A 56366-nucleotide genomic window follows, 5' to 3' on the forward strand; every position below is an offset into this window, starting at 1 on the left:
GGACACAAGACGTCGCGATGCCTCCCTCAACCCGAGCGAAACCATGCCTGACCAGCAGGAATCAAGGGATCACGTTCGGTTGAGATACGGCTTCTTACCGTCCTCGACCTGATCGGCTCCGCCGAGGCGCCCGCCGCACACCTCGTTGTCGAAGACCTTCACCGCAGGACAAGGAACGCCGAGGACGGCTACGCGGCCCGCGAGAACCTGGCGCACCCCCTGTTCACCGCGATCGCCACAGACCGGCAGTCAGAGGACTGCCGCGCGCTGGTTCGTGCCTGCTACCTCAAGGCCAGAACTATCCCGGACGAGTTGCAAGGAGAGCTGACGGGGGCTCTGCGCGCCAGCGACAGCGTGATCAGGGAGAGCCTTGCTAGCTCCTCAGATCCCAGACGTGCGAACCCTGCAAGATAGCTCCTGGCATCTCCCGTCTCTGCATGCCCACGTGCAGGACGCCCTCCTAATCTTCTGATCCCCTAAGTGTGTTGGCGGGAACTGAGGGGAACCACGGCGTAACTTCCAGAGGATGGAGAACACTTGGGCAGTACGGGACCTGCCCGTGCTCGAAGCAATCGTTGAGTTCTTGGAAGAGAAGATCGGATTCGAGATGCCTGAGCTGTCAGACATCTCCGATCGGACCGGCATTGAGGTTGAGGACGTCGGGAGAGCGGCGCAAGCGCTCAAACAGTGACGGTCTCATCGACCTTCAATTCGTCGGGGGCCGAAACGTCGGTGGTTGGTTCGTCAAGGGGGTATCCGGCGAAGCCCGTCGGCTAGTCGGCCAATGGCCAACAGCGGAACAGTTCGTCGATGCGGTAGCTCAGCGTCTCCAGTCGGCCGCCGACGAAGAGACCGACCCTGAGCGCCAGTCCGGGCTTCGGGAGCTTGCCAGCTCTGCACGGGGAGCGGCGCGCGGTGTCTTCGTCGACGTCGCGGCGGCGGTGATCTCCAGGCAACTAGGTGCCTGACCTTGAGTGATGGGCCGGACTGTTCCCGCTCTGGCGTATGTGTTCCCTGGGTCCTTCCGAACACAGGTGGTGTGCGGCTACCGGACACTGCCCTTGTCGAGGGTGGAGTGTCTGCGTGCGCGCTACGGCCGTCGCTGGGCAGGGTGTTCGAGTAGACCGACTGCCTGGGCGTGTGCCCACGCCAAGGTGTCGGCCTGCTGCCATGGCATCTGGCCGGTGTTGAGGCCGCACGTGCACGTGGCAGTGCCTATGGGGCCGTAGTTGGGGCGATTGAATTGCACCTTGTGCGTATTCATGCTTTGAGTGTGCACCACGATTCTTCTTGATCGTTCCGGAGCGTAGACAGGACCAACAGCCGCCCCTGCCGTGCCCAGAGGCAGGGACGATGGCGCCGTACCGGGGGCGCGAACGGTCGAAGATGTCGGCGGGGTCGGTCAGAGGCCCGGCATAAGGGCATCATCCGTGCCGCCGTGCGTGTGGCGGTTGCGAGTCCGGGACGGCGGCGACCGAGGGCACCGGAGCCTTGGAGTGCGGTGCTGCGCGTGCTCGTGCGCTTGGTGCCGGCCTTGCTCTGAGGCGCTCAATGCGCCAGGTCAGGACCCGCGCTGGGTGGCGAGCGTCGTCCAGCGCTCGCTGGTCGGCAGCCTGGCGGAGGACCTGATCCAGGTTGTGGCCTGTGGCCTCGGCTTCTGCAAGGGCAGTGGTGAGGGCGCCGAAGGCCGGGTCGTCGATGACCTGCTCCGCATGCTCGGGTACGACCTGGCGTAGCTGCCGGATGTGCCGATCCACAATCTGCCGAGGCGGCCGACGGCTGGCGAGGGAGGCCAGGGGCTCGACCGAGGCTTGGTCGTAGGCGGCCTGGAGGTGGACCAGGGTCTGGTGGGATGCGGCGACCTGCTGGTCATGGTGGCGGACATGGTGCCAGAGGGCGGCGGCGATGACGACGAGGATTGCGGCGTCGAGGAACATCGCTAGGGCGGCGCCATCCTTGGGAGCGGGCTCGCGAAGCATCGCGCGTACGGCGCCGCGCAGGGCGCGGGTGTGGCGGTGTTCGGCCTGAATGCAGGAGCGAGTGGCACGTTCGAACGTCGAGGCTGCTTCTCGAAGTTGAGACCGAAACGATGGGGGCGTGAGAAGGGGGAGGGCGTCGAGGGCTTCGCCGAAAGCAGCGAGATGGGCTTGGGAGGCTTGGTCGTCGGGTTGGTCGAGGTGGTGGGGGATGCGTTCGGTGGCGGCGGTGGCCTGGTGCCAGGGGTCGGGTCTGCGCGAGCCTGGCTGTCCACCAGGTGGGTCGATGTTCTCCAGGCGTTCGCGGATCTTGGGGAAGGAGAGGTCCAAGGCGAGTTCGGAGCCGGAGAACCAGACGGGCTCCTTGCTGGCGGTGGTGGTGTCTTCCGCCGCGACCTTGTAGCCGCGCACGTCGCCGGAGGGGAAGTACACGACCTCGGCGAGCACGCCGTCGGTGTGGCTGAGGAGGTGGATGAACTCCTCCATGCTGGCGGCAGCGGCCACGGCGGTGCGCACGGTGGCGCGCAGACGTTCGCGTGCGGGCTTCTCCTGACCGTTGCGGCGAGCCTTCTCCTGCTCGGCGCGGGCGGGCCGCTTGGCGGCGGTACGGTCCCCGCGGACCACCTGGTGGAGGCCGTATTCCTTCTCGATGGCGGCGAGTTCGCGGTCGGCGGTGAGGTAGTCGTTCCAGTGGCGTGCGGTGCGCAGGTCCGCCCGGACCTTGGTGGCGGCGATGTGGATGTGGTCGGGTGCGTGGCGTACAGCGACCCAGCGGCAGCCGTCCGGGTCGCCGTCGGGTGCAATGCCGGTGGCGGCCACGACGCGGCGGGCGACGTCGGCCCATTCCTCGTCGCTGAGGTGGCGGTCGCTCTCGGCGGCCCGGATCGAGCAGTGCCACGTGTGTTTCTCGGGTGCGCGGCCGAGCCGCCGGGCCTGCTTGACGTGCAGGTCGAGGTCGGCCACCAGGAGCCTCCTGGTGGTGTCGAAGTCCTCGGCGCGGCCGGGGTCGGGGGCGAAGCCGTCCCAGGAGGCCACCAGGTGCGGGTCGGTGTGGTCCTTGGCCTTCTTGGTGTCGAACAGGTAGCGGATCAGGCCGCCGGTGTCCTTGCCGCCGCTGATCTTCGCGATCATCGGGCTGCCTTCTTGGCGACGGCCTGGTTCGCGGCTGCCGCCACGTCGCGGACGGTGGCGGCGACGGCGGTCAGGGTGCGTTCGGCCTGGGTCAGGACGGCGGTGTCCCCAGGGTGTGGATGGCCGCCGGAGTTGAGCTTCTTGGCGATCTGGTTGATGTTGTGACCGATGGCGGCGACCTGCTTGCGCAGGGCGGTCAGCTCGTCGATGTAGTCGTCGAGTGCGGTGCGCTGGCCAGGCAGGGCGAGGTCGCCCTGGACGTGGGCCATGACGACGGCGCCGACGTAGTGCGCGCCGGCGATGTTCAGCGACCGGGCCATGGCGAGGATCTCGGACTTCTCGGCGATGCTGTAGCGGGCGTCGACACGCTCCTTGCGCTGGCCGTTCGGGTCGGGCTTACGGCGTCGGGCGACACGGTGCAGCGCGGCGGCTTCGGCGGCGCGCGGCAGCGGCGGGTCGGCGGCGAGGGCGCCGTGCTGCGCCGGCTCGGGCACCCCCTGGTGCCCGAGTGCCTCCGCCACCCCCGGGGCGGAGGCATCCCCGTCGGGGCCGTCCTTGGACGGTCCAGCGGCATACCTTGCTGCGCTTTCTGGGGCTGAGGCCGTGTGCGTCCGCTGCTGAGCTGTGGGGAGTTCGTGGTGCTGTTCGTGCATCGGAGGGCTCCGGTGGTGAGGGGGCGGGAGGTGTGTCACGTGCGTCGCATCCGTCCCATGCCTGGTCAGGACAGGTACGGACACTCGGGCAGGTACGGAGAAGTCCGTCCCGGTGAGGACATCCGTCCCCGCGCTGACCTGCGCGGGGACGGATGCGACGCAGTGATACGGACCGGGGGGAGGCGGTCAGCGGGCGCGTTGGGGGCCGGCGGGACCGCCGGGCGGGCCGATGGGCAGCTGGCCCGCCAGGGCGGCGGGCGGCTTGCCCTGAGCCGGCGGGTGCGCGGGCGGGGCATCGTGCGCGGGCGTCGTCTCGGTGAGGTCGGGGCAGTGCCGGGCCCAGCTGTCCAGGAACCGGTTACGGGCGTACCCCTTGGCCTGCCTGCCCTTGTCGAAGCGGTAGTTGGCTGGGCTGATGCCGAAGTCCCTCAGCATGTTGCCCAGGTGGTGGGCGTTGAGTCCCTTGGTGCCGTGTTCCGCCCAGGGGGCGTCGGGGTCCTGGAGCAGGGTGGTGACCAGATCCAGGGAGGACAGGGCCTCGGGGTTGCCGTGTGCCTGGAAGATGCGGTGGATGTCGCGCAGCAGCCGTGTCTTCAGGTTGGTCTGCTCGTCCTGGACGGCCTCGTAGCGGGTCATCGCCACGCAGGCTGCACGGGCACGGGCGGGCCAGTGGCCGCCGGCCAGGTCGGCGATGATGACCAGCGGTTCCCAGGTGTCCGCCGCCCGGCCCTCGACCGGCATGGTCGGCGCCATGCGGCCGGCTGTGCCGCGCAGCGGTCCCAGCCAGGCGGCCAGCTTGTCCCGCAGCGTGTTCAGTTCCGGTGTGGCGTAGCGCGAGCGGAACGGGGTCACCTTCTCGTCCGGCTTGCGCTTTTGCATGCGGAGCACGACCGCCCGGTCCGTGATCGTGTCGGGCAGGTCGCCGATCGAGGCCAGCGCGGCCATGGCGAAGGTCGGATACGGGGTCGGCTTGTGCTCCGGACCGGAGATGCGCCAGGCGGGCCGGTTGCGCTGGTGTCCGGCGTTCAGCAGGCCGCGCAGTTCCTCGTTCTCGCCCGCCTTGCTGAAGATGGTGTCCGCCTCGTCCACCAGGATCGTGCGCGGGTTCTTGTCGATGACGCGGAAGAGCACCGCCGTGGACATGTTCACCGTCATGATCGGCTGGTGCACGGTCTCGTGGAGCACGTCCAGCACCCGGGACTTGCCGCAGCCCTTCGTCGGGCCGACGACCGCCAGACGCGGCGCGTGCTGCAGAACGCTCTGGATGTGCGTGGCCGCCACCCACAGGGTGACCGCGGTCAGCGCCTCGTCACTGGGCAGCACGACGTACTTGCCGATTGCCGCCCGCAACTCATCCAGCAGTACGGCACCCTCACCGGAACCCTGTTCCGAGGGGGCTGCCGGTCCCCGAGGAGGTCGAGGACCGGCCTCCTGATCCGGTCCCCGTGCGTCGACGGGGACGGTCCCCTCCTGCTGGGCGGTTCCCGCCACGGGTGTGTCGGTCCCCAGCGACCGGCGGGGACCGTGCTCACGGTCCCCATGACGGTCCCCTGGTGCAACGGCAGCCTCTTGGGGACCGGTCCCCGAATTTCCGCCGCTGGCCTGCGGGTTTGCATCGGATGTCGATTCGGGGACCGGGACGTGTGGGGACCGAGCAGCGGGCACATCGCGGGGACGGTCCCCAACAACGGCATCGGCAGACGGCTGGGGACGGTCCCCGTGTGCTTCCGCTTCCGCCGGATGTTCGACGGTCCCCGACGCGGGGGACTGTGTGTCCTGCTGATCCTGGCGGCGCCAGGGGATGCCCTCGCCGGGGACCGCGGGAGTGGGCCAGCCGGTGGGGGAGGTGTTCGTGGTGCTGGGGGACGTAGAGTCCTCCATAGGCGTTCCTCTCCGGTGAGAGGCAGGACGGGCAAGGTTCCGCCCCTCACCAGCTCGTTCGTTCAGGGATGGGCGATCAGTTGGGAATTCTTCGGCCCTCGGCGTTGGCGCGCCGGGGGCCGCTTCGTTGTCCGCGTCAGATGCGAGGTCAGGCCGTGAGGTCGTACGACGTCTGGGCATCCAGCCACGTGTCCACCTCCCGCCAGCGGTAGCGCAGGTGACGGCCGACCTTGTGGACGCTGGGGCCGGTGCCCCGGTACTTCCACTGGTAGAGCGTCTTCACCGGCACCCCGAGATAGGCGGCGACCTCCGCAGGGGTGGCAAGCGGGCCACGCTGGACAGCCGCAGCAGTGGCAGGGGCGTTGGTGCTACGGGGAGGGGTCTTCGGCACAGGGCTCCTTTTCGGTCTTGAACAATGGGCTGGACAACACAGCCACACCACCCGGAGAAAAGTCCAGAGTTGGTTCTGAAACTCCTCACTACTTCTTTCGGCGTGGCCGGGGAGAGGGAAACAGTAAGGGTGGATCCCCGGTTGCCGAAATCGCTCCCGCCGGGCCCGAAATCTTCTTGCGGCGAAGCAACCCGTCGAGGTGCCGGAATCCGGTACCTCCGCAGCTCAGAGGTGACACCTGGCGGTCAGGGACGACGTGACTGACCCACCGGGCATCATGGCTGATGTGTGCTCAAATCGCCCATCTTGAAAACGGCGAGGGAAGGTAACATGACACCTCGGCCGAAACGCCTCGCGATGTACCGGAATTCGACGAGACGAACGCCACTTCGCCCCCGAACGACTATTGGAGAGTTTAAGAGCTAACTCTTGCCATGACGCCCGGATGCAAGTTACAGCTATCTGTCATGCCCAACCGACCTGTCGAAATAGGCCCCGCCGGCCTCCACACCGCGCGCGCCATCGAGCACCTACGCCTCGTGCGCGGCCTGACCCAGCACCAGCTCGCCGCCCGCTGCACCGCACTGGGCCGTCCGATGGCCAACACCGCCCTCAGCCGCACCGAACGCGCCCGCCGCCGCTGCGACATCGACGACCTCGTCGCCCTCGCCACCGCGCTCGGCGTTTCTTCCACGACCCTGCTCCTGCCGCTCCCGTCGGTGTCCGGTGATGACTGGAGGGGGTGCTAGTTGGCGCGGGTCTGGATTGAGGACCGCATAGGGCACGCGGCGTATGTACGGGCCGTGGCGGACGCCAAGCGGGCGGTGCGTACGCCACCGGGGCGCTACCGCGTGCGCTGGTACGACCCCGACGGCAAGCCGAAGATGAAGACCTTCGCCCGCAAGGTCGACGCCGAGGCGGAGCGGACAAGGATGGAGTCGCGTCTCAACGACGGCTCCTATCGTGATCCCGCAGCCGCGCGGGTGAAGTTCGCAGAGGTGGCGGAGTCCTGGCTGGCGGCGCAGCTCCACCTCAAGCGCTCAACCCGGGCTCGCTACCGCGGTGTTCTCGACGTCCACGTGATTCCCAAGTGGGGTACCACCCCGCTGGACCGCATCCACTTCGAGGACATCGCCGAGTGGCTCGCGGATCTGCTGTCCGGCGAGGCGACCGGCGGCAGGAAGCTCAGCCCTCGCTCGGTCCGCAAGGCGTACGTCGTCCTCAGCCGCGTTCTCGGCTACGCGGTCCAGGCTCGTCGTCTGGTGGTCAACCAGGCTGTCGGCGTGCCCCTGCCGAAGGCGATGCCGGCCGACCACGTGTACCTCGACGACATGCAGGTCGACGCGCTGGCTAACGCGTCAGGCGCCTACCGGGTGTTCATCCTGCTGCTGGCCTACACCGGACTGCGCTGGGGTGAGGCGTCCGCGCTGAAGGTAGGGCGCGTCGACCTTGATGCCTGCCGGGCGCACATCGTCGAGGCGTACGCCGAGGACAACGGCAAGCTCTACCTCGACACCCCCAAGAACCACGAGCGCCGATCGGTACCGATCCCGCGGTTCCTGGCAGAGGAGTTGAAGCCCCACGTCCGGGGGCGGGGAGACGAGCAGTTGCTCTTCACGGCCCCGCAGGGCGGACCGCTGCGGGCTCGCAACTTCCGTCAGCGGTTCTTCGCGCCGGCGGTTGTGAAGGCCGGACTGGGACACCTCAAAGTCACCCCGCACAAGCTGAGGCACACGGCAGCCTCGCTCGCCATCGCCAGCGGCGCGGACGTCAACGTCGTACAGACGATGCTGGGCCACAAGTCCGCGACGCTGACACTGGACACGTACGGGCACCTCTTCCCCGACCGCCTGGACGAGGTCTCGAAGAAGATGCACAAGCGCCGCTCCAAGCAACTGGCCAAGGCGAAGGCCAAGCTGGAGAAGGCGGAGAAGAAGGCCCGCAAGGCTGCCGAGGCCGTGGCCGTCTTGGAGGATCCCGCGGCGTGATGTGTGCCTTATCCGTGCTGTCTATGACAGCAGGGGTCGCTTCGGCGGCGCGGCGGAACGCCCCTTGCTGTCGGGCTGCTAGGGCAGGTCGCGGCGGACCAACGCCTGGGCGAACGGTTCTCCGGTGGCCCGGGCGTAGGCCATCCGCTCGCGCACCTCGCTGAGGGTGCGTGGGCGGTAGCCGGGGCCGCCGCAGCAGCTCTTGTGGAAGCGCACACCGGCGTGCAGCAGCACGGAGAGGGTGCGCCAGGCGGCGGTGTCCCGCCTCTTGGGTGCCGCGAAGGCGGAGCCGACGTGGATCAGTGGTTCGGCGCAGCGTGGACAGACCCGGTCGTGGTCGTGGTACCCGGGGTAGGGCTGCTTGTACGAGGCCCGGCAGGGCAGGCAAACGTACGAGGTCTTTCCATGGGCCATGCGGGAAGGGTAGAGCCACCACAGGGTCGGGCTCGACAGATTTCCGGCATGCTGCGCAGGCCCTTCGGTAAAGGTGGGGCGGCGACGGCCGACCGTACTTGCTTCTACTCGCCTCTTCGGAGTGCTGCGTCGACGGCGTCAGCAGCATCCCTCGCGGCCAGCTCGCTGATTTCTCTGGGGACTTCGCGGTCGTCGTACACGAAGAGTCTTGCGTCGACGACGTGGGTCTTCGGTTGCCAGCCGAGACGACGGCCCGCCTCGCGTGCAGCACGACGGACGTCGTTCAGTTCGCCCATCTCCTCAAGATCGCCGCTGCTCAGGATCAGCTGCCCGTGGTAGCCCCGGTAGCGAGGCTTCAGTGAAGCCCGCATCAGGCTCTCCAAGCGGTCGACCGGCTTGTCGTGCCGGCGCCGGGCCAGCTCGTCCTTCGCGGGCATCTCGCACAGCTCCCCACCTCTGCCCGCAGCCGCATGTGTGCCATATGTGTGCTGCGAGTACGAAGGCCCTCCCGTCCGACGGACGGAAGGGCCTCTGACCAGGTGTTTCTCTGTGCCCCCGGCAGGATTCGAACCTGCGACACCCGCTTTAGGAGAGCGGTGCTCTATCCCCTGAGCTACGAAGGCGATGCGTGAGCGCCCGCCAAGGCGCTCGATCCACAGGGTACCGGATCAGGGGTTGGGCGGGTGTGGGTGCTGTGGGTTGGTGGTAGGGCGCAATGGTGGTGGGGCCCGGCAGCGGGGTGGTTCTGTCGTAGAGGGCGGGGCGCGGCTGATGGGGTCGTGAGCGTCGACAGGGGATTCGGGCGGGTCCCCAAGTCCACCCGTAGCCGGTCAGCGTGGTCGCGCCGCGGCTGTCGTGGCCTGCGATCGGCGGAGGGGCCGTTAATCGGCGAAGGGGCCGCCCCCGCCGAATGCGAGGCGGGCGAAGTTGTGTCCGATGCGGCGGTGTCCCTCGGGGGTGGGGTGGATCTCGTCGGGGTGGGGGGCTTCGGCGTAGTCCTTCTCGCCGTAGAGGTCGCGGCCGTCGAGGTAGTGGAGGTTCGGGTCGTCGGCCGTCCGCTGTTCGACGGTGCGGGCGAGTTCCTCGCGGATGATGGTGAGGGTCAGGCGTCCGGCGGCGCGTTCGGCGGGGTCGCCGGTGGCCTTGAAGCGCAGGGTTTGGCCGTCGAAGTCGGGTGCGAGGGGGCCGGGGGTGTCCTCCTGGACCGGGCACAGGATGGGGGACACGACCAGCAGCGGCGTGGTCGGATGGCCCTCGCGGATGGTGTCGAGGAAGCCGTGGACGGCCGGGGTGAAGGCCCGCAGGCGCATGACGTCGGCGTTGACGACGTTGATGCCGATCTTGAGGCTGATCAGGTCGGCGGGGGTGTCCCGTATCGCGCGGGCGGTGAAGGGGTCGAGCAGCGCGCTGCCGCTGAATCCCAGGTTGACCAGTTCCACGCAGCCCTGGGCTGCGGCCAGGGCGGGCCAGATGGCGGTGGGGTGGGTGGCGTTCGAGCCGTGGCTGATGGAGCTGCCGTGGTGCAGCCACACCCTGCGGCCTTGGGGTGATGCCGGTTCGACGGGAGCGTTGGTGCGCAGGGCGATCAGTTCGGTGATCTCCGTGTGCGGGAGCCAGATCTCCACGCTCTTGTCGTGCGCGGGCAGGTCGGTGAAGCGGGCGGTGCCGGCGGGGCCTTCGTGCAGTTCGGCGGACTGGGTGACCATGTCTGTGACCGTGCGGACGTTGCCGCCGGGCACTGTGGTCTGGGCGGTGAGACGACCGTCGACCAGGAGGTCGTACACGCCGTCCGCGGGGGCCGGGAAACCTCGGTAGACCCGCTTGGTGGGCAGCGTGTCGAGTTCGATGGTGGTGGCTCGGGTGCGGAAGGCCAAGCGCACGCCGGACGGCTGGGACTCGGCTACGGCCAGTTGGTCGTCGGGGATCTGACGGCGTGCCCGAGCGGGCAGTCGGTGCGGCAGCAGGCCGTGCGCGGTCGGTTCCAGGTCGAGGTGACCGCGCAGGAGGTCCTCGGTGACGGGGGTGGTGATCCAGTGGTGCTCAGTGCTGCTCATTGCTTGGTGCCCCAGCCTCGTGATCAGGGTTCCGAACCCGAACCGCATGCGTCTGGTCCGGCGGAGACGGGTAGTAGCCCGCCACGGCTGCCCGCCTACCACTCCGTGGACAGCGTGGGCAGCCCTGCTCGAACCATAGCCTTCGTATCGTTAGGCGATACTCAATGGTGGACTACCTAATAGGTTTAGGCAAATGGCGAACGGGCGAACGCGACTCAGTGCGGCGGCAGGAGACGTGGCAGGGGTCATCCAGGACGCAGGCGGGGAAGAGGAGTTGACCTCAAGTTTGGTTGAGTTCTTATGGTCCTCGCATGACTACGCATCGTGCACATCCGCTCAAGATCGGCATCCTCATCGGCAGTGTTCGAGCCGGGCGGTTCGCCGACAAGGTTGCCGACTGGTTCGTCGCCGAGGCCGGTGGGCGTCAGGACATGGAGATCCACCTGATCGATCTGGCCGAGCCCGCCCTCGTCGACGAACTGAGGCTGAGCTTCGAGCAGTCCGACGACCGGCCCGGCGACGTCCCCAGGCTTGCTCGGCGTATCGAGGAACTGGACGGGTTCGTCATCGTCACGCCCGAGTACAACCACGGGTACCCGGCGTCCCTGAAGCTGGCCATCGACTACGTGTACAGCGGGTGGCGGGCCAAGCCGGTCGGGTTCGTCTCGTACGGGGGGATGGCCGGCGGTCAGCGGGCCGTGGAGCAACTGCGGCAGGTCTTCGCCGAGTTGCATGCCGTGACCCTCCGGGACACCGTCAGCTTCCCCATGGCCTGGGAGAGGTTCGACGAGCGGGGGCGGCCGTTGGACGCGGACGGGGCGGGCAAGGCGGCGGCGGTGCTGCTGGAACAGCTCGCCTGGTGGGGGCTCACCCTGCGGGAGGGGCGGGCGGCTCGCCCCTACGTGGGGTGAGCCCGAACCGTCCCCTCAGTGCGAGGCCACGCGCAGGAACCGTTCCCTCACTGCGAGGCCACCCGCAGGAACCGTCCCGCCACCGCCAGCTCCGCTTCGATCCGCGCCGCCGTCGCTCTCAGCTCGGGAAGGATGTCCTGGACGCATTCCTCCGGTGTGCGGCGGGCGGCGTGCAGGGCCACGTTGGCGGCGGCGACCACGGTGCCCGTGCGGTCGTGGACCGGTACCGCGATCGAGCGCAGGCCCTCCTCCCACTCCTCGTCGAGGAGGGCGTAACCCCGTCGGCGGGCCTCCTCCAGCATCCCGGAAGCCGCCGTTGCGCGCTCCGCCAGCAGCACCTGGCCCAGTGACGTCGCAGGCGCCGGCAGCCGCGTACCGACCGTGATGTCCACGCTCATCACACGCTGCGCCGCTGACCGGGCCGTGTACTGGATCTCCTCGCCCGTCGGGGACAGCACAGCCAGCGACGTGGACTCGTGGAGGCGCGCGGCCAGGTCCGCCAGGTGAGGGCCCGCGATGCGGGGGAGGGAGGTGCGGGAGAGGGGTGGGAAGCCGAGGGACAGGACACGGGGGGTGAGGGCGAACGTGCGGTGCGGGCCCGCGGACACCAGGCCCAGGTGTTCGTACGTGATCAGCGCCCGGCGTGCGGTCGCCCGCGCAAGGCCGGTCGCCTTCGCCACCTCCGTCAGGGTCAGCGCCGGACTGTCTTCACCGAACGCCGTCAGTACGGTCAGCCCCCGGGCCAGCGACTCGATGAACTCCCGGCCCAGCTCCTGCTTCGACGCCCGGAGGAGCTGGGCCGAGACAGAAGCGGAAGCCGGAGAGAAAGACGCCGTCGCAACCCCCCGCAGCGCCCCCTCCATCGTCGCCACCGCCGTCCGCAGGCGGGGAAGAAGCGTGTCGTGCAGGTCGGTCGCGGAGTGCCGGCTCGTGTGGCTCACCACGCTCGCCACGCAGGCGATCCGGCCCGTACCGGGATCCCGAACCGGTACCGAGACCGCGACCAGTCCCGGTTCGATCAACTGGTCGTCCAGCGCCCAGCCGTCCTGCCGGGCACGGGCGGCACGGCGTTCGAAGTCGTCGTCCGGCGAGGTGTGCGTGCGCGGCGGTACGGCGGGGAAGCCCCGGTCCTCCGGGTCCGCCGCCCGGCGTGTCCGCCACGCCTGCCACTCCCGTGCCGTCCACTGAGACGCGAACAGCGGGCCGGGGGCGGTGCGTTCGGCCGGGAGCAGGTCGCCGATGCGGAAGCTCAGGGACATGGCGCGGCGGCGGGTGGCCTGGTGGATGAAGCGGATGCCGTCGCGGTCGGCGACCGCCAGTGACACCGACTCGTCCAGTTCGTCGGCGAGCGCGTCCGCGTGGGGGTTCAGGAGGGCGGGCAGGCGCAGGGCGGCCAGGTAGGCGTTCCCCAGTTCCATGAGGCGCGGGGCGAGGGCCACGTCCCGGCCGTCGAGACGGACGTACTCCATGCGTGCCAGGGTGGAGGTGATCCGGTCCACCGTGGAGCGGGCCAGACCGGTGGCGCGTTCGAGGCCGCTCAGGCTCAAGGTCCCCCCGGCGTCGGTGAGGTGCCGCAGCAGGCCGATGCCCCGGATGAGCGGCGTGACCGCCTCGACCGGTTCCGGGGTGCCGTCCGATGCGTCCGAGGACGTCTCGACGGGCGCCCCCGCGACCGCCTCGGTGGGCGTCTCGACGGGAGGCTCGGCAGGTGTCTCGGCGGGCATCGGTTCTCCGGTACGGCGGTCGCGGGTACGGCGGTCGCGGCAGGCCTACCGTAATGCGGAGACCCGCGTGCACGGTGGCGGTCACCCGCGGCCGGTCACGCTCACCGCCGCGTCACCAACAGCCGGTAGTTCCCGGACAGGTCCGCCCCCGCCACCGAGATGCGGATGCCTCGCCTCGGGTCCCGGAACTCCTCGCCGGGGGCGAACGGCGCGTCGGAGAGTTCGGAGTGGACGTTCGGGCTGCGGGTGCAGCCGCCGCTGCCACGGCGGGAGTCGTACACGGTGACGGGGCCCTGGCCGGTGTCCACGTCGGCGTCCACCCGGTAGATCAGTACGCCGGGTCGGCACACGGTCTCGTCGTTGCCCTCGCGGGTGCGTAGTTCGACGGCGTACCCGGTGCTGTCGCCGAGCGGCAGGAAGAGCAGCTTCGCGCCGCCGGTTCGGGCCAGCGGGGTCAGGATGTGCTCCGTCGTACCCGGTGTCGTCACGCAGCTCATCTGGGCGGCGTCCAGCCAGCCGAGCTTCCACTTGTGCCAGGCCAGCAGGTCGTTGTTGGCCCCCCAGTCCTCGCTCATGATGTCCCAGTGGCCGACGGCGCCCCCGCCGTCCTGGGTGTACAGGTCGGGCAGGCCGAAGACATGGCCGTTCTCGTGCGGGAGGACGCGGTAGCCGGTCCTGCCGTAGGAGCCGGAGCCGTCGTCCTGGCGGGAGTAGACGAAGGACGCGTTCGCCACCCGGACGCCGTCGGCGACGGGGGCCTCCGTGTTGCCGGCGAAGGTCACCGACAGGACCGTGTCCAGCGCGGAGGGCCCGGCGTTGGGCGTCACCAGCACGTTCAGGAAGTCGTACGACCTAAAGTCCACCTGCGGATCGGCCGCGGCCACGACGTCCTGGACCAGCTGCCGGTAGCCGGAGTCGAAGGGCGTGCCGCGCTCTATGCCGTACGAGCGGAACGACTTCGGCATGCGCAGCCAGTCGGGGATCGGCGTCTCGGGGCGGTAGTCGAGACGGCCGTAGGAGCTGGTGCGGAACCACTCCTGGGTCATCGGGAAGAACTCCCGGAACCGGCTCTGCGCGCTGCCCGTGCCGGGCGCGTCGGAGAAGTCGACCATCAGGGTGAGGGCGTGGACGGTGCCGAGGGAGCGGGAGTAGCCGCGTGAGGTCGGTACGCCCTCCGACATCTGGACCGTCCGGCGGCCGCCGATCATGCAGGGGCCCTGGGTGCCCGAGCGGGCGAGGGGGATCGGGCCCGACCCGGCCGCCGGCTGGCCCGGAGGGAGGCGTCCGGTGCCGGCGGAGGTGCTGACCGCGAGGGTCAACACCGTCAGGGAGGCCAGGGCGGCCAGGCGGCGCGGGTGTATGCGACGCCGGAGCGGCCGCGGAGACGTGCCTGTCCCTCCCCGGCGCCTCCCCGGCTGCGGCTGCATTCTTGGCCCTCTCGGTCCGGCAGCCGCCAACCGAAGGCTGCGCCCTTCCGATCACCCTGTGTCGAGGGGGTCACGGGCGCGCGCTGGATGAGACCGAACGTGGGTTTCTCGGGAGTTTCTCGGGAGGGACCAGCCGGTCCGGGGGCTGGGTTCACGGCTCCACGACTGGCCCCGGGAGACTGCCGACATGATGTGTGACTCAGGTCACAGGAAATCGCTGTCGAGCGGGAAATAACCGGGGACCGCTTCCCCGTTTAGCCATGTGTCCGAGCGAAACGGGGAGTCGATCCCCGGATGTTCACTCGTTCGTCACATTCATTACCTAATGTCACCCGTACAACCTCAGGAGTGCACCGTGCAGACCGCGACCCCCGTGCAGCACAAGGCGACCCGGCCGCGCGCCGACGCCCTGCGCAACAGGGAGCGGATCGTCAGCGCCGCCCGGGAGATGTTCACCGAGTTCGGCCCCGACGTGCCGCTCGATGAAATCGCCCGCCGGGCCGGCGTCGGCAACGCCACGGTGTACCGGAACTTCCCGGACCGTGACGCCCTCGTCCGCGAGGTCGTCTGCTCGGTCATGGACCGCACCTCGGAAGCGGCCGAGCAGGCGCTCGCGGAGCACGGCGACGCCTTCGGGGCGCTGGAGCGTTTCGTGCACGTCTCCGCCGACGAGCGGATCAGCGCGCTGTGCCCGATGGTCACCAGCACGTTCGACCAGAACCATCCCGACCTGGAGTCGGCGCGCGAGCGGCTCGAGCAGATCGTCGACTCGCTCATGGACCGCGCCAAGGCGGCCGGTCAGATGCGCCTCGACGTGGGTGTCGGCGACCTGATGGTCGCCGTGTCCCAGCTCTCCCGGCCCCCGGCCGGGACCGAGTGTGTCAGCGCCGACCGCTTCGTACACCGTCATCTGCAGCTGTTCCTGGACGGGCTGCGGGCTCCGGCCCGCTCCGTCCTGCCGGGTGCGGCCGTGACCATGGAGGACCTCCGCCAAGCCTGACCGATGAGTTCAGACCTCAGAGCCGGTCATTGAAGACCGGCAGTCACACCTACTGATACCGGCAGTCGCACCTACCAACTTGGGCTGTCGAACCTACTGATTCCGGCAGTCGTCACCGACGAGCCGACCCGTACGACACTTTTTCCGTCCCGAAGTCCCGAAGTCCCGAAGTGGGTACCCCCATGTCTGAAACAGCCGTAAAGGCTCCCGGCGTCCCTGATGCCAACCGCTGGAAAGCGCTGACGTTCATCGCGCTCGCCCAGCTGATGGTCGTCCTCGACGCGACCATCGTGAACATCGCCCTGCCGTCCGCTCAGCAGGACCTGGGCATATCCGACGGCAACCGGCAGTGGGTCATCACGGCCTACGCCCTCGCCTTCGGCGGTCTGCTGCTCTTCGGCGGCCGCATCGCCGACCTGTGGGGCCGCAAGCGCACCTTCGTCGCCGGTCTGATCGGTTTCGCCGGCGCCTCCGCGCTCGGCGGCGCGGCCACCAACGAGGCGATGATGCTCGGCGCCCGCGCGCTGCAGGGCGCGTTCGGCGCGCTGCTCGCGCCCGCCGCGCTCTCCCTGCTCGCCGTGATGTTCACGGAGCCCAAGGAGCGCGCCAAGGCGTTCGGCATCTACGGTGCGATCGCCGGTGGCGGCGGCGCCGTGGGCTTCATCCTCGGCGGCGTGCTCACCGAGTACCTCGACTGGCGCTGGACGTTCTTCGTCAACATCCCGTTCGCGATCATCGCGGCCGCGGGCGCGTACTTCGTCATCCGTGAGCCGGCCGGCGGCCGCAACCGCTCGCCGCTGGACATCCCCGGCGTCATCCTCTCCGTCCTCGGTCTGGTCACGCTGGTCTACGCCTTCACCCGCGCCGAGTCCGAGGGCTGGGGCGACTCCGTGACGGTCGGCCTCTTCGTCGCCTCGGCGGTGCTGCTCGCCGCGTTCGTCATCACCGAGTCCAAGGTCAAGGCCCCGCTGCTGCCGCTGCGCGTCATCACCGAGCGCAACCGCGGAGGCGTCTACCTCTCCCTCGGCCTCGCGATCATCGCGATGTTCGGCCTGTTCCTGTTCCTGACCTACTACCTGCAGATCGTGAAGGGCTACTCGCCGGTCAAGACCGGCTTCGCCTTCCTGCCGATGATCGGCGGCATGATGGTGGGCTCCACGCAGATCGGCACCCGCCTGATGACCCGGGTCGCCCCGCGTCTGCTGATGGCTCCGGGCTTCCTGGTCGCCGGTCTCGGCATGCTGATCCTGACCCGGCTGGAGATCGGTTCCTCCTACGCCAGCACGATCCTGCCGGCGATGGTGCTGCTCGGCCTCGGCATGGGTACGGCGTTCATGCCCGCCATGTCCCTGGCCACCCTCGGTGTCGAGCCGCGTGACTCGGGTGTCGCCTCCGCGATGGTCAACACCTCGCAGCAGGTGGGCGGCGCGATCGGTACGGCCCTGCTGAACACGATCGCCGCCTCGGCGACGACCTCGTACATCAAGGACCACATCACCGGCGCCGGTTCCAAGGCGCAAGCGCAGCTGGTCCAGCTGGAGGGACAGGTGCACGGCTACACCAACGCGATCTGGTTTGCCGTGGGCATCCTGGTCCTTGCCGCCGCGATCGCCGCGACCCTCATCAACACCGGCCGCCCGGACACCACCTCGGTGACCGGCTCCGGCGAGGGGGCCGAGGACGAGCTGCCGGTGCCGGTGGTCGCGCACTGACGGCGCCCGTCACCTCGTACCCCTTCGGGCCACCGGTACGTACGGGGAAGGGGACGCCCCGTACGTACGCCCCACAGGACCTGCCCTGGTCGCGCTCAGCGCAGCCAGGGCAGGTCCGCACCCGCTTCGTTCGGCTGGAGTCCCTCGGCGATGATCTCCATGATCTCGCCGAGGGACTTCTGCTGTTCCGGGGTGAGCCGGTCGAACACCGCGTTCCGTACGACCGTCACATGGCCCGGCGCGGCCTCGCTCAGCATCTGTCGGCCCTGGTCGGTGAGGACCGCGAACTGGCCCCGCTTGTCGTCGGGGCAGTCCTCGCGGCGCACCCAGCCGTTCTTCTCCAGACGGGCGACGGCGTGCGAGAGGCGGGAGCGGGTGATCTTCGCGTCCATGGCCAGCTCGGTCATCCGCAGCCGCCGCTGCGGGGCCTCGGCGAGCTTGACGAGGAGGCCGTAGTAGACGTGCGGCATGCCGGCGTCCCGTTGGAGCTGGCGGTCCATGTGATCTTCGAGAAGGGTGGTGGCGTGCATATAGGCACGCCAGACGCGCTGCTCCTCGTCGGTGAGCCAGCGGGGCTCCTCAGCGCGCGCGGAAGTCGATGCCGTGTTCATGTACTCCACTCTACGAGAACGCTCCTTGAATGTTAAACAAGTGAGGCGTACACTTACTGTTGTTCGTAGCTTGAGACTTCAAGCGTCTGTTCTTCCGGAGGGAGCCGCAGCCATGTCCGCCGCCATCGAGGAGCGCACTCCCGCCGTCCCGGGACAGCGCATGCCGGCCCTCTACCTCAGCCATGGCGCCCCGCCGCTCGCGGACGACCCGATCTGGCCCGGCGAACTCGCCGCCTGGTCGGCCGGCCTGCCCCGCCCCAAGGCGATCCTCATGGTCTCCGCCCACTGGGAAGAGGCCCCCCTCGCCCTCGGCGCCGTCCAGCCGGTCCCCCTGGTCTACGACTTCTGGGGTTTCCCCGAGCACTACTACCAGGTGACCTACGACGCCCCCGGCGCCCCCGAACTCGCCGAGTCCGTACGCAAGTTGCTGCGGGCGCCCGGCATACCGGTGCAGGACATCCCGGACCGCGGCCTCGACCACGGCGCGTACGTCCCGCTGGTCGAGATGTTCCCCGAGGCCGACATCCCGGTCCTGCAGATCTCCATGCCGACCCTCGACCCGGTGAAGCTCATGGAGATCGGCCGCAAGCTCGCGCCGCTGCGCGAGGAGGGCGTGCTGATCGTCGGCTCCGGCTTCTTCACCCACAACCTGGCCGCGCTGCGACACACGGGCCCGGGAGTGCCGACCTGGTCCTCGGAGTTCGACGACTGGGGCCGCCGCGCCCTGGAGTCCCGCGACTGGGACGCCCTGCTGGACTTCCTCCACAAGGCCCCGGCCGGCCGCTACGCCCATCCGCGCACCGAGCACTTCGCGCCCCTGTTCGTGACCATGGGCGCGGCCGACGTCGTCGGCGAGCTCGACGCGCAGAAGTCCGTGATCGACGGCTTCTGGATGGGCATGGCCAAGCGGTCGGTGCAGTTCGGCTGACCCGCGCGGCGGGGCCGCAACTGCCGGTGGAGTCACGGCTCTTCCTGGGACTACAACTCCTTCTCGTACCAGGCCACGTCCCAGTAGCGGCCGAACTTGCGGCCGACCTCGCGGTACGTGCCCAGGTACTGGAAGCCGAAGCGCTCGTGCAGGCGCGCCGACGCCTCGTTGGGCTGGGTGATGCCCGCGTACGCGCGGTGGACGTCCTCGTCGGCCAGCGCCTCGAAGAGGGCCTGGTAGAGCAGCGTGCCGACGCCGCGCCCGCGCGCGTGCGGAGCGAGGTAGACGGTGGTCTCCACCGAGGTCGCGTACGCGGGCTTGGGGCGCAACGCGCTGGATGTGGCGTAGCCAAGAATCTCCTGTGAGGTTCCTGGGGAACTCGCCGCTGTGGCAACCATCAACCGGTGCGGGCCGTCTTCAGGGTGGGAGAGCAGCCAGGGGCGGCGCTCCTCCGGAGTGAAGACCGCGGTGTCGAATGTGATGGGGGTCTCACGTACATAGTGGTTGTAGAGGTCGGTGAGAGCTTCGAGGTCGCTCTCGACTCCCGGTCTGACCTGCACCTCTGTACGTTCCGTCAGCATCGCATCCCCTCCTGTGGCCGGGCAGGATACTGCATGATCAGAAAAATAGACGGGTGGGTTGGGAATTCTGTCCGGATTCCAGTCGTTGTTTCCAACGGAAGCAGGGCACCCGAGGAGAGTGCCCAGCGCCCAAGGCCCACCCGCTGACTCACATCGCAAGGGAGCACGCATGGCAACCCGTGCCGTCGCCCGTCGTCAGTCCGCCACCGGCCGGACCGACACGGCAAGCAGTGTTCGCGTCCGTGGCGGCGAGATCGCCGACCGCGACCTGGTCGGCATGTACCTCGACGAGATCGCGCGCACCCCGCTGCTCGACGCCGCCAAGGAGGTCGAGCTGTCTCAGATAATCGAGGCGGGTGTGTTCGCGCGACAGGTCCTCGACGGATACGAGGACGCCAAGGCGGATGCCTCCCGTGAGGAGCTCCAGGCCCTGGTCGACGAGAGTGAGCGTGCCAAGGACGTCTTCATCCGCTCCAACCTCCGTCTGGTTGTCGCGGTGGCCCGCCGCTATCCCCGCAGTGGGCTGCCTCTCCTCGACCTGATCCAGGAGGGCAACGCCGGCCTGGTGCGCGCGGTCGAGAAGTTCGACTACCGCAAGGGCTTCAAGTTCTCGACGTACGCGACCTGGTGGATCCGTCAGGCGATCACCCGCTCGATAGCGGACCAGTCGCGCACCATCCGGCTGCCCGTCCACCTGGTCGAGGAGCTGGGCCGGATCAGGCGCGTGCAGCGGGAGTTCAACCGGGAGCACGGCCGCGACCCGGAGCCCGCGGAGATCGCCGCCGAGCTCGGCTCGAACCCGGAGCGCGTCGTGGACGTCCTGGACTGGGCCCGCGACCCGGTCTCCCTGAACATGTCGGTGGACGACGACGGCGACACCCAGTTCGGCGACCTCCTGGAGGACACGTCGGCGGTCTCCCCGGAGCAGTCCGTGCTGACCCTGCTGCGCAGCGAGGAGCTCGACGACCTCATCGGACGCCTCGACCAGCGCACGGCCTCCATCATCAAGATGCGGTACGGCATCGTGGACGGCCGGGAACGCACGCTGACCGAGGTCGGAAAGGAGCACGGGCTGACCCGCGAGCGGATCCGCCAGATCGAGAAGCACGCCCTGCTGGAGCTGAAGAAGCTGGCACGGAGCACGGGCTTCGACGCTGCGGCGTGATGTGACGTCGACCCGGGCGCCTCGGGGATGCGGCGCCCGCGACGCCCTCCGCGATGCGCGCCCGTGACCCGGCGCGCGCCGGGTGGCGAAAGACAGCGCAAACATGGCGTGTTACGCGGCTTCAACCCGCTGGACCCCGGGAAAAAGACTTCAGGGTCCAGGAGTTCGAACCCCGGACCGCCTACCGAACCTCAGAGCCAAGTCCCGTCGCACTCCCCCCCCAGCGCCGGGACCATCCCCGAGCCGGGCTTCGGCGCCCTCCCCCCGGGCGCCGGGGTCCGGCTCTCTTCGTGCCGGTCCGCCCCGTCCGTGCCGGGCCGGCGGGACACCCCGAACCTGAACCCCGGGGTGGCCCGCCGGACGGCCGATTCTGTCACATGGGCGTAGCGGCTCCAGAACTCTGTGTGTTCCTGCCATTACGGGGCTTCCCCTCACCCAACTCCCGGCTCGGTCCTACCCGTACCCCCGGCCCGCACCAGACGCCCACCCAACTCACCTACGCACCGCACCAGTTCCTCCGGCTCCTGCACGGTGAAGTCGAAGCCGAGCATCGCCAACCGCACCGCCAGCCACTCCACCGGTTCCCTCGCGGACGCACGCAGCCGGCACCGCTTAGGGTCGATCACCTCCGGGACGGCCCCGAGCCATCCCGGCAGCCGGGCCGCGACCGCCTCGGCCGGCGCGTCGAACGTCACCGTGAAGGCGTACATCTCCTGGCGCTGGTACACCGACTGCCGGAGGTACTCCGCCGCGCTGCCCGTCGGCAGCTCCCGCGGGGTGAATCGCGCGCCGGTGGCGAAGGGGGAGCTCACCCGGTCGACGCGGAACGTACGCCAGTCGTCGCGTTCGAGGTCGTAGGCGACGAGGTACCAACGGCGCCCGGTGGAGACCAGCCGGTACGGCTCCACCACGCGCCGCGAGTCGGCGCCGTCCCGCGCGCGGTAGGCGAACCGCAGCCGTTCCCGCCCGGCCACCGTGGAGGCCATCACGGTCAGCGTCTCGGGTGCGATGCTCGCGCCGTCCCCGCTGGTGAGCGGAGTCGTCGCGGCCTGGAGCGTGGCGACCCGGTGCCGCAGCCGGGACGGCAACACCTGTTCCAGCTTGGCCAGCGCCCGCACGGACGCCTCGTCCACGCCCTCCAGCGCGTGCCCGGCACCGGCCCGCAGTCCGACCGCGATCGCCACCGCCTCCTCGTCGTCGAGCACGAGAGGCGGCATCGCCGTGCCCGCGACGAGCCGGTAGCCGCCGTCTGCGCCCTTGGTCGCCTGCACGGGATACCCGAGCTCACGCAGCCGGTCGATGTCCCGCCGGACCGTACGCCGGGACACCCCGAGGCGCTCGGAGAGCTCGCCGCCGGGCCATTCCCGGGGCGTCTGGAGGAGGGAGAGGAGTTGCAGGAGCCGAGCCGGAGTGTCCGTCGTCATGAATCCGAGGATGCCGCAGAAGTAGGACACGATCTGACCTAATGCGGCCTTAGCTTGTACGACATGACCTCCACCGAGCCCACTCCCAGGGCGGCGGGCGACCGGCGTCGCTGGTTCGCCCTCGCCATCGTGATGACCGCGGCCTTCATGGACCTCGTCGATGTCACCATCGTCAACATCGCCATCCCGTCGATCAAGCAGGACGCCGGCGCCTCCTTCAGCCAGATCCAGTGGATAACCGCCGGATACGCGCTGGCCTTCGCCGCCGGTCTGATCACCGGTGGGCGGCTCGGCGACATCCACGGGCGCAAGCGGCTGTTCCTGATCGGCATCGGCGGCTTCACCCTCGCCTCCGCGCTGTGCGGCTTCGCCGCCAACCCGGAGATGCTGGTCGCCTCCCGCATCCTGCAGGGCGGCATGGCGGCGCTGATGGTGCCGCAGGTCCTGTCGATCGTGCACGCGACCTTCCCGGCGCACGAGCGGGGCAAGGTCTTCGGGCTCTTCGGCGCGATCGTCGGCCTGGGCGCGGTCTCCGGCCCGTTGCTGGGCGCGTTGCTCACCGAGTGGAACCTCTTCGGGCTCGAATGGCGGCCCATCTTCCTCATCAACCTGCCGGTCGGCGTCGCGGGCCTGATCCTCGGCAGCCGCTTCATCACCGAGTCCAAGGCTCCGAAGGCGCTGAAGCTGGACCTGGTGGGCGTCGCGCTGGTGACGCTGGGTCTGCTGATGCTGATCTACCCGCTCACCCGTGGCGAGGAGCTGGGCTGGCCGCTGTGGGGACACCTGTCGATGGGCGGCTCGCTCGTGGTGTTCGGCGCGCTGGTGGCGTACGAGCGGCGCAAGACGGCACGGGACGGTTCCCCGCTGATCGAGCTGTCCCTGTTCCGCGTCAAGAGCTTCGCCGCCGGCATCGCCGTGCAGACCGTCTTCGGCGTCGGCCTCGGCATCTTCTTCCTGGTGTGGACCATGTACATGCAGACGGGGCTCGGCTGGACCCCGCTGCGGGCCGGTCTGACCGGCGTCCCGTTCTCGATCGCCGTGTCGACGGCGGCCGGTCTGTCCGTGCAGCAACTCGTCCCGCGCTTCGGCCGCAAGGTGCTCCAGACGGGCGCGCTGGTGATGGGGCTGGGCGTACTCCTCTACATCTGGGAGTCCGAACGGTACGGCCTCGGCATCGCGTCCTGGCAGATGGCGTTGCCGCTGATCGTGATGGGTGCGGGCATGGGCCTGATCGTCGCCCCGCTGACGGACGCGGTGCTCTCGGAGGTGCCGCGCGAGCACGCCGGATCGGCCTCGGGCCTCATCAACACCGTGCAGCAGATGGGCAACGCGCTGGGGCTCGGCCTGGTCTCCGTGGTCTTCTTCGGAGTGATCGGCGACGATCTGGGGCGGACCCAGGTGGGCCCGGCCTTCGTGGAGGGCTTCCAGAACGCGTTGTGGTGGGTGGCCGCGGTGATGGGCGCCATCTTCCTGCTGATGTTCGCCCTCCCGAAGCGGCCCGCACAGCATGTGGAGGGGGCCGGCCCGGATCTCGGGGCGGTGGAGGAGAACGAGCCCGAACTCGTGTCCTGAGCGGGGGAGGGAATCGGAGGGGGACCTTCAGCAGAGGGCCCGGCACCTGGAGGTGCCGGGCCCTTGTGGTGCGCTCACCTTCACAGATGGCCGACATCCGTTGAGGCTCGAAGTCCGTTCCCGCCCGAAGTCCGTTCATGCCCGAAGTCCGTTCATGCCCGAATAACGTCCGAACCTGTTTACTTTCCCGAAATCCGGGCGTAGCCTCCCAGCGAAACCACAAGTTCGGGCACAGGTCGGAGGCGAACGGACATGTACGCACCGGAGCGGCAGCAGGAGATTCTCCGGCTCGCCCGTGACGGCGGACGGGTGGACGTGGTCTCCCTGGCCGAGGAGTTCCAGGTCACGGCGGAGACGATCCGCCGGGATCTGAAGACCCTCGACCGGGCCGGCCTCCTGCGCCGGGTGCACGGCGGCGCCATCACCGCCGGCCGTCTCGACTTCGAGCCGGACCTCGCCGAGCGCGAGACGACGGCGGCCGACGAGAAGGACCGCATCGCCAAGGCCGCCCTCGCGGAGCTGCCGACCGAGGGCACGATGGTCCTCGACGCCGGGACGACGATCGCCCGCGTGGCCGCCGCCATCCCGCTGGACGCCTCGCTCACCGTCGTCACCCACAGCCTGCCGATCGCGGCCCGCCTCGCGGACCACCCCGGCATCCAGCTCCACCTCGTCGGGGGGCGCGTACGGCACCGTACCCGCGCCGCCGTGGACGCCTGGGCGCTGCGGGCGTACGGCGAGATCCGGGCCGATGTCCTTCTCGTGGCCGCCAACGGCTTCTCCGCCGAGCACGGCCTGACCACCCCCGACCTCGCCGAGGCCGCGGTGAAACGGGCGGCGGTGGCCGCGGCCCGCCGTGTGGTGCTGCTGGCCGACTCCGCCAAGCACGGCCAGGAGCACTTCGCCCGCTTCGGTGACCTGAGCGACGTGGACCTGCTGATCACCGACAGCGGGCTGAGCCCCGAAGACGCCACCGCGATCGAGCGCGGCGGCACGGAAGTAGTGCGCGCATGATCCTCACCGTCACCCCGAACCCGTCCCTGGACCGTACCTACGAGGTCCCCTCGCTGGACCGCGGCGAGGTCATCCGCGCCACCGGCGAGCGCATGGACCCGGGCGGCAAGGGAGTCAACGTCTCGCGCGCCGTCTCGGCCGCCGGGCAGCGCACGGTCGCGGTGCTGCCCCTGGGCGGTGCGCCGGGCGCTCTCGTCGCCGACCTGCTGGACGCGCAGGGCATCGAGGTCGCGCCGGTCCCGGTCGCCGGAGCCACCCGCTCGAACATCGCGCTCGCGGAGTCCGACGGCGTCCTGACGAAGATCAACGCACCGGGCCCCGAACTGTCGGCTCAGGAGCGGGAACTGCTCCTGGAGACGGTGCGCGTCCAGTCGCGCGACGCGGACTGGATCGCCTGCTGCGGAAGCCTGCCGCGCGGACTCGCGCCGCAGTGGTACGCCGAGTTGGTCGCGCGGGCGCACGCCGCCGGTGCGCGTATCGCCCTGGACACCTCCGGCCCCGCGCTGCTCGCCGCGCTGCGTGAGCGGCCCGACGTGGTGAAGCCGAACGCCGAGGAGCTCTCCGAGGCCGTCGGGCGCCCCCTGTTCACGGTGGGCGACGCGGTGAAGGCGGCCGAGGAACTGCGTGCGATGGGCGCGCGCGCCGTGCTCGCGAGCCTGGGCGCCGACGGGCAGTTGCTCGTCGACGGTGCCGGCACCTGGTTCGGCAGTGCGCGCGTCGAAACCGTACGCAGCAATGTGGGCGCCGGTGACTCCTCCCTCGCCGGTTTCCTGATCGCCGGCGGCAGCGGACCGGAGGCTCTGGCCTCGGCGGTGGCCCACGGGGCGGCGGCCGTGCAGCTGCCCGGCAGCGAGATGCCGACACCGGGCGACCTGGACCCGGCGGCGGTGACCGTCACGGCCGACGTGCCGGGGGACCGCGTACTGAAGGAGCCGGTGTCATGAACGCCCTGACCCGACCTGCCCTCACCCGATCGGTCCCCGGACGGCGGGACTCCCCGTTACCCGCCGTCCTCGACCGGAGGCGGGCTCTCCCCGGCCCCCTCTCCGTCAGCAGCCCCCCACACCCCCACTGCACCCCCGTCCCCACCCCCGCCCACCCCACCCCCCGGGCGATACGCGTGCGAAGGAGCCCGCGATGAGCGAGATGATCACCGCGGACCTGGTCGACCTCGACCTGTCCGCCCAGACCAAGGAAGCGGCGGCGCGTGCCCTCGCCGAACGCATGGTGGCCCTGGGGCGGGTGACCGACCTGGAGGGCTTCCTCGCCGATGTGGCCGCCCGCGAGGCACAGATGCCGACCGGCCTCGACGGCGGCATCGGCATCCCGCACTGCCGCAGCGAACACGCCACCGAGCCGACGCTCGCCTTCGGACGCAGCGCCGAGGGCATCGACTTCGGCGCGCCGGACGGCCCCGCCGACCTGATCTTCCTGATCGCCGCGCCGGCCGGCGCGGACGACGCGCACCTGACGATCCTGTCCTCGCTGGCCCGGCAGTTGATGAACGCCGAGTTCACCGACGCGCTGCGCTCGGCGGGCGACGCGGCGACCGTGGTGGCGCTGATCCGTGGGGACGAGCCCGCGGCTGCAGCCGAGACCGTCTCCGAAGACTCCGTGGCGGCGCCGACGGCGGCCTCCGCCGGCGCCGCCACGGGTACCACGGACGCCTCCGCCACCGACGCCTCCGCCACCGACGCCGACGACGCTGGGGCTGCCGGAGCCGTGGAGGCTCCCGAGGAGCGTCCCTTCCGTATCGTCGCCGTCACCTCCTGCCCGACCGGTATCGCCCACACGTACATGGCGGCCGAGTCGCTGGAGAACGCCGGCCGCGAGGCGGGCGTCGAACTCGTCGTCGAGACGCAGGGATCGGCCGGCTTCACCCGGCTCGACCCGGCGGTGATCGCGGCGGCGGACGGCGTGATCTTCGCCCATGACGTGCCCGTACGGGACAAGGACCGTTTCGCCGGCAAGCCCACCGTGGACGTCGGAGTGAAGGCGGGCATCAACCGGCCCGGCGAGCTGATCACCGAGGTGCGGGGGAAGGCAGCGCGCGGCGAGGTCAGCGTGGGCGCGGCCCCCGGCACCCCCGTCGAGCGCTCCGGCGACTCCACCGAGGGCTACGGCACGAAGCTGCGCAAGTGGCTGATGTCCGGCGTCAGTTACATGGTTCCGTTCGTGGCGGCGGGCGGTCTGCTGATCGCCCTCGGGTTCGCGATCGGCGGCTACGAGATCAAGTCGGCGCCGTCGGTGATGGACCACTTCGTGTGGACCCAGACGGACAGCTGGGCTGCCCTGCTCTTCCAGATCGGCGGAGTCGCCTTCGGCTTCCTCGTCCCGGTCCTGGCCGGCTACATCGCGTACGGCATGGCGGACCGGCCCGGTCTGGTCCCCGGGTTCGTCGGCGGCATGATCGCCTCCACGATCAACGCGGGCTTCCTCGGCGGTCTGGTGGCCGGTCTGATCGCCGGTGCCGTGGTGATGGCCATCCAGAAGGTCAACATCCCGGCCGCCCTGCGCGGCATCATGCCGGTGGTGGTGATCCCGCTGATCTCCTCGGCGGTCGTCGGGTTCCTGATGTTCGTCGTCATCGGCAAGCCCATCGCCTCCGCCCAGAAGGGCATGACGGACTGGCTCAACGGCCTCTCCGGTTCCAACGCCATCCTGCTCGGCGCCCTCCTCGGCCTGATGATGTGCTTCGACCTCGGCGGCCCGGTCAACAAGGTCGCGTACGCCTTCGCCACCGCCGGTATCGCGGTCTCGAGCCCCAGTGACTCCGCGATGAAGATCATGGCGGCCGTGATGGCGGCCGGTATGGTCCCGCCGCTCGCGATGGCGCTGGCAACGACCGTGCGCGGCAAGCTCTTCACCGAGACCGAGCGCGAGAACGGCAAGGCCGCCTGGGTGCTGGGCGCCTCCTTCATCTCGGAGGGCGCGATCCCGTTCGCCGCGGCCGACCCGCTGCGGGTCATCCCGTCCTCGATGGTCGGCGGCGCCATCACCGGAGCCCTGTCGATGGCCTTCGGCGCCACCCTGCGCGCCCCGCACGGCGGCATCTTCGTGGTCCCGCTGATCGGCAACCCGTTCCTCTACCTGGTCGCCATCGCGGCCGGCGTGGCCGTCACGACCGCCCTGGTCGTCGTCCTCAAGAGCATGCGCAAGCCGGCGCCGGGCGCCACGACCCCCGGCGCGGCGGAGAAGGCCGCCACGGCGACGGAGCAGAAGCAGCCGGTGGCCGCGTAGCGGAAACAGCCGGGGGCGGAGTGCTCTGTGCCCTGCGGCTCTGTCCCTTTCAGACGCTGTGAGTTGTTCACGGCACATGCGAGATACGTCACGGTCCGGGACCTTGGTCCCGGACCGTGGTGTCTACTGGAACGCATGCCTCAGCATGTCTCCGTCTACCAGCTGCTTGGTATGACCTTCCTCGTCCTGGTGACCGTCGCCTGGGGGATCGGGCTGGCCGTGATGCTGCGGCGCGGTCGCGTCGAGGCCGCCATGTGGCGCGTGCAGTCCCTCTCCGGGCTGCCCCATCAGCGGCAGGTCGGCCCGGAGCGCGAGTCGGTCGAACTGACTCCGGTGGAACAGGACGAGTTCGCGGGACTGGTACGACGCCTCAGCGACCGCTGACAGAGCCGACCGGCCGACACAGCCCATCGCTGACGCGGACGTTCAGGAGACCTGCGCCGCCCGGCGCTCCATCGCGTCCCTGGCCGCGTCCTCGCTCAGGTACACCTCGCACATGTGCCGGCCGCTCGGTGTGGCCGTGTGCTCGACCTCCCAGAGGGAGACCTCCGCGCCGTCACGCAGTAGGAACGCGTGCTCGTAGAGCGAGAAGCACAGCCCGGCACGGCCCGCCCGGCCCGGTCGCCCGAAGGCCTGCGTGATCTGGTGGGCGCACGCCGTGGCCAGTAACGAGGCCGTCCGCGTGTCCGGCCGGTCCGCGTTCTCCGCCCGGCGCAGCAGCCGGCGCGCGTGGTCAGCCGAGTCGTCCCGCGCATACGCGTGCCGGGGCGCCGGGACCGGCGACAGCTGCACCGCCACCGGCAGTTCGAAGTCCGGCGCGTCCGGCGGCAGCGGCAGCCGCGCGGTCGCCGTGCGCAGTTCCTCCTCGTCGATGTACACCTCGTGCTGCGGGACGCTGTCCGGAGCCGTGTTGTGGACGAGTTCCCACAGGGTGAGCGCCGAGCCGTCGACGAGTAGCCAGGTGTGCCGATACGTCTCACGGTGCAGCCCCGCGCTGTGGTGCGCGGAGTGCAGTGAACTGTCGTACGCCAGCGCGCAGTCCAGTCGCTGTATCGTCTCGTCCGGCAGCTCGAAGGAGTTCAGGGCGCGGCCGAGGAGCCGCGCGAGGTGCTCCTCCGGAGACTCCGGCGACTCGGGTGGCTCGTACGCTGCCGTCTCGTACGGAACGCTCAAGGTTTCTCCCGGCGTTGCTGCATGTCACCTTGTGGGTGCATACCGTAGCCCCTCGGTCGGACATCGTGTCCGAGATCCGAGAAAACGTACGCCCGGAAAACGCCCGGGCCGCGGGGAAAGTTCCCACGCGGCCCGATGAGCCGTCAAAAACACCAGGTCATAGGCTACTTACCCACACTGGCGGTGATCACGCCGCGCTGCCCGCGATCCATTCACTCCACGGCATGTTCCAGCCGTTCAACCCGTTGTCGGGCGCCACCGACTTGTCGGGGGAGTTCTTGACGATCACGACGTCCCCGATGAGCGAGTTGTCGAAGAACCAGTTGGCCGGGGTGTCGCCCTGCCCGCCCCGCACGGCCTCGAGTCCCACACAGCCGTGGCTGGTGCCCTCCCGGCCGAAGGGCGGGTTGGCCTTGTTGTACCAGTAGTTGCCGTGGATGAAGGTGCCCGACGTGGTCAGCCGCATCGCGTCCGGGACGTCAGGGATGTCGTAGGCGTTCGCGAGGTCGACCGTCCTGCTGTCCATCCGGAGCTTCCGGTACTTCTCGGAGATCACCATCTGCCCGTTGTACGTGGTGAACTTGGGGCTGCCCGCCGAGATCGGCACCGTCTTCAAGGTGCTGCCGTCCCGAACCACCGTCATCGTCTGCTTGTTCACGTCGACCGTGGACACCTGCGAGCGCCCGATCGTGAAGCTGACGGTCTTCTTCTGCACGCCCTGGATGCCGTTCGCGCCCTCGACCCCGTCCAGGTCGATCTTCATCGTGACTTTGGAGCCGGCCTTCCAGTACTCCTCGGGCCGGAAGTCGATCCGCTGCGACCCGAACCAGTGCCCGACCACCTTCTGCCCACTGCTCGACGTCACCGTGATGTGCGACTGCACGGCCTTCTTGTCACTGATGGCCTTGTCGAAGTTGAACGACACCGGCATCCCGACGCCGACGGTCGACCCTTCGTCCGGCGTGTACGTCCCGATGAAGCTGTTCGCCTTGGAGACGGTCGTGAAGACCGAGTCGGCGGAGGTGGATTTGCCGTCCTTGTCCTTCGCCCTCGCCGATATCTCGTACTTCGTCCCACGCTCCAGCTGCTCCTTCGGCTTCCAGGCGCTGCCGTCAGCGGAGATCGTTCCCGGTACGGCCGTCCCCGCCCCCGCCACCGTCATCTTCACGTCGGTGAGGGTGCCGTCGCTGACCCGCACGCCGGTCGAGTTGATCGACGCTCCGGTCGAGCCGTTCTTGGCCGAGATCCGTATCGTCGCCGACGACGTCTTGCCGGAGCCGCCGCTCCCCTTGTCGTCGTTCTTGGCGTTGGCGTCGCTGCCGCAGGCGGTGAGGGTGAGGGCGCCGACCATCAAGGCGGCACACGCCCCGAGGGCGCGCCGTGTCGCTGTGTCCGTCCTTGTCACGGGCTGCTCCAGGTTCGTGTGGTGTGGGTGATCCGCTCCAGTACGTCAAGGAAGAAGGGATCGCGGCCCGGTCGGGTTCCCCGTGGTCGCGATGAACGCCATCACGTGACACAACCAAGACAATTTCTCGCCGGATCGTCGACCGCCGTCGCCTCCGCAGCCGTCCCGCAGCTGTCCCGCCGCCGTCCGCAGTCGTCCCTCAGCGGCTCCCCCCCCCCGGCTCCCCTGCACACACCCGCCGCCCGACACGAACCACGTGAGCGACCCGCCTACGACTGCCCGTACAACTCCCCGTACGACGGCCACGTCCCGCCCGGCGCGGACACCGACTCGGCCGCGTGCACGGCGCGGACGATCGCGCGGGTCACCGCGTCCGCGCCCGCGGCGAGGATCTCGTTGAGTGCGAGGGGATGGTCGCTGCCGAGCGGGCGGGCGCCGGTCGCCAGCGCGAACACCGTGTCGCCGTCGTGGAGCAGGTGCACCGGTCGCACCGCGCGGGCGATGCCGTCGTGCGCGGTGCCGGCCAGCTTCTGCGCCTGGGCCTTCGACAGGTCCGCGTCGGTGGCGACCACCGCGATCGTGGTGTTGAGCGGGGGCGGCGCGTTGGTCTCCGCGACCTCGGCGAGGCGACGGAGGGCACGGCCATGGACGCCTGCCTCCGGGTACTCCACCCGTCCCTGGAACAACTCCCCGTACAGAACCCCCGTTTCCGGATCGGTGACCGATCCCGCCGCGTTGGCCACCACCAGCGCGGCCACCGTGATCCCCGAGCCGAGCACCATGCTGGCGGTGCCGACACCTCCCTTGAGCGGACCGACCGTGGCGCCCGTACCCGCCCCCACACACCCCTGCGGCACCCGTGCGCCGGGCTCGCTCCCCGCCGCAGCCTCGACCGCGGCGCGCCCCATGCCCGCGTCCGGCCTGGCCCGGAAGTCGCCACCCCGACCCAGGTCGAAGACACAGGCCGCGGGCACCACCGGCACGACCTGCGCCGGCTCCACCCCGACCGGTACGCCCCGCCCCCGCTCCTCCAGCCAGGCCATCACCCCGGACGCCGCGTCGAGGCCGTACGCACTACCGCCGGTCAGCACGATCGCTTCGACCTTCTGCACGAGATTGCGCGGGTCGAGGGCGTCGGTCTCCTTGGTGCCGGGCCCACCGCCCCGCACGTCCACGGCGGCGACCGCTCCACCCTCCGGCGCGAGCACCACCGTGGTGCCCGTGAGCCAGCCCCCGCCGGTACGCGTGGCGTGCCCCACCCGCAGACCGGCGATGTCCGTCAATGCGTCAACTGTCATGGGCCCCAGTCTCGTCCAGCCACCAGGGACCCTCGCGCCCACGCGGCCGTCGGCATCCCTCCGGCTGCGGCGTTCACCCCCGCCTGTCCGGGCGCAGCCACCCGGCATCCTCGGCGGTGCCCCGCCGCCAGGGCCGTACCCTGGAGACATGAGCACCGCCCCCGATCCCGAGCCGCGTGAGCCGAAGCCCGCGCTGATCTTCGACGACCCGCTGGACCAGCAGTCCTCGGACGACACGGACCGGGGATGGGGCGAGCGGTCCGGCGGCGAGGGCGACAGCGCGGCCGACCTGAAGCGCTTCCTCGACGAGAAGCCGCCCCACCACCTCTGAACCCGCCGGGCGCCGCGGACCGCCGCAGCTAACGCTTGTCGAGGCCGGAGCCGCCCTGCCGCTGCTGTGCGAGCAACGCGTCGCGGATCTCCTTGAGCACCTCCAGCTCGGTCACCTCCATGACCTCGTGCGTGCCCTCCTTCGCCTTCCTGCGGGCCTCCTGCCGGGCCAGGTACCTCGACATCGGCAGGACCATCAGGAAGTAGACGACGGCCGCGGTGATCACGAAGGTCAGGGTGGCGCCGAGGACGCTGCCCCACATGATCGGGACCCCGCTCTTCACCGTGCCGTCCGCGGCCACCTTGCAGGGGGCGTGGAGACACGAGCTGTAACTGTCGAGGCTCTTGGTGCCGATCGCTCCCACCAGCGGGTTGATCAGGCCCTTCACCACCGAGTTCACGATGTTGGTGAAGGCGGCACCGATGACCACCGCCACCGCCAGGTCGACGACGTTCCCGCGCATCAGGAAGGCCTTGAAGCCCTGCCATACGCTCGGCTTCTTCTCGCTCACCTCGGGGACTCTCCTTGCCTGCACAGGGTGTGGAACGAACAGCTCCGCAACCTACGTCAGGCCCTGGTGACCCGATACAGCCGGGCGGCCCCAATGAAGGACCGGACGGGAACGCACGCGGGACAAGGGTCGTCCGGCTCAGCACAGTGTCACCGCCAGCCGCGCCGTGGTGCTCGCGCCGGCGAGACGCGCCGCGGTGGAGCGCGGTACCGACAACACGACGAGCGCCCCGCCCTCGGCGCCGCCCGGTGTCTCCAGCGCCTGAGGAACCTTCGTCACCCGTGCCCCGCGCGCGACCACCCGGGCGCCGCCGCCCGTCGCGGTCCGCTCGGCGGCGATGACGTCCACCCGGTCACCGGGCCGCAACAGCCCGACCGTCGCTCCGTCGGCGATCCGCACCGGCGCCGTCACCAGCCGGACGGCACGGTGTTCCCGTACGGGATCCGCCACGGGACGCCCCCGGGCCTGCTCCGTCTCCTGGGGGACCGCGGGCCCCGCCGCCAGGACCGCGGCCGCCGTGACGGTGAGGCCGGCCGCCACGGCGCGCCGTCGGTGCCGGACCAGTCGCTGCAGTGGGTAACGGCCGCCGCGGACGCGCACCGGGGCGAAGTGCGGCACCTCACAGGTTGGGGGAGCTTCCGCGCCGAGCGGCCGTGGGACGACGGGAGAGGGAGCCCAAGAAGGGGAGTGGGAGCGGGAGGGCGAGGGTGCGAAGGACATGGGACCACCACCTGCGACGAGGGATCGGCTTGCGATGCCACGATGCGGCTTCGCGCCGATTCCCGCAGAGGCCAGTGGGCTACTGCCGAGTTGTGGACAACTCCCTCACCCGAACGGGAGGTTCCGCCCACAGAGGCCGGCCCACCTACGGCAGCGCGAACCCCGGATCCATCCCGCCCAGCGCGTTCGCGCACAGGCAGTCCCGCTCCTGCGCCGGGGGCAGCGCGGCCACCGCGTCGAACAGCACACCCCGCAGCCGGTCCACGTTGGCCGCGAACACCCGCAGCACCTCCTCGTGGGAGACGCCCTCACCCGTCTCGGCGCCCGCGTCGAGATCAGTGACCAGGGCCAACGAGGTGTAGCAGAGCTCCAGTTCACGGGCGAGTGCCGCCTCCGGGTGCCCGGTCATGCCGACCACCGACCAGCCCTGCGCCTGGTGCCACACCGATTCGGCGCGGGTCGAGAACCGCGGCCCCTCGATCACGACCAGCGTGCCGCCGTCCACCGGTTCCCAGTCCCGCCCGCGTGCCGCCTTCAGCGCGGCCGCCCGCCCGACCGGGCAGTAGGGATCGGCCAGGGACACATGGACCACGTTCGGCACCGCGCCGCCCGGCAGTGGCAGCCCGTCGAAGTAGGTGCCCGTCCGGGACTTCGTCCGGTCGGCCAGCTGGTCCGGCACCAGCAGCGTGCCCGGACCGTACTCGGGGCGCAGGCCCCCCACCGCGCACGGGGCGAGGACCTGGCGGGCGCCGACGGACCGCAGCGCCCAGAGGTTGGCCCGGTAGTTGATGCGGTGCGGCGGCAGATGGTGGCCGCGCCCGTGCCGGGGCAGGAAGGCGACCCGCCGGCCGGCGACCTCGCCGAGGAAGAGGGAGTCACTGGGCGGCCCGTAGGGGGTGTCCACCTGGATCTCGGTCACGTCGTCGAGGAACGAGTAGAGGCCGGAGCCGCCGATCACACCGATCTCTGCGTTCGCCTTGTTCGCCATGCCCGCACCCTAACCGCCTCCGGAAAACGCCGATGACCCCGCCGTCGTACGACGACAGGGTCCGGTGAGAACAGGCGACAGGGCCCTGAGAGAAAGGGCCCTGTGCGGCGAGCGGAGAGGCTCGGTCCTACGCGGCGGAGCTGCTGGACGACTTGCCCGAGCTCGACGCGCTCGTGCCCGAGCTCGACGACTTCGAGTCCGAGGACGACTTCGCGCCGGAGGACTTCGAGTCGGACGACTTCGACTCCGAGGACGAAGAGGACGCCCCCGACTTCGAGGACGACGGCGCGCTGCTCGACGAGGAGCCGCGGCTGTCGTTGCGGTAGAAGCCTGAGCCCTTGAAGACGATGCCGACCGCGGAGAACACCTTCTTGAGTCGGCCGTGGCAGTTGGGGCACTCGGTGAGTGCGTCGTCGGTGAACTTCTGCACCGCCTCGAGGCCCTCGCCACACTCGGTGCACTGGTACTGATAGGTCGGCACTTGTCTTCCTCCTGGCACTCTCACTCAGTGAGTGCTAACGATGGTCCATAGTGACGCATTCCCGAGGATCAGTCCACTGCCACCGACACTCGGTGACCCACGCCACGTGCCACGGTCCTGCCGCCGACCGCTGTCGTCAGTCGTGAACGCAGCGCCAGCAAGGTCACCAGGGCCAGCAGCGTGCCGCCCATCGGGACCAGGAACCCGGCGCCGTCCCAGAAGTGGTCCTGCAGTTGTCCGGCGATCGTGACGGCCGCCGCCTGGCCGAGCGCCACCGCCCCGGTCAGCCAGGTGAACGCCTCGGTGCGGGCGTCGGCCGCGACCAGCCCCTCGACCAGGGTGTAGCCGGTGATCAGGGCGGGCGCGATGCACATGCCGACGAGCAGGCCGAGGCCGGCCAGGACGAGCACCGAGTGCGCGGCCCACAGGCCGGACGCGCTCAGCGCGAGAGCGGCGTACCCGACGAGCAGGCGGCGCCGCGGGGCGGCCTTCCAGGCGACGGCGCCGCAGACCAGACCGGAGAGCACGTTGCCGGCGGCGAAGGTGCCGTACAGGACACCGTTCAGGCCGGGTTCGCCGATCGACTCGGTGAACGCGGCCAGCGAGACCTGCATGCCGCCGAAGACGGAGCCGATGCCGAGGAACGCCACGATCAGGACCCGCACGCCGGGGCTGCGCAGGGCCGAGGTGTGCGCCACCACCGCGTGCCCGTCGGTGGCGACCGTGGGCTGGGTGCTCTTGCGCGCGGCGAACAGCAGACCGCCCAGCAGTGTCAGGGAGGCCTCCGCCACCAGGCCCGCGGCGGGAGCCACCGCCGTGCACAGCGCGGTGGCCAGCAACGGGCCGATGACGAAGGTCAGCTCGTCCGTGACCGACTCGAAGGCCGCCGCGGTGGACAGCAGCGGCGAGTCCTGGAGCTGCACCGCCCAGCGGGCCCGCACCATCGGGCCGATCTGGGGCGTCGAGGCGCCCGTGGGCACGGCTGCCACGAGCAGCGCCCACAGGGGGGCGTGGGACAGCGCGAGCGCGGTCAGGGCCAGTCCCGACAGGGCGTGCACCACCACGCCAGGGACCAGCACCGCGCGTTGTCCGTGGCGGTCCACGAGGCGACCGGCGTAGGGCGCGAACAAGGCCGTGGAGACACCGGTGACGGCCGCGGCGGCGCCCGCCGCCCCGTACGAGCCGGTGGTGTGCTGCACGAGCAGCACGATGGAGACGGTGAGCATCGCGAACGGCTGGCGTGCCGCGAAGCCGGGGAGCAGGAACGTCCAGGCGCCGCGGGTGCGCAGCAGCTGCCCGTATCCGGGGCGGGGGGTGACCGTGGATGCCACGGCCCGTGCCTTTCTGCCGCCTGGTGGCACGCCCGTGCGGGGGGCGCCGAGAGCTGTCCTCTTGCGCGGACTGCGGTAGATGCCAAAGCCCGCTGTCAGGAGCGTCCCGGCCGCCATACGGTCGCGCCAGCTCTGCGTCAGGCAGAGTTGGTTCGATCAGGTGCGCATTCATCGTACAGGGATCAGGGCTGAGCGGCCTGTGAAAACGAGCACCACGGGGTCGTACGCCTGCGATCTGGGGGGTGTGAATCGCGCGAAACGCGCCCTTAACGGGCTTTGCCGGTGCCGTCCGTGCCCAGCCATCCGGCCAGCTTGCCGCCGTGGCCGACGGCCCGCAGCCGCCGTTCCGCGGCGTCCCGGACGGGGTTGGTGGCGACCACGAGAAGCTCGTCCCCGTGCCGCAGCACCGTCGTCGGCAGCGGAACGAACGACGTGCCCTCGCGGACGACCAGCGTGACCGCGGCCCCGGCCGGCAGGCGCAGCTCGTTGACCTCGACGCCGTGCATCTTCGAGCCCTCGGGGATCTCCACGGACAGCAGGTGCCCGCGCAGCCGCTCCAGGGGCGCCGACTCGATGCCCAGGTCGGCGGCGGCCTCCGGATCGCCGCCCAGGCGCAGCTTGCGGGCCAGCCAGGGCAGGGTCGGTCCCTGGACCAGGGTGTAGACGACGACCAGGACGAAGACGATGTTGAAGATGCGGCGGCTGGCGTCGACGCCCTGCACCATCGGGATGGTCGCCAGGATGATGGGCACCGCGCCGCGCAGTCCGGCCCAGGACATGAGGGTCTGCTCCTGCCAGGGCACCCGGAACGGCGTCAGGCACAGCACCACGCTCATCGGGCGGGCCACCATCGTCAGGGCCAGTCCGATGATGATCGCCGGCCAGATGTCGTCGCCCAGTTCGTGCGGGGTGACCAGCAGGCCGAGCAGGACGAACATGCCGATCTGGGCGATCCAGCCGAGCCCGTCGGCGAACCCGCGGGTCGCGGGCCAGTGCGGCAGCTTCGCGTTGCCCAGCACCATCGAGGCGAGGTAGACCGCGAGGAAGCCGCTTCCGTGGGCCATCGCGCCCGCCGCGTACGCCGTGACGGCGATCGCCATCACGGCGATCGGGTAGAGGCCGGAGGCGGGCAGGGCGACGTGTCGCAGGCCCCAGGAGCCCAGCCAGCCCACCGCGATGCCGATGGCGGCGCCGATGGCCAGCTCCAGAGCTATCTTTCCGAGCAGCACGTACCAGTGTTCGAACGGGCCGGCGGTGGAGAAGGAGAGCACCAGGATGACCACCGGGGCGTCGTTGAAGCCGGACTCGGCCTCCAGCGTGCCGGTCACCCGCGCGGGCAGCGGGATCTTGCGCAGCACCGAGAACACCGCCGCAGCGTCCGTCGAGGACACCACCGCGCCGATGATGAGCGCCTGCCGCCACTCCAGCCCGACCAGATAGTGCGCGGCCGTCGCCGTCACCCCGACGCTCACCGCGACCCCGGCCAGCGCCAGGGTGGACGCGGCGGGCAGGGCCGGCTTGATCTCCTTCCACTTGGTGCCGAGACCGCCCTCGGCCAGGATCACGACGAGGGCCGCGTATCCGATGACCTGGGTCAGCGCGGCGCTGTCGAAGTGGATGTCGCCCACTCCGTCCTGGCCCATGGCGATGCCGATCCCCAGGTACACGAGCAGGCTTGGGAGCCCGCTGCGCGAGGAGATCCGAACCGCTGCCACGGCGACGAGCAGAACGAGCGAGCAGACGAGCAGGAGCTGGTTGAGGTGGTGGACAGTCAGCGGCCGTTCCCTTCCCTGGCCCGCGGCGGCACGCGCACGGGCTCACGTATATCGGACACGAAGAAGAATCGTTTCGCATCCAAGTACTTCGTTACCTTACCTAACTCTTGACGATTTCTTGACACTCGAAGAGGCATGATCGAACGCGCGTACGTCCTGGTTCCCGACTCCGCGTCAAGTCGCACCGGGCTCTGCGCCTATGGTTGCTCCAGCGCTCAGTCAAATGGATACGCCCGCCTGCCGCTCGCGTTAGGACAGCAAGGACAGCGATGCCCCCCACCACCACCGCCTCATCGGGTCAAAAGCCCGGCAAGTCCGGCAGGAAGAAGGGGCGAAAAGCCCGCCTGCTCGTACTCGTCCTCGTGCTGGCCCTCATCGGAGGCGTGGCCTACGGGGCGTACTGGTCCATCAGCACCGTCCGTGCCTCCTTCCCGCAGACCAAGGGTTCGATCACCCTGGACGGCCTGTCCGGACCGGTCGACGTCAAGCGGGACGGCTACGGCATCCCGCAGATCTACGCCTCCTCCGACGCGGACCTGTTCATGGCGCAGGGCTACGTCCAGGCGCAGGACCGGTTCTACGAGATGGACGTCCGCCGCCACATGACCTCCGGGCGGCTGTCGGAGATGTTCGGCAAGGGCCAGGTCGACAACGACGAGTTCCTGCGCACGATGGGCTGGGACCGGGTGGCGAAGCAGGAGTACGACAAGACGCTGTCGGCCTCCACCAAGAAGTACCTCCAGGCATACGCCAAGGGGGTCAACGCCTACCTCCAGGGCAAGAGCGGCGAGGACATCTCCCTGGAGTACGCGGCGCTCGGTTTCACCAACGACTACAAGCCCGCGAAGTGGACCCCGGTCGACTCCGTCGCGTGGCTGAAGGCGATGGCCTGGGACCTGCGCGGCAACATGCAGGACGAGATCGACCGCGCCCTGATGACCAGCCGCCTCGGCCCCAAGCAGATCGCCGACCTGTACCCGCAGTACCCCTACAGCCGCAACCAGACGATCGTCCAGCAGGGCCAGTACAACGAGCTCACCGGCACGTTCGACGGCGGCGACGGCGCGACGGGCACGGGCACCGGCACCGGTACGGGTACGGGTAGTGGCACCGGAACAGGGACGGGCACCGGCACCGGAACAGGCACCGGCGGTACGAGCGGCTCCTCAGGCACGGCCGGATCCGCCCTGCAGAGTCAGCTCACGAGCCTCCAGAACGTCCTGGACGACGTCCCCACGGCCGTCGGCGTGAACGGCAACGGCATCGGCTCGAACTCCTGGGTGGTGAGCGGGCAGCACACCATCACCGGCAAGCCGCTGCTCGCCAACGACCCGCACCTGTCTCCCTCCCTGCCGTCCGTCTGGTACCAGATGGGCCTGCACTGCCGCGCGATCTCCAGCAAGTGCCAGTACGACGCCAGCGGCTACACCTTCGCGGGCATGCCCGGCGTGGTCATCGGCCACAACCAGAACATCGCCTGGGGCATGACCAACTCCGGCGTCGACGTCACCGACCTCTACCTGGAGAAGCTCTCCGGCGACGGCTACCTCTACGACGGCAAGGTGAAGCCCTTCACCACGCGCGAGGAGACCATCAAGGTCGCGGGCGGCTCCACCAAGAAGATCGTCGTCCGGCAGACCAGCGACGGGATGCCCCTGCTGTCCGACCGTGACAGCGAGCTGGTGAAGGTCGGCAAGAAGGCCACGGTCGACACCGCCGCCCCCGACCGCGGCGACGGCTACGGCATCGCCCTGCGCTGGACCGCGCTGGACCCGGGCACCTCCATGGACGCCGTCTTCGCGATGGACAAGGCCGCCGGCTGGAGCGACTTCCGCAAGGCCGCCACGCTGTTCGACGTGCCCTCGCAGAACCTGGTCTACGCCGACACCAAGGGCCACATCGGCTACACGCTGCCGGGCAGGATCCCCACCCGCGCCAAGGGCGACGACGGCTCCATCCCGGCGCCCGGCTGGGACCCCAAGTACAAGTGGACCGGCTACATCGACCAGGACGCGCTGCCCTACGAGTACGACCCGGACCGCGGCTACATCGTCACCGCCAACCAGGCCGTGGTCGACAAGGACAAGTACCCCTACACGCTCACCACGGACTGGGGATACGGCACCCGCAGCCAGCGGATAACCGACCTGATCGAGCAGAAGATCAAGGGCGGCGGCAAGATCTCCACCGACGACATGCGGCAGATGCAGCTGGACAACAGCAGTGAGATCGCCAAGCTGCTGGTGCCCAAGCTGCTGAAGATCGACGTCGACGACAAGAACGTCCGCGAGGCCCAGGAGCTGCTCGCGGGCTGGGACTACACCCAGGACGCCGACTCGGCGGCCGCCGCCTACTTCAACTCGGTCTGGCGCAACATCCTCAAGCTGGCCTTCGGCAACAAGCTGCCCAAGGAGCTGCGGGTCGAGGGCCAGTGCCTGTGGGTGGACCCGGTCAACACCACCGGGCCCGTCGACGAGACCAAGAAGGTCCGCGAGTGCGGCGAGCGCGACGCCGACCAGGCGCAGCCGGACGGCGGCGACCGGTGGTTCGAGGTGGTGCGCAACCTCATGGACGACGAGAACAGCGACTGGTGGAAGACGCCCGAGGTGGGCACCCGCCCCGAGGCCACCAACCGTGACGAGCTGTTCAAGCGCGCCATGATCGACGCCCGTTGGGAACTGACCGCCAAGCTCGGCAAGGACATCGACACCTGGAGCTGGGGCCGGCTGCACCGCCTGTTCCTGAAGAACCAGACCCTGGGCACCGAGGGCCCCGGTTTCCTGCAGTACATGCTCAACCGCGGCCCGTGGAAGCTCAGCGGCGGCGAGGCGGCGGTCAACGCCACCGGCTGGAACGCGGCCGGCGGCTACGAGGTCGTGTGGGTGCCCTCGATGCGGATGGTGGTCAACCTCGGCGACCTCGACAAGTCGAAGTGGATCAACCTGGCCGGGGCCTCCGGACACGCCTACAGCGCCCACTACACCGACCAGACGGACAAGTGGGCCGACGGTGAACTGCTCGACTGGTCCTTCTCCGACAAGGCCGTCGACGACAGCACGAGCGACTCGCTGGTGCTGAGGCCGTGAACGGCGTGAGCGGTGAGCCGCTGAAGCGCTGAGCTGTCGAAGGCCCGGCCCCCATTCGGTGGCCGGGCCTTTCAGTCGGACGGGAAGCGGCGCACGCCCGACGGTGTCACCGCCGCCCGCACCGGCCGGTCGTGCGCCTCGGCCGGCACCTGCTCCACGACCTCCCAGTCGTACAGCAGCACCACCAGCGTGGGGTGCGCGCCCGCCCGCTCCAGACGGGCGAGGACACGGTCGTACGAGCCCCCGCCGCGCCCCAGACGCATCCCGCGCGCGTCGACCGCCAGCCCCGGTAGCAGCACCACGTCGGCGCCGGTCACGGCGTCCGGCCCCAGCCGTTCCCCGGCAGGCTCGAACAGGGCCATTCGCCCGCCGTGTCGCACGCGTTGGAGTGAACCCTCGCCGGTGTACGCGCCCCAGTCGAGGTCGTTGTCGGGCAGCAGCGCCGGGAGCAGGACGCGTACGCCCCGCTCGCGCAGCGCGTCGAGCAGCGCGAGTGTGCCGGGTTCACTGTCCACGGAGACGTACGCCGCCACCGTGCGCGCCCGCGCCAACTCGGGCAGCCCCAGCGCCCGCCCGGCCAGCGCGGTGGCGGCTTTCCGCACGTCATCGGCCGTCAACCTGTTCCTCACCGTGAGGAACTCCTGGCGCAACGTTCGCTTGTCAGGCTCGGCCGGACGTCCGACGTGGTTCAAAATCGCACCCGTATCCTTCCAATATGCTCATATGAGAGCTAAGTCGCCGGAGCCTCAGATTCCGATCAAAGGCACCGGATAAGGTTGCCGCATGACTCAGTCGCACCCCCGGATCAGCAAGGCTGTCATTCCCGCAGCAGGTCTCGGCACCCGGTTCCTGCCGGCCACCAAGGCCACTCCCAAGGAGATGCTGCCGGTCGTGGACAAGCCCGCGATCCAGTACGTGGTCGAGGAGGCCGTATCCGCCGGTCTGGACGACGTCCTCATGATCACAGGCCGCAACAAGCGGCCCCTGGAGGACCACTTCGACCGCAACTACGAGCTGGAGTCGGCCCTTCAGAAGAAGGGTGACGCGGGCAGGCTCGCCAAGGTGCAGGAGTCCAGCGACCTCGCGACCATGCACTACGTCCGCCAGGGCGACCCCAGAGGCCTCGGCCACGCCGTCCTGTGCGCCGCCCCCCATGTGGGCAACGAGCCCTTCGCCGTCCTCCTCGGCGACGACCTGATCGACCCGCGCGACCCGCTGCTCCAGCGGATGGTCGAGGTCCAGGAGCAGCGCGGCGGCAGCGTCATCGCGCTCATGGAGGTCGCGCCCGAGCAGATCCACCTCTACGGCAGCGCGGCCGTCGGCCCCACCGAGGACAGCGACACGGTCAAGGTCACCGGCCTGGTGGAGAAGCCGGACCCGGCGGACGCCCCGTCGAACTACGCGGTGATCGGCCGCTACGTCCTCGACCCGCACATCTTCGACATCCTGCGCAAGACCGAGCCCGGCCGCGGCGGCGAGATCCAGCTGACCGACGCCCTCCAGCAGCTCGCCTCGGACGAGAAGATCGGCGGCCCGGTGCACGGCGTGGTCTTCAAGGGCCGCCGCTATGACACCGGCGACCGCGGCGACTATCTGCGTGCCATTGTCAGACTCGCGTGCGAACGTGAAGACCTGGGCCCGGACTTCCGGACCTGGCTTCGCAGTTACGTAGCCGAGGAGATGTAACAACGTTGAGCAGCGCCGCCCCCCGAACCGCCGGACCCGACCACCTCTGGTCGGTGGACGAGCACCTGGAGGACATCCTCGCGACCGTCCGCCCCCTCGAACCCATCGAGCTGCAACTCCTCGACGCCCAGGGCTGCGTCCTGGTCGAGGACGTCACGGTGCCGGTGTCCCTGCCGCCGTTCGACAACAGCTCCATGGACGGGTACGCGGTGCGGGTCGCGGATGTCGCGGGTGCGAGCGAGGAGTATCCGGCCGTCCTCGAGGTCGTCGGGGACGTGGCCGCGGGGCAGGCCGCACTGCTGCACGTCGGGCCCGGTCAGACCGCCCGGATCATGACCGGCGCCCCGCTGCCGCCCGGCGCGGAGACCGTCGTCCCCGTCGAGTGGACCGACGGCGGCCTCGGCGAGGGCCCGGTCACCGGGATGCGGGCCCGCGCCCTGGCCCCCCAGGGCGCCGAGGGACACGTGCACGTGTACCGCCCGGCCGAGGCCCGCGCTCATGTGCGCGCCGAGGGCAGCGACGTGAAGGCCGGAGACCGTGCCCTGGAGGCGGGCACCGTCCTCGGCCCGCCGCAGATCGCCCTGCTCGCCGCCATCGGGCGCGGCACCGTCCGGGTGCGCCCGCGTCCGCGCGTGGTCGTCATGTCCACCGGCAGCGAACTCGTCCAGCCCGGCGAGGAACTCGGCAACGGCCAGATCTACGACTCCAACAGCTTCGCCCTCACCGCCGCCGCCCGCGACGCCGGTGCCATCTCCTACCGGGTCGGCGCCGTCGCCGACGACGCGGAGACACTCCGCAACACCATCGAGGACCAGCTCGTCCGCGCCGATCTCATGGTCACCACGGGCGGGGTCAGCGTCGGGGCCTACGACGTCGTCAAGGAGGCCCTGTCGTACGTCGGCGACGCGGACGAGGCCGGCAGCGGCATCGAGTTCCGTAAGCTCGCCATGCAGCCCGGCAAACCCCAGGGCTTCGGCTCCATCGGCCCCGACCACACCCCGCTGCTCGCGCTCCCCGGCAATCCCGTGTCGTCGTACGTCTCCTTCGAGCTGTTCGTGCGCCCCGCGATCCGCACCCTGATGGGCCTCGACGACGTGCACCGGCCGCGCACCCGCGCGAAACTCACCGCCGACAAGGCGCTGACCTCCCCGAAGGGCCGTCGGCAGTTCCTGCGCGGCATGTACGCCGACGGTGCGGTGACCCCGGTCGGTGGCGCCGGATCGCACCTGGTGGCGGCCCTGGCGCACGCGGACGCGCTGATCGTCGTCCCCGAGGACATGGAGTCCGTCGAGCCGGGTACCGAGGTAGAGGTCGTGCTGCTCGGCTGAGCAGCGGGGACCGCGCCGCTCGACGGTTCGACTTGGCGGTACCGTGTCGCGCACAGCAGGCCCGCGCGCCGGGCCCGGACCGGGAGCGCCACACAGCATGACAGTGCCTTCCCGGGGGGAGACCCCCGGACCCTCAGCGCAGGACCGACTGACCCACATCGACGAGGCGGGCGCGGCCCGCATGGTCGATGTCTCAGCGAAGGACGTGACCGCGCGCACCGCCAGCGCCAGCGGCCGCGTCCTGGTCTCGCCCCGTGTGATCGAGCTGCTACGCGGCGAGGGCGTCCCCAAGGGCGACGCCCTGGCCACCGCGCGGATCGCGGGCATCATGGGCGCCAAACGCACCCCCGACCTCATCCCGCTGTGCCACCCGTTGTCGGTGTCCGGTGTGAAACTGGACCTGAGGGTCGCGGACGACGCCGTGGAGATCCTGGCCACGGTGAAGACGACGGACCGCACGGGCGTCGAGATGGAGGCACTCACCGCGGTCTCCGTCGCCGCGCTCACCGTGATCGACATGGTCAAGGCGGTCGACAAGGGAGCGGTCATCACGGACGTACGGGTGGAGGAGAAGACGGGCGGCAAGTCGGGCGACTGGAGCCGGGCATGACGTATCGAGCTCTCGTGGTCACCGCCTCCAACCGGGCCGCCGCCGGGGTCTACGAGGACAAGGGCGGCCCGCTGATCGCCGACGGCCTCCGCGGCTCCGGCTTCGCCGTCGACGGACCTCAGGTCGTGCCCGACGGCGACCCCGTGGAAGCCGCCCTGCGCGCCGCCGTCGACGCCGGGTACGACGTGGTCGTCACCACCGGCGGCACCGGCATCTCGCCCACCGACCGCACACCCGAGGCGACCCGCCGGGTGATCGACCACGAGGTGCCGGGCATCGCGGAGGCCATCAGGGCCTTCGGCCGGGAGAAGGTGCCGACGGCGGCCCTCTCCCGTGGCCTGGCGGGAGTGGCGGGACGGACCCTGATCGTCAACCTGCCGGGTTCCTCCGGCGGTGTGAAGGACGGTCTCGCCGTTCTGGAGCCGCTGTTGACGCACGCCGTCGACCAGATCCGCGGCGGGGACCACCCGAGACCCGGCGCCGGCCATGGGGGTGCGAGCTGAACAGCCCATCCTGGCCCGTCGTACTGGCGGACGGCGATGTCGTCCTCCGGCCGATAAAGATGCGCGACCAGCGGGCCTGGCGCGACGTCAACCGGCGCAACCGGGACTGGCTGCGGCCGTGGGAGGCGACCATTCCGCCGCCCACGCCGAGTGGCCCGATAGCGCACCGGCCGACCTATCGGCAGATGGTCCGGCACCTGCGGGCCGAGGCGAACGCCGGCCGGATGCTGCCGTTCGTCATCGAGTACCAGGGGCGGCTGGTCGGGCAGTTGACGGTCGCCGGAATCACCTGGGGTTCGATGTGCTCGGGGCATGTCGGGTACTGGGTGGACGAGTCGGTGGCGGGCCGCGGGGTGATGCCGACCTCCGTGGCGCTGGCCGTGGACCACTGTTTCCGGGCCGTCGGTCTGCACCGCATCGAGGTCTGCATTCGCCCCGAGAACGGGCCCAGTCGGCGGGTGGTGGAGAAGCTCGGGTTCCGCGATGAGGGGCTGCGCCCTCGTTATCTCCACATCGACGGCGCCTGGCGCGACCATCTGGTGTTCGCGCTCACCGCGGAAGAGGTGCCCGACGGTTTGCTCAGGCGCTGGCAGCGGGCACGCTCCAGGAGCACGCCGCACGACAACCCCGCGTAGTAGCGCATGGCCCACTGCCCCGGAAATTGAATATGTGTTCGAAAATGACCGGCGGATGACCGTCTTGGGGTGTTGAATTCGCCACCTCGGTGGCCTGCTGATCGCATCGGTCGCAAAAAAAGCTCGAAATATCAGCCAGATCGTGCGACACACCGACTCAATTGGCAGATGGCCTCACGTAAACCCCTCTACCGTGTGAGACGTGAGCAGCAGCGGCCTCATCTACGCAGTCATTGTCGGGGCCTGGGCCGCCTACTTGGTGCCGATGTGGCTCCGTAGGCAGGACGAGCTGAACGAGGCCCGTCCGACGGAACGCTTCAGCACGGCCATCCGGTTGCTGTCCGGACGGGCGGGGATGGAGCGCCGGTACGCCAAGGACCTGCGGGCGCGCTCCACCGAGGAGGGGGAGCCAGGCGCCGTCGGCGCGGGCGTCGCCACCGACTCGGTGGACGTCCGTGCCTTCGCCATGCCTCCGAACCGCCCGCAGGCGCAGGCGCCGGTCCAGGCACAGAGCCCGGGACGCACGGAACAAGCTCGGGAACCGGCACGGGAACCAACGCGGGAACCTGTTCGTGACCCCGCGCGGGAACCCGCCCGGGAGTCCGTCCGCGACCCCGGGACCGAATCCGTACGGGAGGACTCGGGCTCCTCGGCGCCCAAGCGCGTGCCGACCCCTCGGCGTACACCCGCGGAGGAGGCGGCCGCGGCGCGCGCCAGGCGTACGAAGGTGCTCGCGCGCCGTCGGCGTACCACGGTCATGCTCTTCCTCGCCTTCACGCTGGGCGCGGTCGTCGCCGCGGTCGGAGGGCTCACCTTCCTGTGGGCGCCCGGCGTACCCGCCGTGCTGCTCAGCACGTACATCGCGTACCTGCGTTCCCAGGAACGGCGGCGCTTCGCCTACCAGATGGACCGGCGCATGGCCGAGGCCGCCGCGCAGCGACTGCGTGAGCGCGCCCGCCAGCCGCGTCGACGGGCCGTCGACGAGGCTGGCGTCGACTCCGACGAGCCGGACGAAGGCCCGGAGCCGGCGACCGACTCCGGGATGTCGGCGCTCGCCGCGGACCGGCGTGCGCTCGTCGAGCAGACCGACCACGCCGAGTGGGTCGACCAGCAGCGCGAGCGGCAGCAGCGTCCCGGACAGGGAGACAGCTGGGACCCGGTACCGGTGCCGCTGCCGACGTACGTGACCGCCCCCGTCGCGCCCCGGGCCACCTCCGACGTGGACCTCGGCGCGCCGGACGCGTGGAGTTCGGCGCGCTCCAGCACCGTCACGCCCGGCCAGGAGGCGGAGTCCGCCGCCCGGGACCAGGGTGTGCCGGAGGAGGACTCCGCCGACGGGGAGGACCGGCCGGCCGTGGACGAGCGCAGTGACGCCCGCCGCGCCGCCTCCGCCCGCCGCGCCCGCGAACGCGGCCGCACCCCGCTCTTCGACCAGTACGAGGACGGCGACCGTCCCCGGGCCGCCAACGAGTGAGCTCCGGGGGCGGGCACGCACGGTCGCGGTGCCCTCCCTGACCAGCCGGGGGACGGATTTCCAAGCACCCGGATGGGGATGCTAGAGTTTCACTCGTTGCAAGGGCCTGTGGCGCAGTCTGGTAGCGCACCTCGTTCGCATCGAGGGGGTCTGGGGTTCAAATCCCCACAGGTCCACGCATCTCAAAGCCCCGGTCGGGATCTTCCGACCGGGGCTTTGGCATGCCGGGACCTGACGCCACCAAGTGCCGCCCACGCGACCCACCGAGGGTGGCATCTGTATAGGCCGATCAGAGACGCGGCGCGCGCCGGTAGAGACATGTGAGTGATTTCCACGCCGGCTTTGTCCGAGCCAGGAATTTTTCGTATGAGTGCGGCATCGGGTCCGTGGGCAGCCTTTCAGGGGCTCCAACTCATCGATTCCTCACCGGCCCACCGCAACAACTCCCGGAAAAAACGTGGAGTTGGGGAGAGACCCGTCCGATCAGTCGACCGGGCGGGATCTCCTGTGGGTGGCGAGGGCGGAGACCACCGCGACCAGTGCGCACGCTGCCGTCGCCGTGCCGAGTTCCGGCCAGGGCAGGTGGATCGGGGCGGGTGCGGAGAGCAGGCCCAGGGCGGTCGCCATGCCGAGCAGGTTGAGCGCGGCCACGAGCAGGCCGAGTACCGCGCCGACCATCACCACGGTCAGGGCCTCCGCGACGACCAGCCGCAGCACCTGCCCGCCGGTGGCACCCGCCAGCCGGAGCGAGGCGAGCTCCCGTACCCGGTCCGAGGTGGCCATGACCAGGGTGTTGGCCAGCGCGAGGCCGGCGTAGAGCAACGCGAGGCCGAGGACGAGGAGAAAGCCGAGCCGGGTCGTGCCGTCGGTGTGGGGGGACACCGCCCGCAGCCATTCCTCCCGGGTGAGGACCTGGGCCTCCGCGGGTGAGGCTCCAAGGACCGCCTGCCGCAGCCGCGTTCGCACCGCGTTCGGGTCCGCGCCGGGTGCGACCTTCACGTCGACCCGGTCCACCGGGGCGCCCACGGCGTTGGCCGGAGTGACGTACACGCCGTTGTCGCCCGTGCCGGTGGGCATCACCGCGGCGACGCGCAGGGACCTGCGGGTGCCGTCGCCCAACCACACCGTCACCCGCTCGCCGACGGTGTGCCGGGCCCACTCCTCGTTCACCACGATCGAGTCGTCGTCGAGATCGGCGAGCCGGCCGGCGGTCAACGGCAGCCGTACGGCCGCGAGCGCCTTCGGGTCGGTCGCGCGGGCCTCGGACCTCACCAGGGCCACGCCGTCCTCCAGCGTGTGAACCGCGCTCGCCGCGCTCACCGAGAGCTCGACGCCGGGCAGCGCGCGCAGTCGCCGTACGGTCTCCGCGTCGAGTCCGGTGCCGGTCATCTCCGGAACCGGGCCGCTGCCGGACGCGGCGGGCGTCACCACGAAGTCGGCGGTCGTACGGTGCCGGAGCTCCGCCCCCTTCGCCTCATTGAGGGTCGCCGTGGCACCGAGCAGTGAGCCGGTGAGGGCGACCGTGACCAGGACGGGAGCGGCGACGGCGGCCGTGCGGCGGATGGCCGCGGCGGCGTTCTCCCGCACCAACAGCCCACAGGCGCCCGGCAGTCGGGCCGGTAGCCACGCGATTACCCGGACCGACGGCCGCACCAGGACCGGGGAGAGCAGGGCCACCGCGGTGATCAGCAGCATGGGGCGGCTGACGTACGACTTGCGGTGCAGCAGCTCGCCCGGGTCGGTCAGCAGGGCCGCCGCCAGGGTCACGACGGCGGCCAGGAGCAGGACCGTACCGCTTAACAGGCGACCCGGCGTCAGGGTGCCGGTGTCGACGGACGCCTCGCGCAGGGCCTGCGTGGGGGCGGTCCGGCCGGCCCGCCAGGACGCGGCCAGCACGCCGCTCAGCGCCACCGACAGGCCCGTCCAGAAGGCCAGATGGTACGGCCAGACATGCTCGCCGATGGTGAACCAGGCCGGCGCCAGACCGTCGGCCACGACCCGTGCGGCCAGGTGCGGGGCGGCGAGTCCGCCGAGTGCGCAGCCCGCCGCCGAGGCGAGCACCCCGATGAGGAGCGCCTCCGCGACCACCGTCCGCCGGATCTGGCCCGGGGTGGCGCCCGCCGTGCGCAGCAGGCCGAACTCCCGGCGCCGCTGGGCGACGGCGAAAGCGAAAGTGGACGCCACGACGAACACCGACACGAACCCGGCGACCCCGCCGGCCGTGCCGAACAGCGCGTTCAACGCGGTCACCGCCTCCCGGTCCCGGTCGGGGCGGGGGTCGGCGAGCCGCCGGGCGTCACCGGTGAGGACGCTCGGACCGACGGGCCGTGGGGATGCGATCGCCCGCCGTACCGCCGCCGCGTCCGCGGCCACCACCAGCTGGGTGCTCACCGGGGACAGCCGGGCCGCGCGGGCGTCGGAGTAGAAGAGGGCGTTCTCGAAGCCGAGGCCTCGGGCCGTGCCGACCACCCGGACGGTCCCGTCGGCGGTGTGCAGCCGGCCGCCCACGCCCGTCCAGTCGCCGGTCGCCACCACCTCGTCCGCGGCGCGCGGGGCGTGGCCCGCGGTCAGTCGGTACGGGGCGAACGCGGCCGTCGACCAAGGGTGGCCCACCAGGTCGGCGGGCGCGCCGGTGGCCCGTACGGCGAAGGTGCGGTCCTCGACGACCGGGCCGAGGGCGCGCAGCGCGGCGACGGTCCCGGGCGGGACCGGGCGGGGGTGGGACAGCTTCGCGGTGCGGACACCGGTCGGGGTGGGCACGCGCAGGGTGTCCTGCCCTCGCACCACGACCGGCGCCGCCGCGAACCGCTCCGGTTCCCGTTCGGGGGCGTCCCCGGAGGAGGCAAGGGCCAACCCCATCACGGTGAGCAGCGTGACCCCGAGGCAGAGGGCCAGGAAGGTGCCGGTGAACGTCACCCAGCGGGTGCGCAGGGTGTGCAGGGCGAGGCTCAGCACGGGGCGGCCTCCGGGGCAGGGCCGGACGAGGCGGCCTCCAGTTCCGTCAGGGCCTCCAGCTCCGCCATGTGCGCCGCGATCTCCGCCGCCGACGCCCCGTTCAGCTGACCGCTCACCCTGCCGTCCACCAGGAACACCACGCGGTCCGCGTACGCCGCGGCCACCGGGTCGTGGGTCACCATCACCACCGTGCCGCCCCCTGTGTCGACGAGGTCCCGCAGCAGGGACAGGACCTCGCGTCCGGTCCGGGAGTCCAGCGCGCCGGTCGGTTCGTCGGCGAACAGGACCTCGGGGCGGGTGATCAGGGCGCGGGCCAGCGCGACCCGCTGCTGCTGGCCGCCGGAGAGCTGGGAGGGGCGGTGACGGGCGCGGTCACCGAGGCCGACCTGACGCAGCGCCTCCCGCACCCCCGCCTTCGAGGGCCGACGCCCGGCCAGCCGCAGCGGCAGGGCGACGTTCTGCGCGGCGGTCAGGGACGGCAGCAGGTTGAACGCCTGGAACACGAAGCCGACGCGCTCCCGGCGCAGCAGGGTCAGCCGGCGCTCACTCAGGGACGTCAGTTCCGTGTCACCGACCCGAACCGAGCCCGAGTCGGGCCGCTCCAGCCCCGCGGCACACTGCAGCAGGGTCGACTTGCCGGAACCCGACGGCCCCATCACGGCGGTGAAAGTGCCCGCCGGGAACGCGAGCGTGACGTCGTCGAGCGCGGCCACGGCGCTGCCGCCGGTCCCGTACCGCCTGCTCACGGCCCTCAGAACGATCGCGTCCGGTCTCATCCCCACCATCTCAACTCCGCCTCTGCTCCCACCGGTTCGGTGCCGGTGAGGCAAGACAACCGCGCGAGGGCACCCCCAAGCAGTGCGGCAGGACCGACACTTGGGGTAGGGCCAGGCATACCCCCGGGCCTCCGCCTGGGCCCATGGCCTCACCCACGCCCCGCTTCTACGGTGATCCCCATGACCATGTGGCAGGCCCTGAGCGCGGCCCCCGGCGGGCGCGGATACCTGAGATCGACGTGGCCCTGGCGAGCCGTCGCCTACCTGGGCAGCGGTGCGCTGCTCGGCGTGGTCGTCCTGGTCGTGATCCTCGGCGGACTCGTGGCCGGCGGGGTGCTGTCCGTCGTACTGATCGGGTTGCCGCTGCTCGTGCTGACCGTGCTGGCCGGGATCCCGGTGGCCGCCGTGGAACGGCTGCGGCTGCGGCTGGTCGGGGTGGGACCCGCGCCGGGCGACGGTCACCGGGTGCCCGACGAACCGGGGTTACGGGCCTGGCTGGTGATCCGGCTGCGGGAACCGGCGACCTGGCGGGAGCTGGCGTACGCCGTGCTGTTCGGGCTGGTGCTGTGGCCGCTCGACGCGCTGGCGGTGGCCTGCGCCGCCGGGGTTCCGCTGGCCATGGCCGCCGTACCGGTGTGGTTCGCCGTCGACGGGGAGGCGAGGGTGGCCAAGATGTGGACGGTCGACACCTGGCCCGGCGCCCTTGGGTCCGCGGCGCTCGGGCTGGCTCTGCTCGCGGCCGGCGCCTACGCCCTGGGGATCGTGGCCGGGGCCCGCGCCGAGCTGGCGCGGGCCCTGCTGACCTCGAAGGACAACGAGCGGGTCACCGAACTGGCGCGCTCCCGGGCACGGTTGGTGGACGCCTTCGAGACGGAACGACGCCGGATCGAACGCGATCTGCACGACGGGGCCCAACAACGCCTGGTGGCCCTCACCATGACCCTCGGTCTGGCCCGACTGGACGCCCCGCCCGGACCGCTCGCCGACCAGCTCGCCAAGGCCCACGAGGAGGCCGGGCAGGTTCTCGCGGAGCTGCGTGAGCTGATCCACGGCATCCACCCCAAGGTCCTCACCGACTACGGCCTCGAAGCCGCCGTCGCCGACGCGGCCGACCGCAGCCCGGTCCCCGTGGACGTGGACCTCGAACTGCCCGGACGGCTGCCCCAACCCGTCGAGTCCGCCGCGTACTTCGTCGTCTGCGAGGCACTCGTGAACGTCGCCAAGCACAGCGGGGCCGACCGGGCCGCCGTGAGCGGTGGGTACGAGGGCGGACGGCTCACCCTCGACATCCGCGACGACGGGACAGGCGGCGCCGACAGCGCCCGCGGCACCGGACTGACCGGTCTCGCCGACCGGGTGTCAGTGCTCGATGGCAGACTCTCCCTGTCCAGCCCGCCGGGCGGACCGACCCTGCTGCGTGTGGAGATTCCTTGCCGGCCGAGACGACAGACCGACCCCTGCGCATAGTCCTCGCCGAGGACAGCGTGCTGTTGCGCGAGGGACTCATCGGGCTGCTCACCCGCTTCGGCCACGAGGTGCCCGCCGCCGTCGGCGACGCGGACGCGCTGCTCGGCGCGGTCGCCGAACACCGGCCCGACATCGTCGTCACCGATGTCCGGATGCCGCCCGGCTTCCAGGACGAGGGGCTGCACGCGGCCCTGCGCCTGCGCGCCGAACGCCCCGGGCTGCCGGTGCTGGTGCTCAGCCAGTACGTGCAGCGGGCGTACGCCGCTGAGCTCCTCGACTCCGGGGACGGCAGCGGCGTCGGCTATCTGCTCAAGGACCGGGTGGGGCAGGTAGAGCAGTTCGTGGCGGCCCTGCGCGAGGTCGCCGAGGGCGGCACGGTGGTCGACCCCGAAGTCGTACGCCAACTGCTGCGCAGACGCCGGGATCCGCTCGCCCGGCTCACCCCGCGTGAGCGCGAGGTGCTGGCGCTGATCGCGGAAGGCAAGTCCAACGGGGCAATCGCGCGCGAACTGGTGGTGTCGGAGGCGGCCGTCGGCAAGCACATCGGCTCCATCCTGACCAAGCTGGACCTGCCGCCCGCGGACGACGTCCACCGACGGGTGCTCGCCGTGCTGGCCTACCTCAGGAGCTGAGCTGCTTGGCGTAGCAGCGGCTCTCCTCGAAGTGGCGGTAGTAGCCGAACTTGCCGCACGGTTCGTACCCGCTGGAGGTGTACAGGGCGATGGCCTCCGGCTGCTTGGTGCCCGTCTCCAGCACCATGCGGGTCCGGCCGGCCGCGCGGGCGTCCTCCTCCAGGGCCGACAGCAGGCGCCGGGCGAGACCCCGGCCGCGCATGTCGTCGATCACGTACATGCGCTTGAGCTCGGCGTCGCCGTCCTCGTTGCCCTCGCCGTTGACGTCCTGGCGCCGCCAGCCACCCGTGGCGACGGGCCGGTCCGCCTCGTCGTAGACGATGAGATAGACGCCGTTCGGCGGTTCGAAGTCCGACGCGGCGAGCACGGTGGAGTCGCCGCCGTCGCCGTAGCGCACGTGGTATTCGGCCTGCACGGCGTCGTTGAGCTTCACGGCGTCGGGGTGGTCGAACGGGACCCGGCGTATATGCATGCGCATCATCGTAATCCGTACTGGGCCGAAATCCGGGCCCCGTCCAGCCCGGCGTCGGCCTGCCGGTAGTGTGCCGCGGGTGCTGACTGTCACCACCGTGAATGTGAACGGGCTGCGGGCCGCCGCGAAGAAGGGGTTCGTGGAGTGGCTCGCACAGACCTCCGCCGACGTCGTCTGCCTCCAGGAGGTGCGCGCCGAGCCGCAGCAGCTGCCCGAGCAGGTGCGCACCCCCGAAGGCTGGCACGTCGTGCACGCGCCCGCCGCCGCGAAGGGGCGGGCCGGTGTCTCCCTCTACACCCGCCGCGAACCCGACCGGGTCCGGATCGGCTTCGGCTCCTCGGAGTTCGACACCAGCGGCCGCTACGTCGAGGCCGACCTGCCGGGTGTCACGGTCGCGTCGCTCTACCTGCCCTCCGGTGAGGTCGGCACCGAACGCCAGGACGAGAAGGTCCGCTTCATGGGCGAGTTCCTCGCCTACGTCAAGGACCTGCGCGAACGCGCCGCCGCCGACGGCCGCGAGGTCGTCATCTGTGGCGACTGGAACATCGCCCACCAGCAGGCCGACCTCAAGAACTGGCGCGCCAACCAGAAGAGCTCCGGCTTCCTCCCGGAGGAACGGGCCTGGCTGACCCGGGTCCTGGACCCCACGGAGGGCGGTTACGTCGACGTCGTACGGACGCTGCATCCGGAGGCCGAGGGGCCGTACACGTGGTGGTCGTACCGGGGGCGGGCCTTCGACAACGATTCAGGGTGGAGGATCGACTACCACTGCTCCACGCCCGGTCTCGCCGCCAAGGCGGTCAAGGGGTACGTCGAGCGCGCCGCCACGCACGCCGAGCGCTGGTCGGACCACGCTCCGGTGACCGTGGTCTACGACCGCTGGTCCTGACCCGTCTCGTCGCGCTCCGGGCCGGTCGGGTCCCGCCTCCGCAGCCGCCGGTCCAACGCCAGTGACAGTTCCGCCTCCACCACGCTGCGGGCCAGCGGGCGCAGGCGCTGGAGGTTTTCCTCGGGGCCGTGGCGGAGGATGAGGTCGGTGAAGAGGTCGGCCAGGGCGTCGGCGTGTTCGCGGACCCGGGCGCCCGCGGACAGGACGTCGGCGAGTGGGATGCCCTCGTGGACCAGGGCGGAGGAGACGTCCAGGAGACGGCGGCTGATGTGGACGATCTCGTCGCCGGCGGTGCCGAGGTAGCCGAGGTCCAGGGCGGCGGCGAGGTTCTCGGCGGTGACCTGTCCCTCGAAGCGGGCGGCGAGTTCCTCGGGGGTGAGGCGGACCGGCTCCTCCTCGGTGGGGGTGTCGACGCCGAGGAGTTCGCCGACGTCGCGGCCGTGGTCGAAGGCCTCCGCCAGTTCCGCGATGCCGTTCAGGGTGTGCCCGCGTTCCAGCAGGGCGGTGATGGTGCGCAGCCGGGCCAGGTGACTGTCGTCGTACCAGGCGATACGGCCCTCACGGCGCGGTGGGTGGATCAGCTTGCGCTCGCGGTAGAAGCGCAGGGTGCGCACCGTGATCCCGGCCTCCTGGGCCAGCTCCTCCATGCGGTACTCACGCTTGTCTGCCACGCCCGCACCCTATGTCGTACTCCCGGTGCCCGCGGGGGGCGGCCGCTGGCGCAAAAGTCCTGGTGCGCCCCCTACCCATCAGTACGGACCTGCTCTACCCTCCCCATTGCGCCAGTATTCACTGGCACATTTCAGGGTGACGTGTGTGACGTGTGGAGGCTCCGGGATGGCCGAGCGGGAACACGTGCGGGTGGCGGTGATCGGGTCCGGGTTCGGCGGGCTGGGAGCCGCCGTACGGCTGCGGCGCATGGGCGTCACCGACTTCGTCGTGCTGGAGCGGGCCGGCAGCGTCGGCGGGGCCTGGCGGGACAACACCTATCCGGGGTGCGCCTGTGACGTGCCGTCCCATCTGTACTCGTTCTCCTTCGCGCCCAACCCCGACTGGCCGCGCACGTTCTCCGGGCAGGAACACATCCGCGCCTACCTGGAGCATGTGACGGACGTCTTCGGGCTGCGCCCGCACCTGCGTCTGCACTCCGAGGTCAAGCGGATGGTGTGGAACGGCGAGCGGCTGTGCTGGGACATCGAGACCGTCGGCGGCCCGCTCTCGGCCGACATGGTCGTCTCCGCCACCGGGCCGCTGTCCGACCCGCGTATCCCGGACATCCCGGGGCTCACCTCGTTTTCCGGCACGGTGTTCCACTCGGCACGCTGGGACCACGACGCCGACCTGCGCGGCAAGAGGGTCGCCGTGGTCGGCACCGGCGCCTCCGCCATCCAGATCGTCCCGGCCATCCAGCCCGAGGTCGCCCGGCTCACCCTCTTCCAGCGCACCCCGCCCTGGGTGCTGCCCCGCGTCGACCGGGCGATCAGCGGCGCGGAACGCGCGCTGCACCGCGCGCTGCCGTTCACCGCGCAGGCCCGGCGCGGACTGCTGTGGGGCATCCGGGAGTTGCAGGTCCAGGCGTTCACCAAACGCCCCGACGAGCTCGGTCTGGTCGAGCGGGTGGCCGGGCGCGCCATGGCCCGCTCCATCAAGGACCCGGCGCTGCGCGCCAAACTGACGCCGGACTACCGCATCGGCTGCAAGCGGATCCTGCTGTCCGGCACCTACTATCCGGCCCTCGCGCAGCCCAACGTGGACCTTGTCGCGAGCGGACTGAGCGAGATCCGCGGCTCGACGCTGGTCGCCGCCGACGGCACCGAGACCGAGGCCGACGCGATCGTCTTCGGCACGGGGTTCCACGTCACGGACATGCCGATCGCCGACCGGGTGGTCGGCGCGGACGGGCGCACGCTCGCCGAGTCCTGGAAGGACGGAATGGAGGCGCTGCGCGGTGCCTCGGCGGCCGGGTTCCCCAACTGGATGACCGTCATCGGCCCCAACACCGGCCTCGGGAACTCCTCGATGATCCTGATGATCGAGTCCCAG

The 56366-nt window shown here is 70.5% G+C and carries 51 protein-coding genes, 2 tRNA genes and 1 pseudogene (1 of these 54 running past the window's edge); 27 read left to right on the top strand and 27 right to left on the bottom strand.

Features of this window, described 5'->3' with window-relative positions:
• Positions 1-81 precede the first annotated feature (81 nt).
• Both ABZ027_RS29320 and ABZ027_RS29325 read left to right on the top strand, forming a co-directional pair.
• Positions 82-414: pseudogene (locus tag ABZ027_RS29320) on the top strand (hypothetical protein); the annotation flags it as partial.
• A 112-nt stretch (positions 415-526) separates the two neighbouring features.
• Positions 527-691: a hypothetical protein gene (locus tag ABZ027_RS29325; RefSeq protein WP_356773586.1), complete on the top strand. Its 165-nt coding sequence runs from the start codon at positions 527-529 to the stop codon at positions 689-691.
• Positions 692-1424: 733 nt separating this feature from the next.
• Here the strand turns inward: ABZ027_RS29325 and ABZ027_RS29330 are convergent.
• From ABZ027_RS29330 to ABZ027_RS29345, 4 genes are all read right to left on the bottom strand, one after another.
• The gene (locus ABZ027_RS29330; RefSeq protein WP_356773588.1) at positions 1425-3107 is read right to left on the bottom strand and encodes a mobilization protein; all 1683 of its coding nucleotides are present in this window, start codon (positions 3105-3107) and stop codon (positions 1425-1427) included.
• The gene (gene mobC / locus ABZ027_RS29335) at positions 3104-3628 is read right to left on the bottom strand and encodes a plasmid mobilization relaxosome protein MobC (RefSeq protein WP_356773590.1); all 525 of its coding nucleotides are present in this window, start codon (positions 3626-3628) and stop codon (positions 3104-3106) included. The genes ABZ027_RS29330 and mobC overlap by 4 nt, the downstream gene beginning before the upstream one ends.
• Positions 3629-3946: 318 nt before the next feature.
• Positions 3947-5122: a DUF3631 domain-containing protein gene (locus ABZ027_RS29340; protein WP_356773668.1), complete on the bottom strand. Its 1176-nt coding sequence runs from the start codon at positions 5120-5122 to the stop codon at positions 3947-3949.
• Between the two features lie 667 nt (positions 5123-5789).
• Positions 5790-6032, bottom strand: coding sequence for a helix-turn-helix domain-containing protein (locus ABZ027_RS29345; protein ID WP_356773592.1), 243 nt, complete (start codon positions 6030-6032; stop codon positions 5790-5792).
• A gap of 467 nt (positions 6033-6499) precedes the next feature.
• Here ABZ027_RS29345 and ABZ027_RS29350 point away from each other — a divergent pair, with 467 nt between their 5' ends.
• Together ABZ027_RS29350 and ABZ027_RS29355 are read left to right on the top strand one after the other, a co-directional pair.
• Positions 6500-6781 (top strand): helix-turn-helix transcriptional regulator, encoded by a 282-nt coding sequence (locus ABZ027_RS29350; RefSeq protein WP_356773594.1) that lies wholly within the window; start codon positions 6500-6502, stop codon positions 6779-6781.
• Between the two features lie 54 nt (positions 6782-6835).
• Complete coding sequence (locus tag ABZ027_RS29355; protein ID WP_356773596.1) at positions 6836-8020, top strand: tyrosine-type recombinase/integrase; 1185 nt, start codon at positions 6836-6838, stop codon at positions 8018-8020.
• Between the two features lie 78 nt (positions 8021-8098).
• On the opposite strand, the gene ABZ027_RS29360 is transcribed toward ABZ027_RS29355, so the two are convergent.
• From ABZ027_RS29360 to ABZ027_RS29375, 4 genes are all read right to left on the bottom strand, one after another.
• Positions 8099-8434: a deoxyxylulose-5-phosphate synthase gene (locus tag ABZ027_RS29360; protein ID WP_086602836.1), complete on the bottom strand. Its 336-nt coding sequence runs from the start codon at positions 8432-8434 to the stop codon at positions 8099-8101.
• Positions 8435-8538: 104 nt separating this feature from the next.
• Positions 8539-8871 (bottom strand): hypothetical protein, encoded by a 333-nt coding sequence (locus ABZ027_RS29365; protein WP_356773598.1) that lies wholly within the window; start codon positions 8869-8871, stop codon positions 8539-8541.
• Between the two features lie 113 nt (positions 8872-8984).
• Positions 8985-9057 (bottom strand) — tRNA-Arg (locus ABZ027_RS29370).
• A 258-nt stretch (positions 9058-9315) separates the two neighbouring features.
• Positions 9316-10488 (bottom strand): GDSL-type esterase/lipase family protein, encoded by a 1173-nt coding sequence (locus ABZ027_RS29375; RefSeq protein WP_356773600.1) that lies wholly within the window; start codon positions 10486-10488, stop codon positions 9316-9318.
• Positions 10489-10799: 311 nt separating this feature from the next.
• Here ABZ027_RS29375 and ABZ027_RS29380 point away from each other — a divergent pair, with 311 nt between their 5' ends.
• Positions 10800-11399, top strand: coding sequence for an NAD(P)H-dependent oxidoreductase (locus ABZ027_RS29380; RefSeq protein ID WP_356773601.1), 600 nt, complete (start codon positions 10800-10802; stop codon positions 11397-11399).
• 47 nt (positions 11400-11446) lie between these two features.
• Here ABZ027_RS29380 and ABZ027_RS29385 read toward each other — a convergent pair whose 3' ends face one another.
• The gene (locus ABZ027_RS29385) at positions 11447-13123 is read right to left on the bottom strand and encodes an IclR family transcriptional regulator C-terminal domain-containing protein (protein WP_356773602.1); all 1677 of its coding nucleotides are present in this window, start codon (positions 13121-13123) and stop codon (positions 11447-11449) included.
• Positions 13124-13224: 101 nt separating this feature from the next.
• On the bottom strand, positions 13225-14550 hold the full coding sequence (locus ABZ027_RS29390; protein WP_356773603.1) for a M6 family metalloprotease domain-containing protein: 1326 nt from the start codon (positions 14548-14550) through the stop codon (positions 13225-13227).
• Between the two features lie 355 nt (positions 14551-14905).
• Between ABZ027_RS29390 and ABZ027_RS29395 the strand changes: the two genes are divergently transcribed.
• Both ABZ027_RS29395 and ABZ027_RS29400 read left to right on the top strand, forming a co-directional pair.
• On the top strand, positions 14906-15550 hold the full coding sequence (locus tag ABZ027_RS29395) for a helix-turn-helix domain-containing protein (RefSeq protein WP_356773604.1): 645 nt from the start codon (positions 14906-14908) through the stop codon (positions 15548-15550).
• 182 nt (positions 15551-15732) lie between these two features.
• Positions 15733-17262 carry an MFS transporter gene (locus tag ABZ027_RS29400; RefSeq protein WP_356773605.1) on the top strand — a complete coding sequence of 510 codons (1530 nt, stop codon included), beginning with the start codon at positions 15733-15735 and terminating at the stop codon, positions 17260-17262.
• Between the two features lie 95 nt (positions 17263-17357).
• Here the strand turns inward: ABZ027_RS29400 and ABZ027_RS29405 are convergent, their stop codons facing one another.
• Positions 17358-17873 (bottom strand): MarR family transcriptional regulator, encoded by a 516-nt coding sequence (locus ABZ027_RS29405; protein WP_356773606.1) that lies wholly within the window; start codon positions 17871-17873, stop codon positions 17358-17360.
• Between the two features lie 112 nt (positions 17874-17985).
• Here ABZ027_RS29405 and ABZ027_RS29410 point away from each other — a divergent pair, with 112 nt between their 5' ends.
• Positions 17986-18801: a class III extradiol ring-cleavage dioxygenase gene (locus ABZ027_RS29410; RefSeq protein WP_356773607.1), complete on the top strand. Its 816-nt coding sequence runs from the start codon at positions 17986-17988 to the stop codon at positions 18799-18801.
• Between the two features lie 50 nt (positions 18802-18851).
• Here ABZ027_RS29410 and ABZ027_RS29415 read toward each other — a convergent pair whose 3' ends face one another.
• Positions 18852-19382: an N-acetyltransferase family protein gene (locus ABZ027_RS29415; protein WP_356773608.1), complete on the bottom strand. Its 531-nt coding sequence runs from the start codon at positions 19380-19382 to the stop codon at positions 18852-18854.
• 169 nt (positions 19383-19551) lie between these two features.
• On the opposite strand from ABZ027_RS29415, the gene ABZ027_RS29420 reads away from it, so the two are divergent.
• Positions 19552-20547, top strand: a complete 996-nt coding sequence (locus ABZ027_RS29420) for a sigma-70 family RNA polymerase sigma factor (protein ID WP_356773609.1) — start codon at positions 19552-19554, stop codon at positions 20545-20547.
• Between the two features lie 431 nt (positions 20548-20978).
• Here ABZ027_RS29420 and ABZ027_RS29425 read toward each other — a convergent pair whose 3' ends face one another.
• The gene (locus ABZ027_RS29425; RefSeq protein ID WP_356773610.1) at positions 20979-21971 is read right to left on the bottom strand and encodes a YafY family protein; all 993 of its coding nucleotides are present in this window, start codon (positions 21969-21971) and stop codon (positions 20979-20981) included.
• Between the two features lie 63 nt (positions 21972-22034).
• On the opposite strand from ABZ027_RS29425, the gene ABZ027_RS29430 reads away from it, so the two are divergent.
• From ABZ027_RS29430 to ABZ027_RS29450, 5 genes are all read left to right on the top strand, one after another.
• A complete protein-coding gene (locus ABZ027_RS29430; protein WP_356773611.1) occupies positions 22035-23543 on the top strand; it encodes an MFS transporter in 1509 nt (502 codons plus the stop codon).
• A 252-nt stretch (positions 23544-23795) separates the two neighbouring features.
• Positions 23796-24557, top strand: a complete 762-nt coding sequence (locus tag ABZ027_RS29435; RefSeq protein ID WP_356773612.1) for a DeoR/GlpR family DNA-binding transcription regulator — start codon at positions 23796-23798, stop codon at positions 24555-24557.
• Positions 24554-25501 carry a 1-phosphofructokinase gene (gene pfkB, locus ABZ027_RS29440; RefSeq protein ID WP_356773613.1) on the top strand — a complete coding sequence of 316 codons (948 nt, stop codon included), beginning with the start codon at positions 24554-24556 and terminating at the stop codon, positions 25499-25501. Before ABZ027_RS29435 ends, pfkB begins: the two co-directional genes overlap by 4 nt.
• A gap of 193 nt (positions 25502-25694) precedes the next feature.
• On the top strand, positions 25695-27797 hold the full coding sequence (locus ABZ027_RS29445) for a fructose-specific PTS transporter subunit EIIC (protein WP_356773614.1): 2103 nt from the start codon (positions 25695-25697) through the stop codon (positions 27795-27797).
• A 135-nt stretch (positions 27798-27932) separates the two neighbouring features.
• Positions 27933-28181 carry a hypothetical protein gene (locus ABZ027_RS29450; protein WP_356773615.1) on the top strand — a complete coding sequence of 83 codons (249 nt, stop codon included), beginning with the start codon at positions 27933-27935 and terminating at the stop codon, positions 28179-28181.
• A gap of 42 nt (positions 28182-28223) precedes the next feature.
• Here ABZ027_RS29450 and ABZ027_RS29455 read toward each other — a convergent pair whose 3' ends face one another.
• The 3 genes from ABZ027_RS29455 to ABZ027_RS29465 all read right to left on the bottom strand — a co-directional run bounded on the left by ABZ027_RS29455 (position 28224) and on the right by ABZ027_RS29465 (position 31673).
• A complete protein-coding gene (locus ABZ027_RS29455; protein WP_356773616.1) occupies positions 28224-28970 on the bottom strand; it encodes a DUF6227 family protein in 747 nt (248 codons plus the stop codon).
• Positions 28971-29157: 187 nt separating this feature from the next.
• A complete protein-coding gene (locus tag ABZ027_RS29460) occupies positions 29158-30375 on the bottom strand; it encodes an Ig-like domain-containing protein (protein ID WP_356773617.1) in 1218 nt (405 codons plus the stop codon).
• 269 nt (positions 30376-30644) lie between these two features.
• On the bottom strand, positions 30645-31673 hold the full coding sequence (locus ABZ027_RS29465; protein WP_356773618.1) for a P1 family peptidase: 1029 nt from the start codon (positions 31671-31673) through the stop codon (positions 30645-30647).
• A gap of 148 nt (positions 31674-31821) precedes the next feature.
• Between ABZ027_RS29465 and ABZ027_RS29470 the strand changes: the two genes are divergently transcribed.
• Positions 31822-32004: a hypothetical protein gene (locus ABZ027_RS29470; RefSeq protein WP_356773619.1), complete on the top strand. Its 183-nt coding sequence runs from the start codon at positions 31822-31824 to the stop codon at positions 32002-32004.
• A gap of 28 nt (positions 32005-32032) precedes the next feature.
• On the opposite strand, the gene mscL is transcribed toward ABZ027_RS29470, so the two are convergent.
• From mscL to ABZ027_RS29500, 6 genes are all read right to left on the bottom strand, one after another.
• A complete protein-coding gene (gene mscL / locus ABZ027_RS29475; RefSeq protein ID WP_356773620.1) occupies positions 32033-32515 on the bottom strand; it encodes a large conductance mechanosensitive channel protein MscL in 483 nt (160 codons plus the stop codon).
• A 138-nt stretch (positions 32516-32653) separates the two neighbouring features.
• Positions 32654-33235, bottom strand: coding sequence for an RcpC/CpaB family pilus assembly protein (locus ABZ027_RS29480; RefSeq protein ID WP_356773621.1), 582 nt, complete (start codon positions 33233-33235; stop codon positions 32654-32656).
• Between the two features lie 145 nt (positions 33236-33380).
• Positions 33381-34223 (bottom strand): S-methyl-5'-thioadenosine phosphorylase, encoded by an 843-nt coding sequence (locus ABZ027_RS29485; protein WP_356773622.1) that lies wholly within the window; start codon positions 34221-34223, stop codon positions 33381-33383.
• A gap of 127 nt (positions 34224-34350) precedes the next feature.
• Positions 34351-34704 (bottom strand): FmdB family zinc ribbon protein, encoded by a 354-nt coding sequence (locus ABZ027_RS29490; RefSeq protein ID WP_356773623.1) that lies wholly within the window; start codon positions 34702-34704, stop codon positions 34351-34353.
• Between the two features lie 68 nt (positions 34705-34772).
• Entirely contained in the window at positions 34773-36035 is a 1263-nt protein-coding gene (locus tag ABZ027_RS29495; protein ID WP_356773624.1) for an MFS transporter, read from the bottom strand.
• A 266-nt stretch (positions 36036-36301) separates the two neighbouring features.
• Entirely contained in the window at positions 36302-37810 is a 1509-nt protein-coding gene (locus tag ABZ027_RS29500) for a potassium/proton antiporter (protein ID WP_356773669.1), read from the bottom strand.
• Between the two features lie 269 nt (positions 37811-38079).
• Here ABZ027_RS29500 and ABZ027_RS29505 point away from each other — a divergent pair, with 269 nt between their 5' ends.
• The gene (locus ABZ027_RS29505) at positions 38080-40896 is read left to right on the top strand and encodes a penicillin acylase family protein (protein ID WP_356773625.1); all 2817 of its coding nucleotides are present in this window, start codon (positions 38080-38082) and stop codon (positions 40894-40896) included.
• Between the two features lie 71 nt (positions 40897-40967).
• Here ABZ027_RS29505 and ABZ027_RS29510 read toward each other — a convergent pair whose 3' ends face one another.
• A complete protein-coding gene (locus ABZ027_RS29510; RefSeq protein ID WP_356773626.1) occupies positions 40968-41588 on the bottom strand; it encodes a 5-formyltetrahydrofolate cyclo-ligase in 621 nt (206 codons plus the stop codon).
• A gap of 91 nt (positions 41589-41679) precedes the next feature.
• Here ABZ027_RS29510 and galU point away from each other — a divergent pair, with 91 nt between their 5' ends.
• From galU to ABZ027_RS29545, 7 genes are all read left to right on the top strand, one after another.
• Positions 41680-42582 (top strand): UTP--glucose-1-phosphate uridylyltransferase GalU, encoded by a 903-nt coding sequence (galU, locus tag ABZ027_RS29515; protein WP_356773627.1) that lies wholly within the window; start codon positions 41680-41682, stop codon positions 42580-42582.
• A 5-nt stretch (positions 42583-42587) separates the two neighbouring features.
• Entirely contained in the window at positions 42588-43910 is a 1323-nt protein-coding gene (glp, locus tag ABZ027_RS29520) for a gephyrin-like molybdotransferase Glp (RefSeq protein WP_356773628.1), read from the top strand.
• A gap of 97 nt (positions 43911-44007) precedes the next feature.
• Positions 44008-44520: a cyclic pyranopterin monophosphate synthase MoaC gene (gene moaC / locus ABZ027_RS29525; RefSeq protein WP_356773629.1), complete on the top strand. Its 513-nt coding sequence runs from the start codon at positions 44008-44010 to the stop codon at positions 44518-44520.
• Positions 44517-45023, top strand: a complete 507-nt coding sequence (locus tag ABZ027_RS29530) for a MogA/MoaB family molybdenum cofactor biosynthesis protein (RefSeq protein ID WP_356773630.1) — start codon at positions 44517-44519, stop codon at positions 45021-45023. Before moaC ends, ABZ027_RS29530 begins: the two co-directional genes overlap by 4 nt.
• Positions 45020-45658 (top strand): GNAT family protein, encoded by a 639-nt coding sequence (locus ABZ027_RS29535; protein WP_356773670.1) that lies wholly within the window; start codon positions 45020-45022, stop codon positions 45656-45658. Before ABZ027_RS29530 ends, ABZ027_RS29535 begins: the two co-directional genes overlap by 4 nt.
• Positions 45659-45860: 202 nt before the next feature.
• A complete protein-coding gene (gene glpR, locus ABZ027_RS29540) occupies positions 45861-47132 on the top strand; it encodes a gephyrin-like molybdotransferase receptor GlpR (RefSeq protein WP_356773631.1) in 1272 nt (423 codons plus the stop codon).
• 102 nt (positions 47133-47234) lie between these two features.
• Positions 47235-47308: transfer RNA gene (locus ABZ027_RS29545), tRNA-Ala, on the top strand.
• Positions 47309-47615: 307 nt separating this feature from the next.
• Here ABZ027_RS29545 and ABZ027_RS29550 read toward each other — a convergent pair.
• Together ABZ027_RS29550 and ABZ027_RS29555 are read right to left on the bottom strand one after the other, a co-directional pair.
• Entirely contained in the window at positions 47616-50087 is a 2472-nt protein-coding gene (locus tag ABZ027_RS29550; RefSeq protein ID WP_356773632.1) for an FtsX-like permease family protein, read from the bottom strand.
• Positions 50081-50863, bottom strand: coding sequence for an ABC transporter ATP-binding protein (locus tag ABZ027_RS29555; RefSeq protein ID WP_356773671.1), 783 nt, complete (start codon positions 50861-50863; stop codon positions 50081-50083). Before ABZ027_RS29555 ends, ABZ027_RS29550 begins: the two co-directional genes overlap by 7 nt.
• Before the next feature lie 186 nt (positions 50864-51049).
• Here ABZ027_RS29555 and ABZ027_RS29560 point away from each other — a divergent pair, with 186 nt between their 5' ends.
• Both ABZ027_RS29560 and ABZ027_RS29565 read left to right on the top strand, forming a co-directional pair.
• Positions 51050-52330, top strand: a complete 1281-nt coding sequence (locus ABZ027_RS29560) for a sensor domain-containing protein (RefSeq protein WP_356773672.1) — start codon at positions 51050-51052, stop codon at positions 52328-52330.
• A complete protein-coding gene (locus tag ABZ027_RS29565) occupies positions 52294-52962 on the top strand; it encodes a response regulator transcription factor (RefSeq protein ID WP_356773633.1) in 669 nt (222 codons plus the stop codon). Before ABZ027_RS29560 ends, ABZ027_RS29565 begins: the two co-directional genes overlap by 37 nt.
• On the opposite strand, the gene ABZ027_RS29570 is transcribed toward ABZ027_RS29565, so the two are convergent.
• Positions 52952-53434, bottom strand: a complete 483-nt coding sequence (locus ABZ027_RS29570) for a GNAT family N-acetyltransferase (RefSeq protein ID WP_356773634.1) — start codon at positions 53432-53434, stop codon at positions 52952-52954. The two genes, ABZ027_RS29565 and ABZ027_RS29570, sit on opposite strands and share 11 nt — an antisense overlap.
• Positions 53435-53513: 79 nt before the next feature.
• Here ABZ027_RS29570 and ABZ027_RS29575 point away from each other — a divergent pair, with 79 nt between their 5' ends.
• Entirely contained in the window at positions 53514-54323 is an 810-nt protein-coding gene (locus tag ABZ027_RS29575; RefSeq protein ID WP_356773635.1) for an exodeoxyribonuclease III, read from the top strand.
• Here ABZ027_RS29575 and ABZ027_RS29580 read toward each other — a convergent pair.
• A complete protein-coding gene (locus ABZ027_RS29580) occupies positions 54305-54994 on the bottom strand; it encodes a MerR family transcriptional regulator (protein ID WP_356773636.1) in 690 nt (229 codons plus the stop codon). The two genes, ABZ027_RS29575 and ABZ027_RS29580, sit on opposite strands and share 19 nt — an antisense overlap.
• A gap of 166 nt (positions 54995-55160) precedes the next feature.
• Here ABZ027_RS29580 and ABZ027_RS29585 point away from each other — a divergent pair, with 166 nt between their 5' ends.
• Positions 55161-56366, top strand: the 5' portion of a protein-coding gene (locus tag ABZ027_RS29585; protein WP_356773637.1) for an NAD(P)/FAD-dependent oxidoreductase. Its footprint extends 294 nt past the window's final position; only the first 1206 of its 1500 coding nucleotides appear in the window; its start codon is at positions 55161-55163; its stop codon lies beyond the right edge, outside the window.

Source organism: Streptomyces sp. NPDC006332 (assembly GCF_040612855.1).
Lineage (GTDB): Bacteria > Actinomycetota > Actinomycetes > Streptomycetales > Streptomycetaceae > Streptomyces.

Excerpts from the sequence above, each read along its gene's own strand:
- ABZ027_RS29325 (WP_356773586.1), top strand. The coding sequence starts at position 527 with ATGGAGAACACTTGGGCAGTACGGGACCTGCCCGTGCTCGAAGCAATC.
- ABZ027_RS29330 (WP_356773588.1), bottom strand. The coding sequence starts at position 3,107 with ATGATCGCGAAGATCAGCGGCGGCAAGGACACCGGCGGCCTGATCCGC.
- ABZ027_RS29350 (WP_356773594.1), top strand. The coding sequence starts at position 6,500 with ATGCCCAACCGACCTGTCGAAATAGGCCCCGCCGGCCTCCACACCGCG.
- ABZ027_RS29360 (WP_086602836.1), bottom strand. The coding sequence starts at position 8,434 with ATGGCCCATGGAAAGACCTCGTACGTTTGCCTGCCCTGCCGGGCCTCG.
- ABZ027_RS29365 (WP_356773598.1), bottom strand. The coding sequence starts at position 8,871 with ATGCCCGCGAAGGACGAGCTGGCCCGGCGCCGGCACGACAAGCCGGTC.
- ABZ027_RS29375 (WP_356773600.1), bottom strand. The coding sequence starts at position 10,488 with ATGAGCAGCACTGAGCACCACTGGATCACCACCCCCGTCACCGAGGAC.
- ABZ027_RS29380 (WP_356773601.1), top strand. The coding sequence starts at position 10,800 with ATGACTACGCATCGTGCACATCCGCTCAAGATCGGCATCCTCATCGGC.
- ABZ027_RS29385 (WP_356773602.1), bottom strand. The coding sequence starts at position 13,123 with ATGCCCGCCGAGACACCTGCCGAGCCTCCCGTCGAGACGCCCACCGAG.
- ABZ027_RS29390 (WP_356773603.1), bottom strand. The coding sequence starts at position 14,550 with ATGCAGCCGCAGCCGGGGAGGCGCCGGGGAGGGACAGGCACGTCTCCG.
- ABZ027_RS29400 (WP_356773605.1), top strand. The coding sequence starts at position 15,733 with ATGTCTGAAACAGCCGTAAAGGCTCCCGGCGTCCCTGATGCCAACCGC.
- ABZ027_RS29405 (WP_356773606.1), bottom strand. The coding sequence starts at position 17,873 with ATGAACACGGCATCGACTTCCGCGCGCGCTGAGGAGCCCCGCTGGCTC.
- ABZ027_RS29410 (WP_356773607.1), top strand. The coding sequence starts at position 17,986 with ATGTCCGCCGCCATCGAGGAGCGCACTCCCGCCGTCCCGGGACAGCGC.
- ABZ027_RS29415 (WP_356773608.1), bottom strand. The coding sequence starts at position 19,382 with ATGCTGACGGAACGTACAGAGGTGCAGGTCAGACCGGGAGTCGAGAGC.
- ABZ027_RS29420 (WP_356773609.1), top strand. The coding sequence starts at position 19,552 with ATGGCAACCCGTGCCGTCGCCCGTCGTCAGTCCGCCACCGGCCGGACC.
- ABZ027_RS29425 (WP_356773610.1), bottom strand. The coding sequence starts at position 21,971 with ATGACGACGGACACTCCGGCTCGGCTCCTGCAACTCCTCTCCCTCCTC.
- ABZ027_RS29430 (WP_356773611.1), top strand. The coding sequence starts at position 22,035 with ATGACCTCCACCGAGCCCACTCCCAGGGCGGCGGGCGACCGGCGTCGC.
- ABZ027_RS29435 (WP_356773612.1), top strand. The coding sequence starts at position 23,796 with ATGTACGCACCGGAGCGGCAGCAGGAGATTCTCCGGCTCGCCCGTGAC.
- pfkB (WP_356773613.1), top strand. The coding sequence starts at position 24,554 with ATGATCCTCACCGTCACCCCGAACCCGTCCCTGGACCGTACCTACGAG.
- ABZ027_RS29445 (WP_356773614.1), top strand. The coding sequence starts at position 25,695 with ATGAGCGAGATGATCACCGCGGACCTGGTCGACCTCGACCTGTCCGCC.
- ABZ027_RS29450 (WP_356773615.1), top strand. The coding sequence starts at position 27,933 with ATGCCTCAGCATGTCTCCGTCTACCAGCTGCTTGGTATGACCTTCCTC.
- ABZ027_RS29465 (WP_356773618.1), bottom strand. The coding sequence starts at position 31,673 with ATGACAGTTGACGCATTGACGGACATCGCCGGTCTGCGGGTGGGGCAC.
- ABZ027_RS29470 (WP_356773619.1), top strand. The coding sequence starts at position 31,822 with ATGAGCACCGCCCCCGATCCCGAGCCGCGTGAGCCGAAGCCCGCGCTG.
- ABZ027_RS29480 (WP_356773621.1), bottom strand. The coding sequence starts at position 33,235 with ATGTCCTTCGCACCCTCGCCCTCCCGCTCCCACTCCCCTTCTTGGGCT.
- ABZ027_RS29485 (WP_356773622.1), bottom strand. The coding sequence starts at position 34,223 with ATGGCGAACAAGGCGAACGCAGAGATCGGTGTGATCGGCGGCTCCGGC.
- ABZ027_RS29505 (WP_356773625.1), top strand. The coding sequence starts at position 38,080 with ATGCCCCCCACCACCACCGCCTCATCGGGTCAAAAGCCCGGCAAGTCC.
- galU (WP_356773627.1), top strand. The coding sequence starts at position 41,680 with ATGACTCAGTCGCACCCCCGGATCAGCAAGGCTGTCATTCCCGCAGCA.
- moaC (WP_356773629.1), top strand. The coding sequence starts at position 44,008 with ATGACAGTGCCTTCCCGGGGGGAGACCCCCGGACCCTCAGCGCAGGAC.
- ABZ027_RS29530 (WP_356773630.1), top strand. The coding sequence starts at position 44,517 with ATGACGTATCGAGCTCTCGTGGTCACCGCCTCCAACCGGGCCGCCGCC.
- ABZ027_RS29555 (WP_356773671.1), bottom strand. The coding sequence starts at position 50,863 with ATGAGACCGGACGCGATCGTTCTGAGGGCCGTGAGCAGGCGGTACGGG.
- ABZ027_RS29560 (WP_356773672.1), top strand. The coding sequence starts at position 51,050 with ATGTGGCAGGCCCTGAGCGCGGCCCCCGGCGGGCGCGGATACCTGAGA.
- ABZ027_RS29570 (WP_356773634.1), bottom strand. The coding sequence starts at position 53,434 with ATGCATATACGCCGGGTCCCGTTCGACCACCCCGACGCCGTGAAGCTC.